This is a genomic window from Lysinibacillus sp. TE18511 (assembly GCF_054062295.1).
In genome coordinates this window covers 115,344-173,014 of sequence record NZ_JBSSFD010000003.1, presented here as the reverse complement: position 1 = coordinate 173,014, position 57,671 = coordinate 115,344, and the positions used below count along the sequence as shown (strand labels likewise).

At 36.8% G+C, this 57,671-nt stretch carries 50 protein-coding genes (2 of these 50 cut by a window edge); 15 read left to right on the top strand and 35 right to left on the bottom strand.

Annotated elements, in window-relative coordinates; all coding sequences use genetic code 11:
- The 8 genes from ACVWXS_RS03590 to ACVWXS_RS03555 all read right to left on the bottom strand — a co-directional run.
- A protein-coding gene (locus tag ACVWXS_RS03590) for an AAA family ATPase (protein WP_368636900.1) crosses the window boundary here: on the bottom strand, window positions 1-959 show its 5' portion. The gene continues 37 nt to the left of window position 1, outside the view; 959 of the gene's 996 nt are visible here — the first part of the coding sequence; its start codon is at window positions 957-959; its stop codon lies beyond the left edge, outside the window.
- Window positions 960-970: 11 nt separating this feature from the next.
- Window positions 971-2,392 carry a hypothetical protein gene (locus ACVWXS_RS03585; RefSeq protein WP_456956102.1) on the bottom strand — a complete coding sequence of 474 codons (1,422 nt, stop codon included), beginning with the start codon at window positions 2,390-2,392 and terminating at the stop codon, window positions 971-973.
- Between the two features lie 12 nt (window positions 2,393-2,404).
- Window positions 2,405-3,247, bottom strand: a complete 843-nt coding sequence (locus ACVWXS_RS03580; protein ID WP_456956101.1) for an ABC transporter permease — start codon at window positions 3,245-3,247, stop codon at window positions 2,405-2,407.
- Window positions 3,244-4,179: an ATP-binding cassette domain-containing protein gene (locus ACVWXS_RS03575; RefSeq protein ID WP_456956099.1), complete on the bottom strand. Its 936-nt coding sequence runs from the start codon at window positions 4,177-4,179 to the stop codon at window positions 3,244-3,246. Before ACVWXS_RS03575 ends, ACVWXS_RS03580 begins: the two co-directional genes overlap by 4 nt.
- Window positions 4,179-6,572 carry a hypothetical protein gene (locus ACVWXS_RS03570; RefSeq protein ID WP_456956097.1) on the bottom strand — a complete coding sequence of 798 codons (2,394 nt, stop codon included), beginning with the start codon at window positions 6,570-6,572 and terminating at the stop codon, window positions 4,179-4,181. Before ACVWXS_RS03570 ends, ACVWXS_RS03575 begins: the two co-directional genes overlap by 1 nt.
- A gap of 237 nt (window positions 6,573-6,809) precedes the next feature.
- Window positions 6,810-7,697, bottom strand: a complete 888-nt coding sequence (locus ACVWXS_RS03565; RefSeq protein ID WP_402984179.1) for a LysR family transcriptional regulator — start codon at window positions 7,695-7,697, stop codon at window positions 6,810-6,812.
- 68 nt (window positions 7,698-7,765) lie between these two features.
- Window positions 7,766-8,206, bottom strand: coding sequence for a cyclic-di-AMP-binding protein CbpB (gene cbpB, locus ACVWXS_RS03560; protein ID WP_368636903.1), 441 nt, complete (start codon window positions 8,204-8,206; stop codon window positions 7,766-7,768).
- 246 nt (window positions 8,207-8,452) lie between these two features.
- On the bottom strand, window positions 8,453-8,692 hold the full coding sequence (locus ACVWXS_RS03555) for a short-chain dehydrogenase (protein WP_368636904.1): 240 nt from the start codon (window positions 8,690-8,692) through the stop codon (window positions 8,453-8,455).
- A gap of 141 nt (window positions 8,693-8,833) precedes the next feature.
- Here ACVWXS_RS03555 and ACVWXS_RS03550 point away from each other — a divergent pair, with 141 nt between their 5' ends.
- Window positions 8,834-9,043 (top strand): hypothetical protein, encoded by a 210-nt coding sequence (locus tag ACVWXS_RS03550; RefSeq protein WP_456956094.1) that lies wholly within the window; start codon window positions 8,834-8,836, stop codon window positions 9,041-9,043.
- On the opposite strand, the gene fadH is transcribed toward ACVWXS_RS03550, so the two are convergent.
- From fadH to ACVWXS_RS03520, 6 genes are all read right to left on the bottom strand, one after another.
- Window positions 9,040-9,807, bottom strand: a complete 768-nt coding sequence (fadH, locus tag ACVWXS_RS03545) for a 2,4-dienoyl-CoA reductase (protein WP_427522608.1) — start codon at window positions 9,805-9,807, stop codon at window positions 9,040-9,042. The genes ACVWXS_RS03550 and fadH overlap by 4 nt on opposite strands.
- A gap of 407 nt (window positions 9,808-10,214) precedes the next feature.
- Window positions 10,215-11,399, bottom strand: coding sequence for an iron-containing alcohol dehydrogenase (locus tag ACVWXS_RS03540; RefSeq protein ID WP_456956090.1), 1,185 nt, complete (start codon window positions 11,397-11,399; stop codon window positions 10,215-10,217).
- 16 nt (window positions 11,400-11,415) lie between these two features.
- Window positions 11,416-12,177: a 3-hydroxybutyrate dehydrogenase gene (locus tag ACVWXS_RS03535; protein WP_374963656.1), complete on the bottom strand. Its 762-nt coding sequence runs from the start codon at window positions 12,175-12,177 to the stop codon at window positions 11,416-11,418.
- Window positions 12,178-12,189: 12 nt separating this feature from the next.
- Entirely contained in the window at window positions 12,190-13,506 is a 1,317-nt protein-coding gene (locus ACVWXS_RS03530; protein ID WP_456956088.1) for a GntP family permease, read from the bottom strand.
- Between the two features lie 60 nt (window positions 13,507-13,566).
- Window positions 13,567-15,087, bottom strand: a complete 1,521-nt coding sequence (locus ACVWXS_RS03525; protein WP_456956086.1) for a CoA-acylating methylmalonate-semialdehyde dehydrogenase — start codon at window positions 15,085-15,087, stop codon at window positions 13,567-13,569.
- 15 nt (window positions 15,088-15,102) lie between these two features.
- Window positions 15,103-15,993: an NAD(P)-dependent oxidoreductase gene (locus ACVWXS_RS03520; protein WP_456956084.1), complete on the bottom strand. Its 891-nt coding sequence runs from the start codon at window positions 15,991-15,993 to the stop codon at window positions 15,103-15,105.
- A 267-nt stretch (window positions 15,994-16,260) separates the two neighbouring features.
- Between ACVWXS_RS03520 and ACVWXS_RS03515 the strand changes: the two genes are divergently transcribed.
- The 5 genes from ACVWXS_RS03515 (at window position 16,261) to ACVWXS_RS03495 (ending at window position 21,441) form a co-directional block, all read left to right on the top strand.
- A complete protein-coding gene (locus ACVWXS_RS03515) occupies window positions 16,261-16,524 on the top strand; it encodes a hypothetical protein (RefSeq protein WP_456956082.1) in 264 nt (87 codons plus the stop codon).
- Window positions 16,521-17,129 (top strand): TetR/AcrR family transcriptional regulator, encoded by a 609-nt coding sequence (locus ACVWXS_RS03510; RefSeq protein WP_456956080.1) that lies wholly within the window; start codon window positions 16,521-16,523, stop codon window positions 17,127-17,129. The genes ACVWXS_RS03515 and ACVWXS_RS03510 overlap by 4 nt, the downstream gene beginning before the upstream one ends.
- Before the next feature lie 692 nt (window positions 17,130-17,821).
- Entirely contained in the window at window positions 17,822-18,952 is a 1,131-nt protein-coding gene (locus ACVWXS_RS03505) for a tyrosine-type recombinase/integrase (protein ID WP_456956168.1), read from the top strand.
- A 4-nt stretch (window positions 18,953-18,956) separates the two neighbouring features.
- The gene (locus ACVWXS_RS03500) at window positions 18,957-21,068 is read left to right on the top strand and encodes a tyrosine-type recombinase/integrase (RefSeq protein ID WP_456956078.1); all 2,112 of its coding nucleotides are present in this window, start codon (window positions 18,957-18,959) and stop codon (window positions 21,066-21,068) included.
- Window positions 21,061-21,441, top strand: coding sequence for a DUF6262 family protein (locus ACVWXS_RS03495; RefSeq protein WP_456956076.1), 381 nt, complete (start codon window positions 21,061-21,063; stop codon window positions 21,439-21,441). The genes ACVWXS_RS03500 and ACVWXS_RS03495 overlap by 8 nt, the downstream gene beginning before the upstream one ends.
- Window positions 21,442-21,637: 196 nt before the next feature.
- On the opposite strand, the gene ACVWXS_RS03490 is transcribed toward ACVWXS_RS03495, so the two are convergent.
- On the bottom strand, window positions 21,638-23,065 hold the full coding sequence (locus ACVWXS_RS03490; RefSeq protein ID WP_456956074.1) for a serine hydrolase domain-containing protein: 1,428 nt from the start codon (window positions 23,063-23,065) through the stop codon (window positions 21,638-21,640).
- A gap of 283 nt (window positions 23,066-23,348) precedes the next feature.
- On the opposite strand from ACVWXS_RS03490, the gene ACVWXS_RS03485 reads away from it, so the two are divergent.
- Window positions 23,349-23,726 carry a GNAT family N-acetyltransferase gene (locus ACVWXS_RS03485; protein WP_456956166.1) on the top strand — a complete coding sequence of 126 codons (378 nt, stop codon included), beginning with the start codon at window positions 23,349-23,351 and terminating at the stop codon, window positions 23,724-23,726.
- 336 nt (window positions 23,727-24,062) lie between these two features.
- Here ACVWXS_RS03485 and ACVWXS_RS03480 read toward each other — a convergent pair whose 3' ends face one another.
- Entirely contained in the window at window positions 24,063-25,298 is a 1,236-nt protein-coding gene (locus ACVWXS_RS03480) for an IS110 family RNA-guided transposase (RefSeq protein ID WP_456956072.1), read from the bottom strand.
- A 746-nt stretch (window positions 25,299-26,044) separates the two neighbouring features.
- Between ACVWXS_RS03480 and ACVWXS_RS03475 the strand changes: the two genes are divergently transcribed.
- Both ACVWXS_RS03475 and ACVWXS_RS03470 read left to right on the top strand, forming a co-directional pair.
- Window positions 26,045-26,899, top strand: a complete 855-nt coding sequence (locus ACVWXS_RS03475) for a malate synthase (protein ID WP_142509792.1) — start codon at window positions 26,045-26,047, stop codon at window positions 26,897-26,899.
- Between the two features lie 621 nt (window positions 26,900-27,520).
- Window positions 27,521-27,871 carry a cyclic-phosphate processing receiver domain-containing protein gene (locus ACVWXS_RS03470; protein ID WP_456956070.1) on the top strand — a complete coding sequence of 117 codons (351 nt, stop codon included), beginning with the start codon at window positions 27,521-27,523 and terminating at the stop codon, window positions 27,869-27,871.
- 146 nt (window positions 27,872-28,017) lie between these two features.
- Here the strand turns inward: ACVWXS_RS03470 and ACVWXS_RS03465 are convergent, their stop codons facing one another.
- The 6 genes from ACVWXS_RS03465 to ACVWXS_RS03440 form a co-directional block, all read right to left on the bottom strand.
- Window positions 28,018-30,024, bottom strand: a complete 2,007-nt coding sequence (locus ACVWXS_RS03465) for an EAL domain-containing protein (RefSeq protein ID WP_456956068.1) — start codon at window positions 30,022-30,024, stop codon at window positions 28,018-28,020.
- Window positions 30,025-30,052: 28 nt separating this feature from the next.
- Window positions 30,053-32,209 (bottom strand): RNA degradosome polyphosphate kinase, encoded by a 2,157-nt coding sequence (locus ACVWXS_RS03460; RefSeq protein ID WP_368636912.1) that lies wholly within the window; start codon window positions 32,207-32,209, stop codon window positions 30,053-30,055.
- Entirely contained in the window at window positions 32,199-33,752 is a 1,554-nt protein-coding gene (locus ACVWXS_RS03455) for a Ppx/GppA phosphatase family protein (RefSeq protein ID WP_456956066.1), read from the bottom strand. The genes ACVWXS_RS03460 and ACVWXS_RS03455 overlap by 11 nt, the downstream gene beginning before the upstream one ends.
- 384 nt (window positions 33,753-34,136) lie before the next feature.
- Entirely contained in the window at window positions 34,137-35,039 is a 903-nt protein-coding gene (locus tag ACVWXS_RS03450; protein ID WP_068983357.1) for a chemotaxis protein, read from the bottom strand.
- 68 nt (window positions 35,040-35,107) lie between these two features.
- Window positions 35,108-36,430 (bottom strand): MFS transporter, encoded by a 1,323-nt coding sequence (locus ACVWXS_RS03445; RefSeq protein WP_456956063.1) that lies wholly within the window; start codon window positions 36,428-36,430, stop codon window positions 35,108-35,110.
- A gap of 260 nt (window positions 36,431-36,690) precedes the next feature.
- Window positions 36,691-37,008 carry a winged helix-turn-helix transcriptional regulator gene (locus tag ACVWXS_RS03440; RefSeq protein ID WP_456956061.1) on the bottom strand — a complete coding sequence of 106 codons (318 nt, stop codon included), beginning with the start codon at window positions 37,006-37,008 and terminating at the stop codon, window positions 36,691-36,693.
- 157 nt (window positions 37,009-37,165) lie between these two features.
- Here ACVWXS_RS03440 and ACVWXS_RS03435 point away from each other — a divergent pair, with 157 nt between their 5' ends.
- A complete protein-coding gene (locus ACVWXS_RS03435) occupies window positions 37,166-37,558 on the top strand; it encodes a DoxX family protein (RefSeq protein WP_456956059.1) in 393 nt (130 codons plus the stop codon).
- Window positions 37,545-37,814, top strand: a complete 270-nt coding sequence (locus ACVWXS_RS03430) for a hypothetical protein (protein WP_456956057.1) — start codon at window positions 37,545-37,547, stop codon at window positions 37,812-37,814. Before ACVWXS_RS03435 ends, ACVWXS_RS03430 begins: the two co-directional genes overlap by 14 nt.
- 99 nt (window positions 37,815-37,913) lie before the next feature.
- On the opposite strand, the gene ACVWXS_RS03425 is transcribed toward ACVWXS_RS03430, so the two are convergent.
- The 3 genes from ACVWXS_RS03425 to ACVWXS_RS03415 form a co-directional block, all read right to left on the bottom strand.
- Entirely contained in the window at window positions 37,914-38,780 is an 867-nt protein-coding gene (locus tag ACVWXS_RS03425; protein ID WP_427418594.1) for an NAD(P)-dependent oxidoreductase, read from the bottom strand.
- Between the two features lie 494 nt (window positions 38,781-39,274).
- On the bottom strand, window positions 39,275-39,451 hold the full coding sequence (locus tag ACVWXS_RS03420; RefSeq protein WP_368636917.1) for a Spo0E family sporulation regulatory protein-aspartic acid phosphatase: 177 nt from the start codon (window positions 39,449-39,451) through the stop codon (window positions 39,275-39,277).
- Between the two features lie 92 nt (window positions 39,452-39,543).
- Window positions 39,544-39,732: a hypothetical protein gene (locus ACVWXS_RS03415; protein WP_068983362.1), complete on the bottom strand. Its 189-nt coding sequence runs from the start codon at window positions 39,730-39,732 to the stop codon at window positions 39,544-39,546.
- A 123-nt stretch (window positions 39,733-39,855) separates the two neighbouring features.
- On the opposite strand from ACVWXS_RS03415, the gene ACVWXS_RS03410 reads away from it, so the two are divergent.
- The 3 genes from ACVWXS_RS03410 (at window position 39,856) to ACVWXS_RS03400 (ending at window position 41,502) form a co-directional block, all read left to right on the top strand.
- Entirely contained in the window at window positions 39,856-40,044 is a 189-nt protein-coding gene (locus tag ACVWXS_RS03410) for a YkvS family protein (RefSeq protein ID WP_053483503.1), read from the top strand.
- An 80-nt stretch (window positions 40,045-40,124) separates the two neighbouring features.
- Complete coding sequence (locus tag ACVWXS_RS03405; protein ID WP_374963670.1) at window positions 40,125-40,739, top strand: CPBP family intramembrane glutamic endopeptidase; 615 nt, start codon at window positions 40,125-40,127, stop codon at window positions 40,737-40,739.
- A gap of 64 nt (window positions 40,740-40,803) precedes the next feature.
- Complete coding sequence (locus ACVWXS_RS03400; RefSeq protein ID WP_456956053.1) at window positions 40,804-41,502, top strand: hypothetical protein; 699 nt, start codon at window positions 40,804-40,806, stop codon at window positions 41,500-41,502.
- Window positions 41,503-41,661: 159 nt separating this feature from the next.
- On the opposite strand, the gene ACVWXS_RS03395 is transcribed toward ACVWXS_RS03400, so the two are convergent.
- Window positions 41,662-42,108 carry a MarR family winged helix-turn-helix transcriptional regulator gene (locus ACVWXS_RS03395; RefSeq protein WP_068983365.1) on the bottom strand — a complete coding sequence of 149 codons (447 nt, stop codon included), beginning with the start codon at window positions 42,106-42,108 and terminating at the stop codon, window positions 41,662-41,664.
- 122 nt (window positions 42,109-42,230) lie between these two features.
- Window positions 42,231-43,592 (bottom strand): ATP-binding protein, encoded by a 1,362-nt coding sequence (locus ACVWXS_RS03390; protein ID WP_456956164.1) that lies wholly within the window; start codon window positions 43,590-43,592, stop codon window positions 42,231-42,233.
- Window positions 43,593-43,908: 316 nt separating this feature from the next.
- Here ACVWXS_RS03390 and ACVWXS_RS03385 point away from each other — a divergent pair, with 316 nt between their 5' ends.
- A complete protein-coding gene (locus ACVWXS_RS03385; RefSeq protein ID WP_456956051.1) occupies window positions 43,909-45,648 on the top strand; it encodes a B12-binding domain-containing radical SAM protein in 1,740 nt (579 codons plus the stop codon).
- Between the two features lie 587 nt (window positions 45,649-46,235).
- Here the strand turns inward: ACVWXS_RS03385 and ACVWXS_RS03380 are convergent.
- The 8 genes from ACVWXS_RS03380 to ACVWXS_RS03345 all read right to left on the bottom strand — a co-directional run.
- On the bottom strand, window positions 46,236-47,591 hold the full coding sequence (locus ACVWXS_RS03380; protein WP_456956049.1) for a TrkH family potassium uptake protein: 1,356 nt from the start codon (window positions 47,589-47,591) through the stop codon (window positions 46,236-46,238).
- A gap of 231 nt (window positions 47,592-47,822) precedes the next feature.
- Window positions 47,823-48,587, bottom strand: coding sequence for a TerC family protein (locus ACVWXS_RS03375; protein WP_374963674.1), 765 nt, complete (start codon window positions 48,585-48,587; stop codon window positions 47,823-47,825).
- 463 nt (window positions 48,588-49,050) lie between these two features.
- Entirely contained in the window at window positions 49,051-50,136 is a 1,086-nt protein-coding gene (locus ACVWXS_RS03370) for an SDR family oxidoreductase (protein ID WP_456956047.1), read from the bottom strand.
- A 138-nt stretch (window positions 50,137-50,274) separates the two neighbouring features.
- Window positions 50,275-53,319, bottom strand: coding sequence for an efflux RND transporter permease subunit (locus tag ACVWXS_RS03365; protein ID WP_456956045.1), 3,045 nt, complete (start codon window positions 53,317-53,319; stop codon window positions 50,275-50,277).
- Between the two features lie 3 nt (window positions 53,320-53,322).
- On the bottom strand, window positions 53,323-53,754 hold the full coding sequence (locus ACVWXS_RS03360; RefSeq protein ID WP_456956043.1) for a hypothetical protein: 432 nt from the start codon (window positions 53,752-53,754) through the stop codon (window positions 53,323-53,325).
- A gap of 198 nt (window positions 53,755-53,952) precedes the next feature.
- Window positions 53,953-55,530 (bottom strand): peptide chain release factor 3, encoded by a 1,578-nt coding sequence (locus ACVWXS_RS03355; RefSeq protein ID WP_368636927.1) that lies wholly within the window; start codon window positions 55,528-55,530, stop codon window positions 53,953-53,955.
- 249 nt (window positions 55,531-55,779) lie between these two features.
- Window positions 55,780-57,246, bottom strand: a complete 1,467-nt coding sequence (locus ACVWXS_RS03350; protein ID WP_374963678.1) for a UDP-N-acetylmuramoyl-L-alanyl-D-glutamate--2,6-diaminopimelate ligase — start codon at window positions 57,244-57,246, stop codon at window positions 55,780-55,782.
- Window positions 57,247-57,581: 335 nt separating this feature from the next.
- Window positions 57,582-57,671, bottom strand: the 3' end of a protein-coding gene (locus ACVWXS_RS03345) for an aldehyde dehydrogenase (protein ID WP_456956041.1). It continues 1,299 nt past the right edge of the window; 90 of the gene's 1,389 nt are visible here — the last part of the coding sequence; its start codon lies off the right edge, out of view; its stop codon occupies window positions 57,582-57,584.

Below are 57,671 nucleotides of genomic sequence, written 5' to 3'. Positions count from 1 at the left end.
ACGTCAATCACATCGTCTGCTGTTTTACCTGAAGCCTCCCCTTCATAATTCAGCAGCATACGATGGCGTAATACTGGCTTTGCAACAGATTTAATATCTGCTACTGAAACGTGGAAACGACCATTCATAAGCGCTCTTGCCTTCGCTAATTTGATTAAACTTTGTAAACCTCGAGGACCGCTACCATACATGGCATACTGTTTAACCTCGTCAATTGCATCGTCTCTATCAGGATGTGTAGCCACAACTAGATCTGTCGCAAATTCAAGCATTTCATCAGCAACAAGTATTTCCTTTACCATTTGCTGTGCTTCAATAAGTGTGTCCGTATTCATCATCTTTTGTAAATCAATTTCCATAGCACCTGTTGTACGCTTCATAATCTCCATTAGCTCACTTTTCTCCGGGTATGGTACAAGAATTTTACATAGAAAGCGGTCCATTTGTGCCTCTGGTAATGGGTACGTCCCTTCCATCTCAATCGGATTTTGTGTCGCTAACACGAAGAATGGTCTTGCCATCTTCTTTGTATCTCCCAAGATTGTTACCGTTTTTTCGCCCATAGCTTCAAGCAGTGCACTTTGTGTTTTTGGCGTTGCTCGGTTAATCTCATCCGCTAATACCATTTGGCTAAAAATCGGACCTGGCTGGAACGAAAACTGTTGTTTGCCATCTGGTGTGCGCTCAATCATACTTGTCCCCGTAATATCCGCCGGCATTAAGTCTGGCGTAAATTGAATGCGCGAAAATGATAAATCTAGTACTTCAGAAATTGTACGAATTAACATCGTTTTCCCTAAACCCGGCAAGCCCTCTAATAATGCGTGCCCATCAGCAAGGACGGCGTACAATGTATAATCAATTGCTTCCTCTTGCCCAACGATAAAGCGATGAATTTCTTCCTTTACTTGTTGTAATTTCGTACTCATTTCAACATACTGTTGCTCTGTAAATGCCATTCCTTTTCCTCCTATTGCGACTCAATTGACGTGAAATAAGATTGCACGACATTTTGTAAATCCTTCGGTAATTGTAAACGCTCTGAGCTTTCTAAATAACTATCTTTATAGGAGCCTATAACTTCCTCATAGGGGCGGATAGAACCTTTAGTAATGGGACCATTTCCTTGTTGTTCCGAAATATTTGAGCCATCTCCTAATGCTCCGCCATCAACGGAAGTCTGACTAGAACCACCAATTCTATTTGGTGTCGTTAATAAATCGCGGCCGCCTTGACCTTTGCCTGTACCTTTGCCATTTCCTTGTCCTTGTCCTTGTCCTTGTCCTTGTCCTTGTCCTTGCCCCTGACCTTGTCCTTGTCCTTGTTGATTGCTTTGATTCGATCCTTGTCCCTGCCCTTTACCACTAGCCTGTTGGGAACCATTTTGGGAATTATTTTGTCCTTGCTGTCCTGTTTGAGCTTGCTGATTGCTTTGCGATGAATTCCCCGATGAATTTTGATTTGAATTTGTATTCGTATTGTTTTGCTGATTGTTTTTTGCACCATTGGCACTGGCAATAGCATTTTGTAGTGTATTACTTGCGGGCTTTCCAAGCTTGCTCATAGCTGTTTGAGTAGCATTTGCATTTTGTGTTAGCTCCTGTTGCATTTGGGCAAGCTCCTTTAATTGCTCCGCTTCTTCCTTCGATAAGCCTGTCTCTTCACTAGCACCATCCTTACTAGCAGTTTGCTTATCTTTTAATTGCTGTTCCTTTAAGGCAAGCTCCTTTTGCTTTTTCACAACTTCGCGTAATGCCTCTTCAGCTGTTTCTGCCTCTTTTAACGTATTTTGCAATTCCTTTAAATGCTCTTTCACTTCTTTTGTTTCTGCTTTTTTCTCTAATTTAGCAACTTCCTTCTTTATGTCTTCAATAACAGCTTTTTCTTTTTCCACCTCAATAGCTTCAATTTGTGTAGCTGCTGGAAACATATAAAGTATTGCTGATACAACAGCTGTTACAAATAGACCGACCAACGCCTTTGGCTGCAACAAATTTTTCTTTCGAGCCTTAAAATTAGTAAACGCATATTCGACGCTTTGTATCGCTTTATTTAACAAAGATTGAACAAGTGGGTCCTTATCGTCCTCAAACGATAAGGCTGTCACTAGTTCATTGTGAGAAAAATAATCATCCAGTGTATGCAACGCTTCCTTTTCTTTTACACGCTTCCACCACATAAAAAGTACCGTTGCTAGTATGACAGCGATAAAGGCAACAAGAGCTGTTTGGCGATAATACGGCCATACAAACAATCTAGAGACGAGGACAAGTGAAGCACTCGAAAGCAATGCCAAAAACAAGCCGTACTGTGCAATTGGAATGCTTCTTTCTATCGTTAAACTCGTCTTTGCACGTTGAATATATTTTCGTAATTGCTTACGACGCCCCATAAAATTTCCTCCTCATCGGTTACTTTTCATATTGGCACGTAATTTTTTAATGGCAATTGTTAAACAAAGAACAATAATTAATGAATAAGCTATTAAATACGTAATCCATACAGGTAATTCTACTCCCGAAAATCTCACTAATTCGTCTCCTAATTCTGGCGAAATCAGCGTAAGCATTAATGCACCTGGGTTAATAGAAGCCCAGAAATATGACATAAAGGAAGTGCCACTAATGTTATTGCCCATCTGGTGGAAGGCCATCGTTAAAAAGAAGAAAAATGCCGTAATACCACCTAAAAAGATGATCGATCCGTACGTAGAAATCATTGCGACAATTGTGCGCTTTGTAATAGTTGAAAACATCACACCAATACTACCAATTGCTACAACTGTTAATAAGTAAAATAAAAATATTGAAATTAATTGGGACGGCGATACACCACCAAATAAAAATACTAAGCTATATAATGGCAGCCCAGCGATTAGCATTAATACTAAAAATGCTACCGAAGATAATAATTTTCCAATTATAATCTGTGTAGAGCTTTGTGTTGTTGTTAGTAAAATATTTAATGTTTGCTTTTCCCTTTCGCTACTTATTGCACCAGCCGTTAAGCTTGGTGTAATAAAAAGGACAAGAGCCATTTGTAATATTGTTAATACCGCAAACATCATGAAGCTTGTATCTGGTCTAAAGAATCCCTTGCCTGTGAATTCAGTTGTTAATAGTAAAAACCCTGCGATGAATAGACAAATAACCGCTAAATAAAACATTAAACCTGAAAAGCTTTTAAAAGAACGGAAGCGTAACTTCAATTCTTTTACGAGTACCGGATTGTAAAATTGTTCCATCATTGATTGTCCGCTCCCTTCGTAATGGCCATAAAGACATCCTCTAAATCTTTTTCCTCTTCACTTAATGCATAAATAGATAAATTTGCAAGTATCGCTTTCTTCAATAGCGCCACCTGATCAGCATTTGTTCCACGATAATTAAAGGCTATTTCTAAGCGATTATCCATCAAATCTATAGAAGATATTAGTGGATCTTCCTCTAAGAATGCACGCACCTCGTTTAACTGATCTGTTACCTTTATCACAATACGTTTTTCCCCCTGTAGCTGTGCTTGAATGGAAGCTACGTTGCCATGAGCGATTAATTTACCATTATCAATCACACCGATTTCATCACACATTTCTGCAAGCTCAGGCAAAATGTGCGAGGAGATTAAAATCGTTTTACCCATGGATTTTAAATTTCGTAAAATATCACGCATTTCTACACGTGCACGTGGGTCTAAACCTGATGCAGGCTCATCTAAAATCAATACTTTTGGATCATGGATAAGGGCACGAGCTAAACAGAGGCGCTGCTTCATTCCACGTGACAGTAAATCTACATAGTCATAACGTTTATGCGTTAAATTCACAAGCTCTAGTAATTGAGGAATCAATACTTTACGATCAGCCGCACCAATGCCATAACTTGCACCATAAAAATCTAAATATTCATCTACTTTTAACTGATCATATACACCAAAGAAATCGGGCATATAACCAATTTGCTTACGTACTTCTTTTGGTTCTTTAATAACGCTTTTTCCATTAATAAGCGCATCACCAGAGGTTGGAGACAGTAGAGTTGCTAATATTGAAAATGTAGTCGATTTACCAGCCCCATTAGCACCTACAAAACCAAATACAACCCCTTCCTTCAATGATAGATTTAATTGATCTAGTGCTGTAAAGGAGCCATATCTTTTTGTTAAATCACGAATTTCAATCATTATTTCGCCACTCCCTTCAGCTCTACATCTGGTAATTTTGTTGGCTCACCTGTTTGATCTGGTCCGAATTTAATTTCAATAAGTAACTCATCATTTTCATTGAAATATTTTGTAATGTTATCTGTAAACACTTGTTTTGTATCTACCAATGGCTCATATTTTTTCGTTTCGTTATTCCAAATCGATAGCTCCATACGGTTAACATCCTTATTTGAAATTGTCAGTTCGTTTAATGTTTGAACTGACTGCTTAAAATTATCTGGCAATGCAATTGATACTTCATATAAACCGTCAGACAAGGACCAATTGTTTAACTGCTCATCAATTATTTCGAAATGCGAATTAGGAGATAGTGGGTTTAGTGAATACGTAAAATTGTTACGTTTCATCGTAAACGGACCTGTTAGTTCTACTTTGCCGTCAAATGGCTGAACAAAATATGAAATAGGTGACATATTGGCACTTGTATCTAGCTCAACCTTAGCAATTGCTTGGTCTGCCCAAGCAGTAATAACAGGTTTCTTTTCATTTTCTACAAGCGGTAGTGCCAAAGTTTTCATACGCTCGATACGTTGAGGGTCCACTTCTTCCTTCTTCGATGGATAATTATAATTGTAATTAGTAAACGTTGATGGCTTTTGAAGAACTGTTGCTATTAGCTCCTTGTCGACTTTAAGTATTCCATTCGCTTCAATGTCGCCAAGTTGAACTTCTTTAATGCCAGAGATTAACGTGACATCCTTTAGGGCAAACGGGAAATTGTTCTTAATTGTCCCAGTTAGCCTTTCATTTTTTAACGTAATATCGATATCCATCTTGCCAATATTTTGTGGCGCTGTCTTCCCAGCAAAGGATTGCACAGACCAATAGCTTAAATCACGTAGCGTTAACGTCGATCCATTTGCATTTTCTTTAATATAGGATGACTCATGTAAATCTCCTATTGTCCCTGAGAAGTTATTGTTACTTCGCAAAGCAATTGCACTAGTATCCTTATCTGTATTCACAACAAAATCACCGCTACGGTTTGTTAAAATAGACTCAACATAATAACCATTTAAGCTACTATCGTCATTTATTTTATAAAAGGCCGATTGCTGTATTTGCGGTTGTACAATTCTATCTTTAGCACCAAAAATAAATAGAACAATAGATAGCACAACTGATATTGCAGGAATAATCCACCACGCATGTTCACGCTTGTCTATTTTCTTTAAGATAAAATACAAAATAGGCCCGATGATTAAAATATATAAAATGATAACAATGAGCATATAACTAACAGATACTTCAAATGAAGGGAATAATTCATTTACATTACGAAGTTCATACGAAATTTGATCCATCATTGGCTGGCCATTTGCCATCATCCCCTGTTGCGAAAAGCTTTGAATATTCAGTATTTTTGAGATTAATGCTGCGTAGCCCTCCATAGATGCAAGTGGTTGATCCCCTAAAGAAAAGGCTGTTTGAATAATTTCCCCGCGGCCCACTTTTTTCTTAGACGCTAGTATTGTATTGTCATCTCTTAATACAGAAATACTTCCTTGGTTTTCAGTTGCTGTATAAACTGAAATTGGTTGTGTAAAAATTCCACCGCCTGCTAATTTCGATAGACTATCTGCAGAAACGGATGTCATTTGCTGAGATAATGCAAGTGGTAAATAATCTTTGAAAATACCTGCTGTTGTATTTACTTGATCAGCAGCTCCCAACAATAATGTTCCGCCATCCTGCACCCATTTTAGTAAAGACTCTTGTTGCTTTTGCGATAAATCAGCAATAGCAATTTCATCAATGGCTATAACATCCGCCATTGCGTATCCTTGAGCATCCTCTGGTAATGTATAATCCTTGATTTGATTTAAATTGAAAACTTCAACATTACTTTGAGGAGCAGATTGAGATAAACGCAAAAATGCTGATAAACGATCACTTTTATCCGTTAATGTATAGATAAAAACGGATGAAGGATCTAAAAAATTACCTTGCAGCTGCTTTGTTCCTTTATAAGCAACCTTTTTCCCTTGTTCGATGCTTCCTTCATAAAATGCAAACACATCTGCATTCGAATAATTATAGTCAGCTAAACCATCGAGATAAAAATCAAATGTCTTTTCTTCTCCTGCCGCTATATCGATTGGAAGCACTCGTGCTGATGCAGCCTCATAGGAACCTGAAGCATTAATGACCATATCTCCAGAAAAATCTGCACCATTATTTTTTACTGTTACTTGCAGTGGCACAACGGATTGGTATTTAGCTTTACCATTAATCCCTACCTTAGCTTGTACCTCTATAGTAGCCGCTGCACTTGCTTGCTCTACTGGTAGAATAAAGCTAATAACAAGTATGCATAATAGTATGAGTGCCGTTATATTCGTTTTTTTCAAAAGCTCAACCCCTTTTTTTGTAAATTAATCGTATAATTAATTATACGATTAATATTGCATTTTGTTCCATTTCTTATGACATCTTCATGAATATTCATAAACTCTTAAGAATTAGCAGATTACTAAAGTGTGGGGTTGATCTCCGTTCCGATTGGCCGCTTTTCTAGGGGAGCCCCAATCCGGCGGTATAAAAAAGCAGTCCCTAGTGAATCACTTGGGACTGCTTTCATGTTATTCTTATTTCGTATAATCAAACAAACATCGCGCATGGTCTTGCACAACTTCTACAAAAGCCTCTACTTGTCGTAATTCAAATGAGGATTCATAGCCTATTAACCAAGTATCACGAGTCAAACCAAATTCTTTTTCATTATTAGTAAGCGCTATTTTATTAATACCATCATGGTCATTTAAAGTGATTGAAGGTAAAATAGCATAACCGATACCGTCCAATGCCATTTGCTTACAAATTTCAATCTGATCTACTAAAATTTGTTTACTCGGATTTGAAGCGAAATGCTGCTGCCACCATTGTTGAATTTCCTGATAATAGTTAGAATCACTTTTAAATTGAATAAAAGGTCGTTCTGTCGTGAGTACATCTTCAATCGTTTTTAGCTCTTTATCTACTAAATAAAGGGTGTCACGAAACAGGTGAATCTTTTCCCCTTTCCAATCAACTTGCCCACGTACAATTCCTACATGAGCCTCTCCCTCATACAGTGCTTTTACAATTTCAGAGCTCCAGCCGGTCATTAGAGAAATTTTTGCCTCAGGATATTTTGATACAAAATCCTTTAAAATTTTCGGAAGCCAATTTTGACCAACAATGGAAGCACAAGCAATTTTCAATGTCCCATTAACTTTCGTCGTTAATGATTGGATCGTTTCAAAAATCTCTTCTTTTTTGCTCAGCATTTCAGTTGCATAGGCAATAACTTGCTCTCCAGCAGGTGTCGCTGTCAGTCCTTTTTGAGAACGAATAAATAACTGTGCACCCCAGTCTTTTTCAATCGTTTGCAACCGTTGAGAAAGCGCGGGTTGAGATAAAAATAGACGTTCTGCTGCTTTTCTCATATTGCGTTCCTCAGCAAGTACTTTTAAAATTTCTGCCTCTGTTGCCATCAATCAGTAAACCTCCGTTACAAGCAAAGAGGACCTCATGATTTTCATCTGAGTCCCCTCTTAAACTACTACTCTTTTTGATAAATATATTTTTTCAATTGCTTTAAAATAACACGTCTCGTTAAAATCCCAGCAAATGTTCCTTCTTCATCCACAACGCATAAAAAGGCGTGGTTAATCACTAAATCGAGAGCCCGCTGAAAAGTATCCGTCGACTTTAATACAGCGATGTCTTTCTCCATTATTGTATCTACTTTAATATCGGGTAGTTTTTCATATTCAATATGTTCGAGTCCAAGAATGGATTCGGTAATCATTTTCATGCTTAGTAAACCTTGAAGTCGATATTTCAAATCTAAAACAGGGATCGATGAATACCCTGTACGAGTAAGTACAAGGAGTGCATGTTCAGCACTATTTCCACTTTGTACATGTGCAACTTTTTCAGATGAAATAATAAAATCACTAATTGGCATTGCTAATAAATCTTTGCTGTTAGTTGAAATCATGAACTTCTTCTCCTTTTCTGTCCTCGCTATGCAGAACAGGATCCTTCCCTTTTATCATATCATAACTATTCCTTTTATGACCACGACAAGGTCGAGAAGAGTTTTTTAAACGTAACGAATTATTTTAGGATTTTGAAGAAAACTAAGTATCGGAAACAGCATAAATAGGGGACATGTTGAGGTTTATCGAAGTGTCTTCATTCAGCATATTAATGCAAATATGAACTGAATGAAGACAATATTTATTTAATAACCAGTTTTACTCCAGTAATAAAAAATCATTATACCTAAAAACAGCAAAAAAATTCCATATACCCAAAAAATCGGGTTTAGCATAGTTGCATATTCTTCAACGGTTTCTGAAATTGGCGTATCTTTTTCTGACTCCCGTTTAGACGTCATTTTGGCAATTTTCAGCGTTGACACAAGCGAAATGGCCGCAATAATTGTAATGGCAATAAGAGCCGGTATTAACCACATACCCATAGGCAAAACTCCTTTCTTTACCCTTAGTATGCGCCAACCCAGCCCCCTGCTATGCAAAGATTTTTGTTATCAATTATGCCTCGGCATAATTGCGTCCGGAATCGACTTTGTGCTTAGGCCTGCAGAAAGCGGCAGCGGCAGATGTTTTTTGCGCGAAAGCGAAGCGGCAGCAGCAGATGTTTTTTGCGCGAAAGCGAAGCGGCAGCAGCAGATGTTTTTTGCGCGAAAGCGAAGCGGCAGCGGCAACAACAACACGATGTTGCTCACTCAGGCGTTTTCACAGGATGTGAAGTTCTTCGCCTGAGTTCCTCTATTTCAGCGGATGTTTGTACACCCGCTGAAAGAAGTTAGAATGGATACTGATTTAACCATTGCCCGCCATCAAGTGTCACACATTCACCGTTCATGTACTTTGCCTTATCAGACATCATAAATGTTGCTAAATCAGCTATTTCTTCAGGAGTACCTGTACGGCCTAACGGGACAGAGTCTAACGTTCGAGCAGCAGCAGCCTCTGATTCCCAGAGCTTCTCTGCACCACCTGTACGTTCAATAGGACCAGGAGCAATTGCATTTACTCGAATGCCATATTGTTTTCCCCATTCAACAGCTAACGTTCTAGTCATTGACAATACACCTGCTTTCGCTGCTGCAGAATGAATCACACCAGCACCTGCATTCCATGCATAAGTCGCAACCATATTAAGAATAGATCCTTTAATATTTTGTTGAATCCAATACTTACCGACTGCTGAAGAACAGTAGAATGTCCCATTTAAAACAATATCAACAACAGCCTTCCAACCATTTGGTGATAAATCCTCCGCACGCACAATAAAATTACCAGCAGCATTATTCACTAGCCCATCAACCTGTCCAAACTTTTCAACAGCAAATGCTAGCATCGCTTCTGCATGCTCGGGCACTCGAACATCCATTTGGAATGTTTCAATCGTTTGTCCAGCCTCTAAAATAAAGGCTTTCGCTTCTGCCAATCGCTCTTCGTTACGACCTGTAATAACTACATTTGCCCCTTCAGCAACAAATTGCTTTGCCATATAAAGCCCCATCCCATTCGATCCACCAGTAATAATAATTGTTTTCCCCTGCAACATACGATTTCCCCCTTTGTAAAAATGAATGATGATTCATATAAAATATTACTATATTTTCTCGTATATGTCATATTGATTCTATAAAAATCATCGAATTTATTTTCCAAGATAACTAAAAAAGGTGAAGTTTTTCGCGAGGGTATTCGCCTGCTCCGCTCGAGTGTTTGCTCTCCCGCGGGTATTCACCTCTCTTCCGCGGGTATTCTCCCTGCTTGCGCGGGTATTTACCTCTCTTCCGCGGATATTCTCCCTGCTCGCCCCGATGCCCCCAGGAAAGCGTCCAGTCGAAACGGAAATCAACCACACGTTTTGGAAGTGAGCCGAATAAATTGAATTAATCAATAAAAATAGAGTTACAAAACAATTATGCTTTGTAACTCCATTTTAGACAGTTTCTTCTCGAATTCCTAAAACTCATAATGATAAGCAATTTTGTAAAGCTCCATTAGTTCTTCCTGTGTTGGGACCTTAGGGTTATTTCCTGGGCTACCGCTGGCAATTGCATCCGTTGCCATTTTAGGTATGGCTGCATAATAGGCTTCCTCATCAATTCCCCATTGTTTTAAATTACCAATATCCATTCTTTTGCACATTTCCTTAATCGAAACAATCGCTAAATCAGCAAGCTCTTCTTGAGATAACAGCTCTCGATCCTTATTAAAAAATTCTCCTATATCTGCTAGCCGGTCGATACAAGCATCCTTTGAAAATTCTAATACCGCTGGCAAGAGCATGGCATTAGAAATACCATGCGGCACATGGAATAGCGCGCCTATTGGACGAGACATGCCATGCACTAAAGCAACAGAAGCGTTTGAAAATGCAAGACCTGCTTGCATTGAGCCTAGCGACATCGCTTCTCGAGCATCAATATCATTACCTTGTTCATAAACTTTTAAAATATTATGAACGATTAAATCCATTGCTGATAAGGCAAGTACATTCGAGTATGGATGTGCTAAGCGCGATAAATAGCTTTCAATAGCATGACTCAATGCATCAATACCAGTTGCCGCAGTAATGGCGGGAGGAGATGTAACCGTTAAAATTGGGTCGACAATCGCGATAGTTGGCATAAATGCAGGCTGCTTAATCATCATTTTCACTTCATTTGTCGTGTTTGTAATAACTGTTGCATCCGTTGCTTCTGAGCCAGTGCCTGCTGTCGTAGGTATCGCAATATGCGGAATTGGTGTGTGCTCAGCAATTTTTGCCATTTTCATATAATCACCAATGTAGCCACCATTTGTTGCAACTACTGCGATTGCTTTTCCTGTATCGATACAGCTTCCACCACCAACGGAAATGATGATATCACAGCCCTCAGATTGTAAAACATGAAGCCCCTCTGCTACATACGTATCCACTGGTTCTGTCGTTACCCCTAAAAATGAAACCGCTTCCAATCCATAGGTTTTTAATAAAGTGCTACATTGATGAACAAAGCCTAAGCTGTCCATTATCGGATCACTAATGATAAGAGCCTTAGTCCCTAACTTCTTTGCATATACACCTACTTCTTCAAAAGAATCTCGCCCATAAACGATAGTTCCTGGTGAATGAACTGTGAAGATTGTTTTAGTTTGAATCATATTTCAACCCCCTAAGCTATTGTGCTGTATAACCGCCATCCAAAATAACTGCTTGACCTGTTAAACCCTTTGCCATATCACTTGCTAAATACAGCGCAAGTCCTGTAATTTCTGATACATCTAGTAAGCGCTTTTGAGGAACGAGTGGATAAAGCACTTGCTCCAGTACTTCCTCTACTTGAATCCCTCTTGTCTTTGCTAAATCCGTAAACTGATTACGCACTAATTCTGTATCGACATATCCCGGGCAAATTGCATTCACCGTGATCCCCTCATTCGCGACCTCCAATGCCGCCACTTTTGTTAAACCAATAACACCATGCTTGGCTGCATTATATCCGGCCTTCCCTGCAAACCCAATAACTCCGTTAATTGATGCCATATTAATAATGCGTCCAAACTTATTTTTCTTCATATGTGGTAACGCATATTTCATTGCGATAAAAGGTGCAACTAACATAACCTTTTGCATCGATTCGAAAATTTCTGTCGCAAAATCCTCGATTAGAGAAACATGCTGAAATCCTGCGTTATTGATTAAAATATCTATTGTCTTAAACTTTTCAATAGTAAAGTCAATTGCATCACATATTGCCTGTTCATCCGTAACATCACATGTGAATGCAGTTAATTGAGGATTGTTTTGAATTGCCTCCGCTAAAAGCTGTTCATTTATATCTGTTATAACTACATTCGCACCTTGCTCAGCAAATGCTTGTGCCATAGAGAGCCCGATACCTCGAGCTGCCCCCGTAATGAAAACTGTTTTTCCTTTCACGCAATATCCCTCCTACATTCCTAGTGAAAATAATATGATTGCAATTATCGTACCGATGATCGGTATAATGACGGTTAAGGCACCAAATGGCATATAAGCATCTTTATGTTTTTCATTACATACAGAATTAATGGTTGTTACGACATAACCTCCATGTGGCAACGAATCGAGAGACCCTGATGCAATAGCAATTGTCCGGTGTAATGCCTCGGTATCCACTCCCATGTCAATATAGTGTGGAGCAAGGAGAGGCATTGCAATTGTTTGACCACCAGAAGCCGAGCCTGTTAAGCCTGCTATGACAGCGATAGCTAATGCACCGCCAATTAACGGACTTCCAGGAATATTAGTCATAACGTCAACAGTTGCCACAAATGACGGAGTAGCTTTTACCACACCCCCGAAGCCAACTACTGCTGCCGTATTCGCAATTGCTACAATGGCTCCCATAGCACCAGCTGCTAGCGTCGCACCGACAGATTTTGAATATTTATAGCTCACCAAATATGCCGTAATACATCCACTCGTTAATGCCACGATTAAAGCTGAAGTTCCAAGAGAATCGTGGAACGCGAAGGAAATGCCTAAAACGACTAATAGTGGTACAACACTTAAAATTGGACTTGGCAGCTTACGAGATTCATCAACAACCGGATCAGTAGAACGTTCAATAAAAACCTCCCCATTTTTCACTGCACGTTTAATCATCCAATTTAGCCACAGTGATCCACCGATAGCCATAAAAATTGCAACAACTATACTCACTTCCCATCCAGCATATGGCGATGTATTAAGAAACGAAATAGGAATCCAGTTTTGTATTTCAGGTGAACCTGCCGAGGTCATCGTAAAGGTTACAGAGCCTAAACCAAGTGCTGCAGGAATAAAGCGACGAGGAAAATTCGCTTGCTTGAATAAACTAATAGCCATTGGGTAAACCGAGAAAGCTACGATAAACACCGAAACCCCGCCATACGTTAGGACCGCTGCAGCAGCTACTATCGCATAAGCTGCATATTTGACTCCTATTTTTTCTACAATCCATTTAGAAACGCTATCAGCCGCGCCAGTATCCTCCATTACCTTTCCAAAAATTGCACCTGCCATGAACATTAAATACCATGAACCAACGAATCCAGTGAACCCATCCATATAACTTGTTAAGAAGTTCGCTTGGTTCTCATCAGCAGTCTGTGGGAAAAATGCTAGACCATTTGTTATGGCTGCGATCAAGGTAGTCAAAGGCGCAGAAATAAGTAAATTAACACCCCTCATCGTCAAATAAACAAGTAAAGCTAAACTACCAAAAAGTCCAATGTATTCTACCATTCACTTGCCCCCTTTTTTTTTAGAAAAAAGAGCTGTAAGAAAAACAGCTCTTCGTTTGTATTAGTCGTTATTACTAGGGAAAGCAAATGTAGATGCTGTCGATGTATTCCCTTCCATCCAACGCTCTGATATTGTTTTTGTTTTTGTGAAGAAGCGTGCCTGATCCGGTCCAAACATATGCCCTTCACCAAAACGAGAGCCTTTAAATCCAGCGAAATTATGGTATCCAACCGGAATTGGAATCGGCACATTGACACCTACCATACCAACATCTATTTCTGTTGTGAATTTACGTGCTGCTAGGCCATCATTCGTAAAAATTGTGACACCATTCCCAAGTTCATGCTTATTAATAAGCTGGATTGCTTCATCCAATGAATCAACACGCACAACATTACGAGCTGGACCGAATATTTCTTGCTCATAAATTTCCATGCCTGGTTTTACGTTATCTAGCAATGTTGGCCCTACAAAAAATCCTTTTGATTCTTTCACAATATCAAGTTCACGACCATCACAAATAACAGTTGCCCCTTCAGACTCACCTCGCTCGATAGCAGCAATAATCGCTTCCTTCGATTGCTGTGAAATGACAGGACCAAAATCAGTCTCTGGATTTGTATATGAACCTACCTTTAAGTTAGCGATTTTCTCCTTTAAAATTCCAACTAGACGATCTGCTGTCTCCTTACCAACAGGCATAATCGTAGAAATGGCCATACAACGTTGAGAGGCTGCACCATACGCTGCACCAATAAAGGCATTGGCTACCTGCTCTAAATCTGCGTCAGGCATGACAACCATATTATTTTTCCCTCCACCAAGTGCAGTAACACGTTTGCCGTATTTTGAACCTGTTTCATAAATGTATTTAGCTACTGGTGTCGACCCTACAAATGAAATCGCTTCTACTATTGAGTTTTCTAAAAGTTCATTGACAGCATCCTTATCACCATTTACCACAGTCCAAATACCATCCGGCAATCCAGCCTTTTTCCAAAGCTCACTAACATATAAGGCTGTCATAGGAACACGTTCAGATGCCTTTAAAATAACTGCATTGCCGACAGCAATTGCCATACTCGTTTGCGCTAACGGCACCATAATTGGGAAGTTAAATGGCGAAATAGCCGCTACTACACCTAATGGATATTTTGCAGAATACGCATTAATTTGACCGCCAACATTAACTGAATATTCCCCTTTCATTAAGTGAGGGGCACCGATTGCTAGATCAACAGATTCTAATCCACGTGTAATTTCACCTTTTGCATCCTCAATTGTTTTACCGCTTTCTGTACAAATAATTTGTAAAAGTTCCTCCATATTTTCAGTAATAAGATTACGGAACTTTAATACAACCTCTGAACGTTTAGCCACTGATGTATCGCGCCATTTTGGAAATGCTGCCTGTGCCTTATTAATAGCTTCTCGAGTTTCTTCTACAGATGCAAGTGGCACTTTGGCAATAACCTCGCCCGTCGTTGGGTTGAATACTGAACCAAAACGATTGCTTTTCCCTTCAACTAATTCCCCACCAATAAAATGCGTTAAAGTTTTTACCTCTTGTGCTGTTGTCATATTTCTTGTCCTCCTTTAGAATTGTTCTATTTTGCATTTTTCTTTTAAACTTAAATAAGCGGCAGACATATCATTTTCTCCATAACCCTGTTGAGAAATATCACTATAAAGATCCACTAATTTTTCCCCGATTCGAAGTGGTACCCCTGCTTCCTCAGCCATATTTTTTGCTAGCTTCAAATCTTTTAATAAGAGATTTGTTGAAAAACCTGGCTGATAGTTTTCATTTTTCATATATTCTACGTAATTACGTTCATAAATACGACTTTGACCATAGCTATTTTTTAAAACTTCATATAGCATATCTGCATGGATGCCCATCTTTTCCCCAAGCACGATTGTTTCAGCGACTGCCTCTGTATAAAAACCAATCATTAAATTATTGAGTAATTTAATACGTGTACCTACACTTGGTGACGTACCAAGGTGATAAATATTTTTCCCGACTATTCCGAATATTTCAGACCCACTTTGATAATCTGCTTCTTCACCACCGACCATTATCGTAAGAGTCGCGTGAATTGCTCCAATGACGCCCCCACTAACAGGTGCTCCTAAATAACGTAATCCCAATGATTGCGCTTCTTTATGTAAGGAGTCATTTAATTCAGGATTTACAGTACTAAAGTCTATTAATAAACTTCCTTTCTTAGCATGGTGAATTATCCCCTGTTCAGATTGATATACTTGTTCCACTATTTGTGGTGTCGGTAAACTCGTCATAATGATATCACCTTGTTCAGCAACTTCCTTTGCTGTTGCAAGTCCGACTCCACCTTCGGCTATAAATTGTTCCATTGCCTGTGAATTAGTGTCAAAGCCATAAACCTTATAGCCTGCTTTTAATAAATTGATCGACATCGGTAACCCCATATTGCCTAAGCCAATAAAACCCAGCTTCTCCATCATTTTGACCTCCCCTGTTTCATGAAAATTCGATGAACACTAGCCAACTCTAGTCTTTTGTCGTAACATTAATAACAAGATTCATTAATTGACCGCAGTCATTGACCTCGGTCAATTAAATCATAATAAAATTAAATCCATCTCGTCAATTAAAATATTTTATATTTTCAGAATAATTTTTGCGGAAGATATCTTAAAATACTTAAATTTGGCTCATCATCAAAAGTTGTGGATGACATTTGTTAAGACGTACCTATTAAAAGTTGATTGGAGTGGAGACTGGGCGACTCCTTGGGGATCAGCGATAGAGGAACGAAGACTAAGAGCATCACATCCTGTGATAACGCCTTCGTGACCAACATCGGTGCTGCTGCCGCTACGCTTTCGCGCAAAAAACATCTGTTGGCCCGAGACCCTGGAGCGAAGCGAAGCGGCTCATCGGACACCCCCAGGAAAGCGCACAGTCGGAACGGAAATCAACCATACGTTATGGAGATGAGCCTTAAATACGGAGGAATAATCGAAATATGAATTCATTAACTAGTCGACAAAAAAAAGCTTTAGAAACACGAGAAAAATTACTAAAAACATCATTAGAGCTATTTAATAAGCATGGATTTGAATATGTGTCTATTGAACAAATTACTAAAGCATGTAATGTATCGAAGGGAACGTTTTACACTCATTTCCCATCTAAATACGATGTTATTTTAGAGAAATTTAAAGAGCTTGATAATTTTTATAGCACGGTGGAAAAAAATATTGATCGTACCTTACCAGCAAGTGAAAAAATTCTATTACTTTATCAAGAACAAATGAAGTACTTAACCAATGTCGTAGGAAAAGATTTATTGAGAACAATGTATACTGCTGCGATGACAAATCAAGTGGAACAAGATCATTATTTAATTAGTCCACAGCGGAAAATTTTCCAAATCATGAATAGTTATATCGAGGAAGGTATTGAACTAGGGGAATTCCGTCAAGATTTGAAGGTTACTCAAATGCAAACAATTATTCGACGTTGTATGCGTGCAAATGTTTATGATTGGTTAATTCATAATGAAGACTTCGATTTAGCTACTGAAATGGCGCAATTCACAACTATTGTATTAGATGGATTGAAAGTAAAATAAAGAGCTCATGGTAAAAGGGTTTGCATAAGTGGCAACTGCATGCGCTCTGGTAAAGCCATTATTCGATTGGGTAGCCGGGAAATATGATCCGGTTATGCCATTTTTTTGATCAGATTACCCGGAGAAGTGATCAGGTTTTGTCCTTTTTTAATCGGGTTGCCAGAAGATGTGATCTGGTTTAGTCCCTTTTTAATCGGGTTGCTAGAAGTAGTGATCCGGATTAGTCCTTTTTTGATCAGGTTGCCAAAAGATGTGATCTGATTTAGTCCCTTTTTCGATCGGATAGGGCACTTTAGGCTCTCTTCTGCTCGAGTCCTTCTACTATTTTGGTTGAGTTTCTTTCCCACTTAAATTGCATCTTCGTTCGCTCAAGTCGCACTTTTTTTCGCCCGTTTTCTTTCTTCTAACTTTTCACTTTGCAAGGTTACCTTTCTACTCGATTTGTAGCTTCGTTTCGCTTAGGTATCCCCCCTTCCCCAAGCGCTACAAAAAAGTAGCACTTCATCCGTTACATTAAACAGACTATAATTAATAGAGAATAAAATGTTCAATATATGAACAGTTATTCTCTATTTTTTATTATAACAAATTACTTAACTCTATATAAAATAGCTAGTATAAAAAGTATCATATATGGTTATGAACGTTCATTCGATTAATTAGAAACTACTATTCAATAGGCGGTGGGGAAAATTCGTATCCAAGAGGTTATTTTAGAAGATCATACAAAACGGTATATGTTACTTGATCGGAATGGCTTTCCTGTTCTACCTGTCATGAAATATTTAAAGTATTTAGATCAGACAGGCAAAAGTCCGAATACGCAAAAAACATATTGCTATTCCTTAAAACATTTTTATACCTATTTAGAAGAAAAGGAGAAAGATTACAAGTTCATTCGATTAGAGGATTTAGCTGATTTTGTGGGATGGTTAAGAAGCCCTTATCAAAGTTCAACTGTTACGCCCCTTCAACAAGAGAAAGCAAAACGAACGGAAAAAACAATTAACCTGACCATTACAGTGATAGCAAACTTCTATGACTACCTTTATCGCAATGAAGAAGTGCAAAATGACATAATGGAAAAACTGATGAAGCAAGTGTTTACAGGGGGACACTCACATTACAAAAGTTTTTTACATCATGTAAATAAGGACAAGCCTTCTATCAGAAACATTCTGAAACTAGAAGAACCACGAAAAAAAGTAGATACACTCACAAAAGAACAAGTGCAGCAAGTAGTAGAAGCAACCACCAATATCCGAGATAGATTCTTAATTCAACTGTTATTTGAAACAGGATTGCGGATTGGGGAAGCTCTCGCTCTTTTCATGGAGGATTTTGTTTTCGATCATGGCAAGGGGCATCGGATTCGTCTAGTAGATCGAGGGGAATTAGAAAATGGTGCGAGGTTAAAGACAGGAGAGCGAGAAATTTATGTATCACAATCCTTGATGGATTTATATGACGACTATTTGTATGAAGTGCTGGATGAATTAGAATTGGACACAAACTTTGTTTTTGTAAAACTCCGAGGAAAAGATGTGGGGAAACCGATGGAATATTGGAACGTAGAATCTCTATTTAAGCGTTTGAAAAAGAAAACAGGGATAAACCTACACCCACATCTATTTCGCCATACACACGCTACCATCTACTATCAGAAAACAAAAGATATTAAACAAGTGCAAGAACGATTAGGTCACGCTCAAATTCAAACAACAATGAACCTATACCTCCATCCTTCGGATGAAGATATTCGGGAAGATTGGCAAAAGGCTCAATCTGAATTTAACCTAAAGAAAAATAACGGAAAGGAGTGATGGGATGAAGCAAATCAAGAATGTTCGGGTAGAAGAAATAGGTTTTCACGAAGGATTACAAAGAGAACTTTCAACTTATCCTGAAAAAACAATTCAAGAAGATGGCTCTGTTTCAATTGAACGAATAAAAGATGCATATTTCTTAATCAATGACAAATGGAACATAAACGTTATAGGAGAGATTGAGCAGTTCGGAGAAATCGTAGTTAACTATAATTATTCAAATAAAAATATTCATTTCCGATTCATTAATCCTTCAATCAATTTAGAAGTGAAATATGTTTATTATCAGCAATTGTTTAATGATTTATGGTCAATCAAAAATATAATTATGGGTCAAAGTCCATTAAGAAGAGTGACGGAGTTCTTAAATGAAAAATACCCTGAATTATCCTCCCTATTGGATTTAGACATTGATAAAGTAGAACGGGAGTATTTGTTTTGGTTGAATGAAAAAGGAATTAAGACACATTATAATAAAAAATATGGATTTGATTACGAGAGTTATATTAAAACTCCAGTAGCAAGTTTTCTTAGAACTGTTTACACTCTCCTATTCCAATACACAGATCATCGAGAAGAATGGGAAAAAGATAGATGGGATGTTCGTGTATTACATGATAAATTCGGTATTGATTACAACAAAAGCCTCTCGGATTACTACATTGATTTTTCAAAAATCGACAAAAGTATCCGTGAGCAAGTGAAGAAGTATATCAAACAACGATTGATTAGTAAAAATAATTTTTCATGGAGTACGGCTAAAAAGTATCTAAAATATTTACTAAAGTTCTTTACGTTTATCTTTGCATTAGAACTAACATGGAAGGATATAAAGACTTTAAAACGAACACACATCGTAAAATACATTGAATATTTACATGAATACGCTAAAAACAATATAAAGCACCGTAACGTTCATCCCGAACATCATGTAAGTATGTCGCTATCTATTTTGCAAAAATTCCTTGAAGATATTCAACAATATGAGTATGAGATGGCTCCCGATACCCATGTACGACTATTGATTTTTCCCGAAGATAAACCAAAACTACGAAAAAAATCTATTGACCAAATTGATTATATTCCCGACTTTGTATTAGAGCAACTTTTTACTCACATCGATGATTTGCACAAAGATGTTCAACCAGTTGTTTGGGTAGCGTTTAAAACAGGTCTTAGAATATCTGATGTATTAGGTTTAACTAATGATTGTTTAGTCAAACTAAATGGACAATACTCGATTGAAATAGATATTGAAAAAACGTATGTAAAAGGGCATCGAATTCCAATAGACGATGAATTAGCAAATATTCTTGCCGTTTTAATTGAAAAATCAAATCAACTTAGCAATCAAGACAATAATCCCGAAGGATATATTTTTGTACGCTATCGAGGTCAACGAAAAGGTTTACCTTATGACCAAATTTTCATAAGAAAACAACTAAATATTTTAGCCAAGATAAAGAACATCACAGACGAAAATGGAAACTTGTTTCATTTCAAACCCCACCAATTCAGACATACATACGGAGTAAAAATGTTAAATGGTGGTGCGGACATTCTAACGGTACAAGAGTTATTAGCTCATGCATCCCCCGAAATGACATTACGTTATGCCAAGTTATTAGATAATACGAAAAGAAAAGCGTTTGAATCCGTTATGAAACAAGGCGTTTTTAGTTTCGACTTAAACGGTGACGTGCAAGAAATAAAAACAGGAGAAGATATACCAACCGATATACTGGATGCGTTATGGCAAGACCATAAGCTCAATGCGATGGACAACCCTTATGGAACGTGCCATGCTCGTCTGAATGGGAATTGTCCTCATATGGAAGCACCTCCATGTTTAACTTGTGGTGACAATCAAACACCTTGTAAGGACTTAGCTGTAGGTTTTTCCGAGTTAGATCAACAAAAGTATGAACTACATGTCAAAACAGCTACAAAAGCTATTGAAATAGCGAAACAGCGAGGTCGTGAAGATATTGCCGAGAAGAACGAAAAAAACTTACAACGTTGTCAAAACATTTTAAACACCCTCCAAGAAGGAAATATCATCTTTGGAAGGCAAGAACGAATGAAAAGAAAGTTAGGTGCTCAAAATGACTGAATATGACCGTTCTGAACATTTGAAAGCCATTCATGCCAATCGTAAAGCCAATACCTCTCAAAAGGTAGATGAAGCTATTAAAAGGCTCATAAGAGCCAATGAGAAAATAAACTTTAACAGTGTAGCAAGTGAAGCTGATGTTTCAAAAGCAACCTTATATAACAATAAGGACTTCCGTTCGAGAATTGAAACATTACGAAATCAGCAATCACAAGTACCTACACCAAAACAAGTGAAGCGAGAAATGAACGAAAACAATAAAGATGCCCTCATTGCATCTCTAAAAAGAAAAAATCAAAAGTTAGAAGAAGAAAACAAGCAATTAAGGGAACAACTGAAAGTTGCTTACGCAGAAGTTTATAAGAAGTTATGAAGGAGACGTTGTTCTCCCCTTTTTCTTCAACTAACGGCGCAGGTTAGTTGAAGAAGAAAATGTAATTAGGTTTGACTGGGAAAATTGTAGATGATATTAAAAAAGACACCGAAGTGTCTTATGTTTTTCAAATTAGCATACCGATAAATTGAAATTTAATTACTTAACATTATGTTTATCTTGGGAGCGAGGTATTTTATCGGTGAGTGTATACAAACCATGTAATGCTTGCTGTTAATAATGCTGACGAAATCAAAGCTGTAAGAACACTATATGTTTGCCAAATAAGTATCGTTGACCAATCGAAAGCACAGCACAGTATACCCAGGGCAATCGTAGCGATCAGGAAAATAACTGTTACGATTATTCTCTTTTTTGTCATTGGCTGCCGCTCATTCGTTTTCCTTCTGCGTAATCCTAAGAGAAATAGCAGAACGGCCAATAGGCAAAGAATAATAGTGATAGACGACAAAATGATATCCAAAAGCTGTGTGCCGCTTATTTCATATGACTGAGTTAGATTGCCGTCTAATATATCTTTAACTTTTAGTACCAGGTTTATATTGGTATTTGCGCCATTGCTCAGCAAGCAGACGGCTGTTCGTTCATTTAGCAGTATGGCTACTTCGGTTCTGAAATTTGGATTGCCCCCAGTGTGTTCTATAATCGTTTGGTCGGCGTTTACCGACCAGCCTGCCGCATAATACATATCGTTGACAGCCGAAACAGACATATCACCCCTATGTGATTTTTCGATAACGGTGTGAAATATTTTGGGTATGTCCTGCACGATACCCATCTGTATGCCCATCCAACGCGCCATATCTTTTGTATTAGAAATGATGTAGCCTGCGGGTTTATTCCCAGCATAATCCGGAGCTTTAAATGGAGTTGTCATAAAAAAGGAAGAACGGTAGCCCTCTGCCAACTGTCCAGTGGCTTGAGCATCTTCTTTATAAACATACGTCTGGTGAAGACCTAACGGCTGAAATACCTGTTCCCTCATAAAGTCTTCATAGCTTTGTCGCGACACAATCTCAATAACCAAACCCAATACGTCATAATTAACGGTTCCATAGTTATACTGTTCACCGGGAGGGAACGCCAATTCAGCATCTACGAGCATTTCCACAGTCTTTTGCAACATATCCGGTGTATGGCCTTGTGGAATATTTTGAGTATGCCTAATATTTGTTAGACCACTGGTATGGTGAAGAAAGTTATTTAGTGTAAGGCTTTGCATATCAACAGGTTTCCCTTGATACTTTAACGTAAACCAAGGTAAATATTTTTGGACAGGGTCAGTCATTGAGAGCAGCCCTTGCTCTTCCAACAGCATAATACCTATTCCGGTAAAAGCTTTACTGACCGAGGCTAACTCATAGAGTGTATTTTCACTTGCAGACAACCCCTTTTCACGGTCTGCATACCCTGAAGAAAAGTAGAACACTTCATCATCAGCAAGTATTGAGATTGACATTCCCGGCACACCTGATATACGACAGGCATCATCTAGCAACGCTTGTATTGCCGCAGATTTCGAATCTGACAACGCATAACTTTGTGTTGCGAATCCTGAGAATAATATAAATATCGTTAATACAAAAACAATAATCTTTTTCATAAATTCTCCTTTTTGAAAAATTATAAGAGAATAATATAAATAACCTACTTTTACAACTACTAAACTAAATTTTAATTTATCTTTCTATTCACTTATATAATATCAAGTATTTGTGAAGAGTTACACTTAAACGAACAGATGCGTTAGTTCAATAAGAAGTAAACAACTTTATTATTCATTTTTTAAGTATTATATAAACAGATGGATGTAATTTGAAACAACTTTAAAGAGCCTTGCTACGTAGAATGTAGTAAGGCTCTTAGCTTTTAATAATCAAAATTCAATAACTTTATTATCATTATACAGCTGGATATATAGTACATACAAATTTGGTGAAAATTCGGGATTATTGCTGTTAGTTCGAAAAGAAGACAATGTTCTTATTGGGCACGCTGGTCTTGTTCAACAAGTAATTGAAAATGAAGAGGAAGTAGAAATAGGGTATTGGATCGCTCGAGATTATTGGGGACAAGGGTATGCAGCAGAAGCAGCGATTGTACTTTGGAAATATGGAAAAGAACATCTAAATAAACATAGATTTTTCGCTTTAATTCAGCCTGAGAATATCGTTTCGCAAAAAGTAGCTAAAAATATAGGAATGGTAATGGAGAAGAAAATAATATTAGGAGGGAAAAGCGTAAACGTATTTTCAATATCATAACAATGTCTTATTGAACTAACTGTCCCATCATTACTGTAGTTCTCCTAATATTTATTACAGATAATACCCTTCTAAAGTGGGGGCTTCTAATAGTTGGAATAGTTCTAGTTAAAAACTTCAGGTGAGCGTTAATTTATTTATTAGAAGTGATTTATTGTTGGAAATAATATAACATTTAAAGTTTGTGAAGGATTTCACTTAAACTAAACCAGCTAATAGATTGTCAATAAAAATCTTTTAAATTAAAAAACACTTCATGCTATACTAAAAAGCGCAACCCAAATAACCCTCCGAATTCAATTTGGAAGGTTTTTGTTGTATTTGAAAATGCTGTAACTACATGGTTTCTTGGAATGGTGTTTTCGTTTTTAAAATCGCATAAATCCAATGTAAAAGCTTATTTGCACAAGCAATAATGGCTACTTTATATGGCTTGCCTTCTTCTCGTTTTAAATCGTAGAAGGCTCGTAATCGCTTATTTCGTGCGATAGTTTCAGGTGTTGTTTTCTTTTTCCGACTATCTCGAATAGAACAACGAACAGCTGTATAAAGCATGTGGCGAAGCCTAGCCGAGCCGCGTTTAGTAATGTGATTTTTCGTGCCTTTAAAGCGACCTGATTCAAACACACTGGGATCTAGTCCTGCAAATGCTACTAACTTTTTCGGATGATTAAACCGATCAATTTCTCCGATTTCTGAAATAATCGTTGCAGCGATTTTTTCACCAATACCGGGAATTGATTGGAGTAATTCATATTCTTCAAGTTGTGCCGCTAACTCATCAATCTCACGCTCCAACGTAGAAAGTTGTTGGTGGTACACTTGAAGTAAATCAATATACATATTCAAACTGACTAGAAGACTTTGATAAAGAGTTGATTGAAATGGATTGCGTTCTGCAGCTCCGATTAATTTTTCCGATCTTTCAAGCGCCCAATTAAACGAACGTGCTTTGCAATGTGTATCAATGAATTGTGCGATCTCTTCTACACCTGCTTCTTTAACTAATTCAGAAGTAGGGTAAGCTTGTAAAGTTTTTATGGAAATCGCAGCGTATAAATCGCCAAAAACTCCTTTGTACTCAGGGAATATTTGATCTAATACGGCTTGAAATTGAAGCTTTGTTTGAATCATAATTCCCGTCATATTTTCATGTTGCCTTGTTAGATGCCGAAGGTTTAATAACTGAACACCACGCTTTTTCTGAGGCGCTAAATCCTCTTTGTAATACAGTTCACCTAAGTGATAAGCATCAATGGCATCTGTTTTTGTTTTTCGCAAGCTAGAACTTTTTGCCCGGTAAGATACCAGTGGATTTACGATAATGACAATGTATTCTCTTGCTTCTAAAAACTGTACAACTGGGGCATGATAGTGACCCGTTGATTCCAAAACAACAGGTGGCTTCATTCCTGTTTGACGCTCTAAATCTAATAAATAAGAGTGTAACTCTTCCAATCCATCCACCGTATGATCAACTTTCACGCTGCTTTTATAGGGCATTTTTTTATTCAAGAACATTTGAACCTGACTTTCACCTTTTGCGACATCCAGACCAACTACTGGATTCATAGTTTATCTCCTCCTAAGGTAGTGTATTGACCGGTAACCTCTATCTAGCTTGTTATTCATATCTTCGCTTGTTATACGAGATCGTAATGTCCCAACCAGCCTAATCATGTGTTAACAAGTAGAGGGCGAACAGTTTAGTTGTCGGGATCAAGTCCCACGGGTGCTTCCGTTCTACCCCGGCTACTATCAATCTATAAATTGAATAAAAAATAGTCAACCAGTTTCTCTGGCTGACCTTATAATACGAACGGGTGCTTTAATGGAGCAACGAAAAAAGCCTAATTTCTTAATTTTAATAAGAAATTAGGCTTTTTATATTTACTCATAGTGCAAAATAGCACTTAATATGGGTGCAAAATAACTCCTAAAGTAACATTCCATGTGTGACAACAGGATCCCGGCCTTCAGAAGTTTCACGAATTTTTGGAGGCCTTTATTTCATAGTTATTTTAAGGGTATTCAGTGAATAAATATTTTATTTTACCTTATTACAAAATATTTCGTCAATAATAAATTTGCAAATTTATTAAAAAATGTTACAATTGTCTTACAATAGGTTTTTTAAATCGTATTTGAATTCCGCTGTCCTTTTTGCAGATAGAATTTGGATACGTTTTTTTAATATCCTTTTTAAGCCCAAGAAAGAAATAAAAACAGCTATGAGAGCTTTAAAGGAAGTTAGTTGAATAAAATTATTAATTTACTATCTAATAGTAACTGTTTTTTCCATAAGGAGGACTAGAATAATGAATCTAATCAATAAGAAAGTTACACACAAGCGTTTTGGCACGGGTAGTATAGTTAAACATAATGATTCTAGTATTGAAATACATTTCGCATCGGAAAATAAAATGTTTGTTTTCCCTGATGTATTTGGAAAGCACCTAAAACTACATGATAAAAGTGATGCTAATTCACTTGAAAAAATAATACAAAAAAAGGAAATGGAACGAAGGGAGGAAGAACGGAAGAAGGAAGAGGAAAAAAAACTACAACGAAAAAAACTCGAACTTCGCTGGGAACACGAAAAACTTATGAAAAACCATAAACTTCATCTCGAATCACAAATGGTTTTTTGGTGTGACACAGAAGAACAGAATAGTTCCTTTTCAGAGTGGGAAGTTTTTTCAGGCGTTTTAAAAAGTGGTAATAACAAAGGAAAGCCAAACAAGCCGAGCCGCTTGCACCAAAATAGCGCTGTCCTATTAACAGCAATAGATTCCGGCATGCCTGAAAAAGACAGACGTATCTTGGGTGTCTATATGGTGAATGAAGATTTTATCGGTAAGCTTTGTGAAGATGGAAATATTCCTGCTCATTCAAAATACAGAATTCAACTTACAGAACAGGAATCAGATCAGCTGCTTTTCTGGCAATATTATATAAATGAAAAATTCCCCGAAAAAATGACATGGAATACAGGTAAATACCGTTATTTTGAAAATACATGGATGGCTCAAATTTTGCTTGATATAGTTTCGTTGAAAAGTGACCCAAATGAACGAGAGTTGGCACAACAATTTTTTAAACATTTTTGTATAATGAATCAGATAACAGCTCAAGAGTTACCAAAGCCTAATGGCGCATTAATGCGTATTTAAACGTTAGCCCAAAGATAATAAGAATGACAGGAGACTGACATATTCTCCTATCTATCACTAATGCCGAACAGTGCCTGGCTCTGTTTGCTAATAAACGTGTGAAGTTAATATAATTATTTATCAAGAACGAATTCTTATTAATGGGATTCATTCTTTTTGGGGTCTCGTCAGATTTATGCGGATTTACAACGTTAAATTTACATTTCCAGTATATCCATACCTTATTTTGGATAATAGTAAGGAATTTGATGAAAATAAAATGTTTTCAAGAGTGAATTTTATTAAGTGCTTTTTTGTACTTTTGGGAATGATTTCGTCTTTTATATGTATGGTATTAGTTGGTTTAATTAAGTGAAAATTTCATTAGCGGAGAACCGTATCATAAGTAAGAACGGTTTTTAGAGGAGTATCATTCACATAAAGAATGATACTCTTTAATTTTAATTTAGAATCAGTCTCTTTAGAAAGAGATATATTGAAATAGCTATTTGTGAATGAATACACTTAAACTAAAGGGTGCTTTACTAAAAGAACTATTCTTAACAAGTAGTGGAAACTAATTTTTAAAAATTATATTTCACTACGCATTTGAAACATATTGTGGAGAAAGGAGTTAATATTATGATTAATGTATATGTGGATGATTTAAGAGATTGTCCTATTGGTTTTGTCGTGGCAAGAACGTTTCAAGAAGCCATTCACTTACTTGAAACTCACGAAGTAGATATACTTTCTCTTGACCATGATTTAGGAGAAGATATACAAGGGAATTTATTGCCAACAGGTTATGACTTAGTAAAGTATATTTGTGAAAAAGGGTTACGGGCAAACAAAATATATCTTCATACGGACAACCCTGTTGGAAGAGAGAATATGTATCAAACACTGCATGGAGCGAAACGAAGAGGTTTCATTGATTCAGATATTGAAATTTACCACTATTCTATTACCGAAAATAAATATACCGAATGAAGTAATACTAAACAGAATGCCCTAATAAAATAAGAAAGTCCTACATATTAGATATGACTAATATGTAGGACCTTTTAATTTTTCTATCTTTTTTTAAATTAGGTCTTGATAATGCGCAGAATGAAGTGCTACTTAATCAGTTTTCATTAGCTAACAAAATATTTCTCAACTACGGTTTCTACGGGTAGTGGTTTGTTATATAAATAGCCTTGCCCTTTTTGACATCGATGGCGTTTTAGAAAATCAACTTGTGATGCTTCCTCAACCCCTTCAGCAACGACCTCTAATCCTAAATTATGAGACATAGAAATAATTGCCTTGATAATTGCTTCATTTTTATCATCTTTTGCAATATCAGCAATAAATGATTGATCAATTTTTATAATGTCTATTGGATAACGCTTTAAATAGCTTAAAGATGAATAGCCAGTTCCAAAATCATCAACCGATACATAAACACCTAGCTGCTTTAATTCAGTTAATATCGAAAAGGTTTCATGAACATTGGTCATAGAGCTTTCGGTAATTTCCACCTCTAATAATTCAGGTGGGACATTATACTTTTTCAAGGCAGTTTTTATTTTTCGAGCAAAGTTTTCTTTTCTAAATTGTTTTGGTGATATATTAACGGCAATTCGTACTGGTCGATAGCCCTTTCGCTGCCACTCTTTTTGATAGCGACACACCTCGTCAATAATCCAATCACCAATTTCAATTATTAAACCTGATGCCTCTGCAATAGGTATAAACTGCGCAGGAGAGACAAAGCCAAATATACGATTTTTCCATCGTAATAATGCCTCAAAGCTATTTATGCTGTTATTCGTTAAATCTATTTGTGGCTGTAAATGAATACTTAGCTCATTAAATTCGATGGCACGGCGTAAATGTGCTTCCATTAATGCCTCATTTGGAAAAATAGTTGTCATATCTTCACGATAGTAACGGTAATGTGAACGCCCATGCTCTTTTACAGAAAATAATGCTTTATCTGCCTTGAGTACAAGTGTTTCTAGATCCTTGCCATCTGCTGGACTAAGTGAAATACCGATCGACACGCTAATAAAATATTCCTGCCCATCAATTATGAATGGCTGTTTTAATGCGTCTAAAATAGCGTTAGCAGTATGTTCAATATTATTGGTGGTTGCATCTTTTAAAACAAATATAAACTCATCACTATTATATCGATAAAGCGAGCATTTGGAGCAACAGAGCTCACGAAGTCTATGACTAAACATTCGCATAAGTTCATCCCCCTTACTTTCACCAAGGGATTCATTAAACTTTTTAAAACGATCAATATCCACTAAAATAAAAGCCGTTTGCTTATTTTCATGCTCATTATCATTTAAATGATGTAGCCAATGCTCCTTAAAAGCTTTACGATTCCAAATACCCGTTAATTCATCCATTAACGCTAGGTAATAAAAGCCCTCATGATCATTCATAAATGAACTGGCGTCTTTCACAAATAGATGTACACCAATAATTTCACCATTAAAGTAGGTTGGATGCGCTCTTAAATAAAATGGTTCATTACTTAGCAGTTTTCCCTTAAACAAGCATTTTGGCATACCAAATGCTGAGCCCTCAATAGTTTTTGCAAATAGTAATTTAAATTCATTGAAATATTTACTCTCTAATAATGAAAAAATATTTTGTCCTATCAAGCACTGATGTTCATTTGACAATAGAGAAGTGGCAACAGCGTTTTGATGAATAATGCAACCTTGTAAATCAGTTGTTAGTACCGGACTTACATGCTGTTTTACAAATTGCAAGTACGGCTCCACTTCATTCTGTTTCTCACGGAGAATAACTGCTACAACTGATTCTTCTAAGTGTTGTACATGAACAACAAATGTTTTTACTTTGTGCTCCGTACATATCTCTAGCCTTTGGTCCATCTTCAATTCTTGTTGCAATATATTCAATAATTGCAGCCAGCTTTGCTCCGTAAAAAATTGTTCGGCGTTAGTAGCTTTCACATCTTGTAGCTCAATAAATAACGGTAGTTTATCGTTAAAGATCATGACTTCAAACGTTTTTGTATCAAATTTTCTCAAACATACAACTGCATCGAATGGATTAAGTTGCATGACTTGATGATAGTCTGCAAATTGCGCTACGCTCTCTTTATATTTTTCCATTGTATCCCTCACTAAATAGCGTGTTCCTTTATTCTTCGTCTAGCGTAGGCTTTAGTGAATCCTTTAGGAAAATTTCCTGACTATTAATTGGATCTTCACTACGATCAAACTCTTTATAATGATATTTTCCATTGGAGTCTTGAATACGAGCTTTTGCTGTATCCTCAAGTTGTTTATTCATGATGTCAATAATACGAGCTTTTGCTTCGCTTGCATATACAGGGAATAAAATTTCTACACGTTTAATCATATTACGAGTCATCATATCTGCAGAAGATAAGTATACTTTATTTTCCCCATTATGATGGAACCAATAAATACGAGAATGCTCAAGGAAACGACCAACAATACTAGTTACTGTTATGTTTTCACTAATTCCAGGGACGCCTGGTCTAAGACAACAAATACCTCGAATGATCAGCTCTACTTTCACACCTGCAATGGACGCCTCATACAGCTTCATCATTAAGTCTTTGTCTGTTAGTGAATTCATTTTAGCTCGAATAAAACCATTTCCATACTTCTTATGGCAAGCAATTTCCTCATCCATTAACTTGATAAATTCATCTCGAATATCAAACGGTGCTACGACTAAATGATTAAATGTTGGTTTCTCAGTATAACCGCTTAAATAGTTAAAGAAGTTAGTGGCATCAATGCCAAATTCCTTATCTGTCGTTATGATCCCCATATCTGTATAAATTTTCGCAGTGGCATCATTATAATTTCCTGTTCCAAGATGTACAAAACGCTCAATTTTTCCATTTCGACGACTTACAACAAGCGTTATTTTCGAGTGTGTTTTTAAATTATTCATACCGTAAATAACAAGGCAGCCAGCTTGCTCTAGTTGCTTTGCCCAATGCACATTATTTTCTTCATCAAAACGTGCTTTCAATTCAACTAAAACCGTTACCTGTTTACCATTTTCCGCTGCGAACTTTAATGCTTGTATAATTGGTGAATTGCCACTTACTCGATATAATGTTTGTTTAATAGCTAAAACGTTCGGATTAACGGCTGCTTCGGAGATAAAATCTACGATTGGAACAAACGACTCATATGGGTGATGGAAAAATATATCTTGTTGCAGAGCTTTTTCAAAAATATTTTCATCCGATTGCAAATCTAAAGGTGGCTGTGGAATAAAGCTTTCATATTCTAAATGTTCTCGACCAACAGATATGCCTTTTACAAACGAGAACATAAATGTTAAATCTAACGGTCCATCTATATGAAAGACATCCGTTTCTTCAATTTCAAATTCATCTAGTAAGTATTTAAGTACTTCCTCGCTCATCTCACCCTCACGAACTTCTAGACGACTGCCTACTCCCCATTTACGTTTTTTCAGCTCTTTTTCGATTTCTACAAGTAAATCCCTTGCGCCTTCCTCGTGAATTGTTAAATCAGCATTACGTGTTAAACGGAAAGCCTGTGCTGACTTAACACTGTAACCATAAAAGAGCTTTTCTATATGCGCTACAATCACGTCTTCTAATAAGACGATCACGGTCTCTCCGTCCGCTGATGGTACTTTAATGTAACGATCTAAAACAGATGGTACTTGGACAATGGCCACCTTTTCACGATTCTCTAAATCTGTTTCATCTTGCTCTAATAAAACAAGTAAATTTAATGTTTTACCAAACAAAGTTGGGAAAGGACGATAAGCATCTACAGCTACGGGTGTTAAAACAGGGAAGATGGTTTCTGCAAACATTTCATTGACAAATGCTTTTTGTTTACTATTTAAGTCTTTGATGTCAGCAATATGTACATTATGTTGTGGCAATAAATCATATATTAAATGTCTGTATACTTCAGTTTGTCGGCGTACTAATGCCTGAGTTCGCTCTGCAATTTTCGCTAATTGCTCTTTTGGTGTTAAGCCCGACTTGTTTTCAGGTTTATGGAATCCTGCGCGTACTTGATCCTGTAGACCTGCAACACGCACCATGAAAAACTCATCTAAATTCGAACTAAATATTGCTAAAAATTTCAGACGTTCTAACAGAGGATTATTGACATCCTCCGCTTCCTCTAAAACCCGTTCATTAAAGGCTAGCCAGCTTAATTCACGATTATTATAGTATTGCGGCTTAGCAATTTCCTCTAGTAATCGGCCTTGTATTTCTGTTAATTCCTCTTTTTTTAACTGGTTGTTAGTAACTTCAGTTGTCATTATTATTCAACCCTTCTTCAATAAAGTTTATTTTTATAGGAATCTTTAGTGCACGTTCTAGATGTTTTTTATGTCGGTTTGCTTGATATTTTTCAGCAGCAGCGTTATTTTTTACGTAAATGCTAAGCTGCACATAATCCTCTTCTGTCTGTATCTCAATGGCATGTACAATCTTTCTTTTGGATACATTTAACGCATAGACAAATTTTAAAAGTGCGCCAAAGTCTCTTATTTTACGATACTCCTCACGACTCATCCATTCTGTAAACGGAGCAGCAAATCGTTGATAATAATCTTTATTTTTATACGAGGCTAACAGTGCTAATTTCACACGCTCCTTATGATTTAGCCCATCAATAGATTGGTTTGCAATTAAATAAAAGGTATGCTGGCTTGCAGAACTTAACTCAATATACTCTCCAATATTAAAAACTTTCGACGCTCTCGTTAATAATTCCAAATCTTTTTGATTATATTGTGAATAGCCAAGATGGCAACATTCACGGTACAATTGATCCGTTAAATTCATCAAATAGTCCACTTCATCTTCAGTTCTACCATACTGACGAGCCAATCTTCTAGCGTTTCCCTCAAACACATTGTACTTATCAAATGCACTTTCATCTGTTTGCAAAATTCGCTGTATAATAAGTCCCTCACGTAATCCGTTCTTTGTTATCTGGAACGACTCACTGCCAACAACCTCCATTAATACACTGAAAACCTCTAATGCAGGGACAATGATATCGGCACGATCCGCCGAAAGCCCATCTAACTGTTTCAATTCATTAAAGCTTAAATTACCTAAAAATACACTGAGCTCCTCTAAATTTTCCTTAGTCATTTCGTAACCATGTACACTTGCGATTGGATATGCAAGCTTTTGTTGATGAATTTGAGCAACATTTCGGGCACTACCACCAATAGCGATAATTGGTAAGCCAATATCCTGAATCCAAGGAAGTGATTTAAACTGCTCTTTTATAAATGCAATGAGTTCTTTTTTTTCACTGCCATTGATAATATCGCCCTTTACAAATCGTTGCTTTAAAGAAACTGTACCAAAAGGAAAACTGTGAGATTCCTGTAGTTCCTTATTTTTAAAAAGCGTTATTTCGGTACTACCACCACCGATATCAATCGTTACAGCAGACTTTGTACCGCTTGAATGTGCCACAGCAACAAAGCCATAATATGCTTCTTCTTCTTCAGTTAAAAGCTCTATTTGAATGCCTGTCCGTTCCTTCATTAAGGTAATAATTTCTGCTCTATTTGTTGCCTGACGGATTGCAGCTGTTGCAGCCGCTTTCACATCAGTTACTTCAAAATCATCAAGCATTGCTTTAAAAGTCATTAATGTTTCTGTTAATACTTGTATTCCTTCTTCAGACATTTCACCGGAGGGCTGTAAATATGTACGTAAACGTGCAACTGTTTTAATATTTCCAATCTCACGAAGTCCCTCTTCTTTATCGTATTGATACAATACTAATCGAATGGTATTTGAGCCAATATCAATGATAGCTGTTTTTAATTCGTTCAAATAATCACTTCCTTAACATGTACATGCATATTATTATTGGTTCTACATCAAATGTTGAGGCGAAGTACAATATTTAGATCCCCCAAACATTCCGGTGACTATCCATCCCTTCCGCCGACTGACTGCCAAGCCTCATCGGTTTGGGACACAAATGATGTAGATCCTTGGCTAGCCAGTTTTTCTGCAGGAGAGTCGGAGTATTCATTCCATGTTAAATTATTTAGATACCCTTTATTTTACGCTTAGCACCAATATCTATACAAAAAAAGTCGGACCTACAATAGGCATCCGACTTTCTTAAAATTATTAATATACTTTCAGGATACCCATTATTATTATTGTGAAGTACCTTTTCTAACTTTATCTATTCACGAGCCCGACTTTTTATAGGATAAGCTGGTCTACTCGTAAAATTAGCTCTGCAATTTCTGGCTTACTAATTTGATCTTCTGCACCTACTTGGTCGCCTTTATGGCGAAGATCATCTGTAATTAAGCTTGAGAAAATAATGACAGGAAGCTTTTGGAGATCTGGATGCTCCTTGATTTTTCGCGTTAAATGATGCCCATCCATTTGTGGCATTTCAATGTCCGTCACGACTAATTGAATATGCTCGGATACATCGCTACCAGCTTTAGTGATCGATTCTAAGTACTCATAAGCATCACGACCGTTTTCAAAGAATTCTACATTCTCGTAACCTGCTTCATTCATAGTATCGAATAATAGCTTACGTAATAATGGTGAATCTTCAGCAATTAAAATTCGTTTTTCAGAGCGCTCACGTTTCCCAAGCTTTTTAACAGCTTCTACACTAATACCTGAATCTGGATTAATGTCTACCATAATTCTTTCGAAATCTAGCAATAAAATCATTTGCTCATTTTGCTTAATAACACCAATTACTTGTGATGTTCCTCCTTGATACATATCAGAAGGTTTCTCGATTTGATCCCATGAAATACGATGAATCTGTGTAACGTTATCGACATGGAAGACTACCCGCTGTTTATTAAACTCAGCTACAATATATTTTTGTTGAGGATTACGCTCCGTACTTTGTATGCCTAATACTCGAAGCATATCAACTACTGGTAAAACTTCACCTCGTAATTGAATAATCCCTTCTACATGCGGGTGCGCGTGTGGAATAAATGTTACTGGAATCGGTTGAATAATTTCTTTCACTTTAATAACGTTAATCCCGAATTTATTGTTAGCTACTTCAAATTCAACAATTTCTAGCTCATTTGTGCCACTTTCTAATAATATACCTTTATGTTCCAAAGCAACCCCGCTCCTTTCTTTTCATCTTCTATTTATAATTCAATTGTATCATAGGCAATACATTTCTCCTACTTGCTATTACCATTTTTATCATGAACTTTTAGATGTATCAATAGACCAATTACCGTCATCACTATTAATGTCGATAACGCAACACGACTTGCTAGCGTTCCGTAATCCTTCATCCATAATGTAACCGTTCCATAAACTGCTGGCCCAATAATGGATGATACTTTACCCGAAAATGCAAACATACCAAAAAATTGGCCACGTTTTTCTTCAGGAGACAACTCAATAATATATGTTCTCGATGTTACCCACATGGATCCTAATGATATACCAAATATACTACCAGCAATCCAGAACATCCATTGCTCTGTAGCAAAGACAGCAAATACCAATGCGATAATCATTAAAAGTGCTACCATCGTAATCGCACGTTTAGCTCCGACTGTTTTTGTAATATAGCCAAACACAATCGAGCCAATAATTGTTGATACAGTAGACACTAAATACAGAACGATAAACTGACCTGAAGTAAAGCCTACAATCGTTGTAGCATATACAGCCATCATTGCAATCGTTGTTGCAATAGCATCATTTAAAAAGAAATAAGCAATCATAAAGGTGAAAATCGCTTTATACTGCTTCATATCCTTAAAGGTTTGAATGATTTCTTTATAGCCATCTAGAAACTTAGTAGATTTACGTTGAGCCTTTGGAATTGGATGATCTTTATTAATAAAAAATAATGGCAATGAAAATAATAAATATAAAATAGCAGTTGGAATAAAAGCTCGATGAAAATCACTGTTTCCTACATACAAATAAACAAGTAGCCCAAAGAGTGTGCCTAAATAACCAATTGCTACTCCATAGCCTGAAATAAGTGGCATTTCCTCTTTTGTCCCTAAATCTCCCATCATCGAATCATAGAATACGAGACTTGAATTAAAGAAAAATTTCGCAATGACAAAACTAGCGACAACTAAAAATAAACTAAGTGGGACACCTGAATAATTCGTTGACGTCTGTAGATTCGCAAAAACACCCATAAGAAAGGTAAAAACTATTGATATAGAAGCAAACCAAACGATAAATTTCTTTTTATAGCCTGTATTATCAATCCATACACCAAAAAGTGGAGAAAAAACGACCAGTAAAAAACTTGCAATGGCATTTGCATACGAGATAAAAGTGCTCGCCACCTGCTGCATGACCTCATTCTTTCCTAAAACCTCATCCATATAAAATGGGAAAAATATCGTATTAATATTTGAAGAAAATATTGTATTCGCAAAATCATAAAATGCCCACGATATAATTGGCAGTGATAAATAAAGAGCTAACTGACTACGATGCTGTACATCTATTGCAGAACTTTTTTTCATAAAACCCTCCTCCCCATCCTCTATAATATTAAATTAATTTCTTCCTGCATTAAAAAAGACCCGATATTTAAAGAAAATTAATGTTATTTACAATATACACGCAATTCCACTTGACTAACACTTTAAAATGAACGATTCTTCTCCCCTTTTGTAAACTACAAAAGATTTATATGAATACTCATTAAATGATGACTATGGAACTTAGTGACTTTAGACATCATAAAAAATATCCAAGCCCCCTCGCTTGGATATCCATCGTGCTATTCTTCCGTATTCACCCACACGGAAGACCATTGTTCAATTGCTTTAAGGACTGGTGTCAGTGCATGTCCTTTTTCTGTCAGCTCGTACTCAATCACGACTGGCGTTGATGGCATAACTGTACGTGCCACAATGTGCTCACTCTCTAATTCTTTTAATCTTTCCGTTAACACACGACTGCTAATCCCCAATTGATTTTTAATTGTTGAGTATCGTTGAGGACCTTCCAATAACTGATAAATAAGCAAGGTATTCCAACGATGATTTAATATTTTTAACGCCTTTTCAAATCGTGGACAAATATTTTTTTGCTCCAATTTACCTGCCTCCATAGTATTTCATTCTTATTTAAGAGTATATCATTTTTTCGAAAAAACAGTTTTATAAATAAAATTTAGTTACTTGACAAAAGTTGTTTTTAAAAATAAACTAAGTTACGAAATGTAAGTTAAAAAACAAAAGGAGTTATTAATTATGCAAAATATTGGTTCAACTATTTTACGTGTCGTTCTTGGCTTTACCTTTGCCGTTCATGGTTTTCAAAAGTTTCAAGGTGGTATAAGCTATACAGCTGATTTTTTTAACGCTATTGGTATTCCAGGCTTTATGGCTTATATTGTTGCTATTATCGAACTAGTTGGAGGAATAGCAATTATTTTAGGCATAGGTACAAGACTTTTTGGAGCTTTATTGGCCGTGACAATGATTGTTGCCATTTTTACAGCGAAGCTTAGCGTTGGCTTTATTGGCGCAAATGGCTTAGCCGGATATGAACTAGATTTGGCTTTAGCTGCAATGGCTCTATACTTTGCACTTGCAGGGGCATCTAGCTTTTCTTTAGATGCCAAACTTTTTGTTAAAGAGTAATGCTTCCGCAACTTGCTATTTTCTGTGTGGTAGTGGGCAGCTAGATCAATTTCACATTGGCGTAATTGCGTCCGAAAGCTTTAGGCCAACAGATGTTTTTTGCGCGAAAGCGAAGCGAAAGCGAAAGCGAAGCGAAAGCGAAGCGAAAGCGAAGCGAAAGCGAAGCGAAAGCGGTAAATGTTTTTTGCGCGAAAGCGAAGCGTCAGCGACAGATGTTTTTTGCGCGAAAGCGCGGTGGGAGTCCTCTACTGAATGAAGATATATGAAAAACCGAAGTATCAATCCTTCCAGATGATACTTCAGGTTCCCTTAAATTCTTTTTCAGTTTTCTGTCATGTGAAGCAACTTTTACTATTTATTTATAAGCCTTTAAAAGTGCCTGTGTACCATTTTCACCATAGCCCTCTTCAATAAGCTTTTCATACATTTCATAAGCAAGTGCTAAACCTGGTAATGTAATCCCCATTTTTGTAGATTCATCTAAAGCAATTTTCATGTCTTTCACAAAATGCTTAATATAAAAACCCGGTGCATAATCATTTTTAATCATACGGGGTGCTAAATTACTTAAAGACCAAGAACCTGCTGCACCTGAAGAAATAGATTGCAATACCGTTGATAAATCGAGCCCTGCCTTTAAACCGTAAGCCAGTGACTCGCATACACCAATCATACCTGAAGCAATAACGATCTGATTACACATTTTAGCATGCTGTCCTGCACCAGCTTCACCTTGATAAACAATATTTTCACCGAAATGATTCATGACGGGTAGGACTTTATTGAATGTAGCTCGACTGCCTCCCACCATAATTGATAATGTACCATTTTGAGCACCAATATCTCCACCAGAAACAGGTGCATCTAACGCTTCTACTCCAAGTCTTTGGGCATGTTCAGAAATTTTCTTTGCCAATGTTGGCTCTGAAGTAGTCATATCAATAACAGTATTGCCAGATTCAGCCGTTTGAAATAATCCGTTATCTCCAAAATAAACCTCCTCTACATCTGCAGGGTATCCAACCATTGTAAAGGCTATTTCCTTATTTTTAAATGCTTCTGCTGGTGAACTTGCCCAAGCTGCACCTAGTGCCATAAGTGGCTCTGCTTTCTCCTTTGTACGTGTATAAACGCTTACCTCATGACCATTTTCTAATAAATGCTTGATGATGCTAGCGCCCATAACACCTGTGCCGATAAATGCAATTCGCTCTTTTTCCATATGTAAAATACTCCTTTGTGTTGTAAAAGCTATTGATGGATTCTTTGTACCATTGACAGCCGCCAGAGGCTTTAGGCCAGCACGATGCTGGTCACTCAGGCGTTTTCACAGGATGTGAAGTTCTTAGCCTGAGTTCCTCTTTTCTGCGGATGTTTGGACACCTGCTGAAATAGTTAATTAACCAATCATTAGCTCTTATTTTATCTTTAGTGTAGTTGAATAAGTGCGATAATTCAAACTTCTCTTATTAACTTGTACTAAAAACCTTATGTGCTACATATATACGAGTAAAGCAATTCCGCCTTGGCGTAATTGCGTCCGGAGGCTTTATCTTCCTTCAATAGAATGAAGATAAAAAAAAGAGCAGTTGATGGGGTATCACTGCTCTAAAGGGGGAAATGAGAATGTTGCTGTGTTCAAATTAAGTATCCCCCCATAGAATACTTTTTAAACATTTATTTAAAAGTTTATACTCTGAATATCGGAACATTCTTTCAACCTTTTTGATTTTCTTCTTCTTCAAATGTTGTCTGTCTATAATAAGTATTCATTAACTGATCTAATCTGCGACTCAGTTGAATGGTTTTCGCATTTTGCAACCCGTTTTCTACACCTGAGCGAATCATCATCTCACGAGTTTGTTCCATTTGTTTCAAGAGTAGATTGACCATTCATACAACCCTCCACACACAAATAATCATACCATTATTATACATTTATATTTCATTTCTTACAGCATTAACTTACGACAATGTTCGACAAATTAACTTCTAGGAATTTCCTGATACGTGTAAATAACTCGTCCATTTTGTTTGGCCTCACCTCTAATATGTTTAAATAAAGGATGTTTTACAAGCACTTCTCGAAACTCATAAAATTGTTCCTTTTCTATTTCTATACTGCTTATTTCCCCGTTTTGTAATTGTTTAATCATATTTTCGTATTTTTCCATGTATTCTATCCCTTTCTTTTATCATTTTGTGTAATAAATTATGAATTATTCAAAAAAGGCTTTACGTTTCCCTTTTTTTCATGCAAACTGTATATTATTAGTCGATGAAGGAGCTGACTGTCTGTGAAAATAGCTGAGGTTGGAAATATTATCGAGTTTAAAGATGGCTTACAAGGTATAGTCGAAAAAGTAAATGAAAATTCGGTGATTGTTGATTTAACATATATGGAGAATTTTGATTCCCTTGAAATTGAAGAGAAAACGGTCGTCAACCATAAACGTTACAAAATTTTATATACAAATGAAGCTTAATAGTCTGAATAGTCCCTATTTGTCTTTATAGATGATATGGGACTTTTTTTTTGTTAAAATTAAAGTATGGAGGTTTAATTATGCTTACAAATTCGAAACAAACAATAATATTTCTCCTTTCTTTATTATTCGTTTATGGCATGCTAGCTTTTACCTTTGCTAACCAAGCTGTATTTTGGTACCTATATTCATTTACTTTGCTTGTATGTATTGCAATTGCACTTATGGCTGGTGAAATCGAAGATCAGTTACCTACCTGGCAATTTTTACTCTTCGGTATTGGATACGGTACAATAACATACGGTATTATACGCTTTGGCTATTGGCTTGCACCATTCATTAATGATTCTTTAGTACAAACAGTACAAAATTTCTTAAGAAACTATGGACCACACAATATTTGGCACTATATTTTACTGGTGTTCATTATAGCTATCGGTGAAGAGCTATTTTGGCGAGGCTATATTCAACAACAGTTGAAACGCTTTATGCGCCCTACTTTCGCTGTTATTGTAACAGCGGTTTTATGCGCCATCTCTATTGCACTAAGTGGTTTTATACTTGGTGTAATCGCTGCACTTATAACTGGCCTTATTTGGGGCTTTTTATATGAATGGCGTAAAAGTATGCCACTAATTATTGTAACCCATGTAGTTTTTGTACTATTATTATTTTTAGTGTTACCTTTACCATGATAACATTAAATTTTGGAAACATTTTATCTTTACCAACGTTTAATTAAGAAAAGGAGGGCTTTTCATGCAAAAAATGTTTTTTTCTCTATCTGCATTACTTCTAACAGCCGTTTTAGTCGCAGGATGTACTTCTGATAAAACAGAGGAATCTGATACTCAAAAAAATGAGCCATCAAATACACCGACTGAACAACAACAACAACAACAACCAGCAACTGAGGATAAGGCTGTAGATGAATCGCAAGAAACGCCTGCATCAAACGAAACAAATAAAGACAACACAGACACTTCAGCTAAGACAGAACAAGAAGTTAAATACAAACAAAAAGGCGAAGACAAAACTGAACATGCAACAGAATCTAAAAGTGTTGATCAAGGCTATAAAATGCAACAGCTACCTGGATTTACACTTTCTCCAGAAGAACCAGGTAAAGACATGTTAGTTTCTAATGAAAATTCAGAAGTATTTATGCGTATCGAAACAGTTGATGCATCACAATCAAGTTATGATGATGCAAAGACATCTATGCAAGATCATATGAATGCTGTTGGTGCACCAGTAGCCTTATCTTCTGAGGAACTAGCTGCATTTAAAGATGCTAAAAGCGTTGAGGGTTATGTTGTAGATTTTGATACCGAAAAAGTAGTCGGCGTTGTTTTTGAAAAAGACGGTTTAATTACAAAACTAACGATTCACGATAACGACGAACTAGATTTAACAGATGCTATGCTTAAAATGGCGTCAACTATTTCTAAAAAATAATTTTCAAAAAGACTGTAGACAAACTTGTTTGCTCTACAGTCTTTTTATGTTTTAAAAGCTTGCATTGTGCTAATAGAAACAAAGGTGACGGATAGAACATCAAAATGGGAGGTTCTTACATTAAAAAAAGTTGCCTCAAATGCATTGAGACAACTCTTTTTAATAAGACAGATCCTTTATAGATAGCCCTAATTTTTTTAATAAAGTAATAGCTTGGTCTTTTTCTTCAAGCGACAGCACACTCATCAATTCATGTAATTGACGTTCATGTTCAGGAAATAGTTCTCCCATGAATTCTTCACCTTTATCTGTAATTTCCGCATAGGTAACACGGCGATCTGATGGGCAGGAGACACGTAATAAATATCCTCTTTTTTCAAGCTTGTCAATGACATACGTAATAGACCCACTAGCTAGCAAAATTTTATTGCCAATTTGCTGTAATGGCTGTCTTCCTTTATGATAAAGAAGCTCTAATACAGCAAATTCAGTTGGGTTTAATCCATTCTCTTGAAAAAATTGATGTGTCGTTTCATTAATTGCTTTATGCGCACGTGACAATACAATATATAGTTTTAAAGATTGCTTTAAATCTTCTGACGTCATATCCTTTTCCTCTCAATTCGCTCTCTATACAGCCATTATAGCGATTTTAGAAAAGCATTGTCAAAAGCAATATTTAATTTTGTGCCAAATCATGGTGATTTATGCAACCAGTATGACTCCTTTTATGTTACTAAATAAGCAGAATCTTTCGTGGATACATCCATTTTATCTATCTGGTTGAATGTGTAAATTGGGAATTGTAAGTGGAAGCATGTCCCCTTCTGTAATTCGCTATTCACACCTATTACACCTTCATGCTCTTCAATCACCTTTTTCACGAAAGCAAGGCCTAGTCCTGTCCCTGTTGATTTCGTCGTGTAAAAAGGTTGGAATAAGTTTTGAAGGGTAGTGCTATCCATACCGGCACCTTCGTCTTTAACCATTAGTTCTACAATCGCACAGTCAATCACATTCATTTCTACTGTGATCGTTCCACCATTATTCATGGACTCCATCGCATTTTTAATAAGATTCATGAATACTTGCTTTAAGCGATTCTCATTGCCTCCAATATACACTTGGCTAGAAGGAGAGATATATTGAATCATAATATTTTTCATAAGCGCATCTGGTAGCATAAACTCAATCACTTGCTTCACAATGCTGTCTATCTCTAATAATTCCACCTTCATACTGGTAGGCTTGGACAATACTAAAAGCTCAGATAAAATTTGCTCCATCCTTTGGAGTTCACTATCGATAACAGATAAATACATGCGAGACTCTTCATCAGCTTTTAGCTTTAATAATTCGGTAAAGCCCTTTAAAGAAGTTAATGGATTACGAATCTCATGGGCAATACTCGCGGCCATTTGTCCGACAACATTTAAAGCCTGCTGATGTTCAACTTTATGTTGAAGTTGTTTCTTTTCTGTTTCATCAATAATGACTGTGACAATAATATTGTTATATTCATCAAAAATACTCGATATTTCATAATAGCAAGTTCTGCTAACTTGAGTTTCATCAACTACATGAATGCTTGCATGTTTTTCACCCATCAGTTTAGAAAGGTATGTTGTAATTTGACCATTATTCAACGTAAATGCATCAAATATGTGTTGATGTGCCTTATGAAGAAGCTGTGATTTTTCTATTTTTAAATACATTTCAGCATACTTATTTAGCCCAAGAATTATACCGCTAGCGTCACTTACAATAACAGCATATGGTAAGTAATCATAAGCATTGAAAAATTGTGATCTTTCTTGCTCTTGGCTAACATACAATTCATGAGCTATGTCATTATTTAACGTTGAAATTTGCGCAACAATTTCTTCTGTGTTCGGATCATAAAAACATTTGAAGGACATCATTTCGTATCCATTACTAGCTGTTTGAATATTGAAGATTTCTTCTGATCTCAAATCACTTTGTAATTGTTTGATGAACTTCGCCCAATTTAAATTTGATGGCTCGTCCATAACTAAGTAGCCAATATATGTTGAATTGAGGTTAAAAAGTTTAATAGCAGCCTCATTCATGTTCAAAATTTTTCCTGCTTTATTAAGAATAAGTGTTGGTGACGAAGTACTTTTCATAAGATTTCCAAAACATTGATTAATATCATTTTGCTTCAACTTTCTCACCGAACCTTTCAAAAGAGTAAAAAACCTCTTAATCGAATTTTGAGCCTTTACTATACTTTATGACTGCACGATTCTATTATTACAAAATTTAGTAAATTTAAGTATTTAAAATTATTTCACGAACTGTTCACAAAATAAATAGGTAAAAAGAATTATATTGTATGACGGCTACTTGACTGTTACAATAAGAAATTGAAGGGAAGATTATTGCATGAATACTATTTTAACTACGTTAAACGCAAAGTATATTCACACAAATTTAGCTTTGCGTTATTTAAAAGGTGCTGCTTTACCGGAGTTTAATCCAGTCATTTCAGAATATACAATTAAAGATCCTGCTTTTAATATTGTATCAGATTTGTTTCAAAAAAAACCTGATATTGTAGGATTTAGTTGCTATATTTGGAATATCGAAGAAACCATTCACGTTATCAAAATGTTAAAAACTGTCTGCCCAAATGTTAAAATTTTGCTCGGGGGTCCTGAAGTTTCTTACGATTCCCACCACTGGTTACGCAGAATTGAAGAGGTTGATTTCATTGTTATGGGCGAAGGAGAAACTTCCTTTAAACAATTACTACGCTATTTACATGGAGAAATTCCATTGGAGGATGTTCCAGGGATTTGCTACTTAGAGGATGGTAAAGTACGGATTCACGCACAGGCGCCAAAAATAGATTTGCGTGAGTTGCCAAGTCCATTTCGTTTTGAGGAGGATCTCCCTCATCTAAGTAAACGAATTCAATATATTGAAACAAGTCGGGGCTGTCCATTTAGCTGTCAATTTTGTTTATCTTCTATTGAAGTAGGCGTTCGTTATTTCAACCGAGAAAAAATAAAAGAAGATATTCGATTCTTGATGGACAATGGTGCGCGTACTATTAAGTTTGTTGACCGTACATTTAATATAAGTCGCAGCTATGCTATGGAAATGTTCCAGTTTTTAATCGATGAACATAAGCCAGGGGTTGTATTCCAATTTGAAATTACCGCAGACATTATGCGTCCTGAGGTTATCCAGTTTTTAAATGATAACGCACCAAAAGGTCTTTTCCGTTTTGAAATAGGTGTTCAGTCCACGAATGATTTAACAAATACTCTTGTACAGCGCCGTCAAAACTTTGAAAAACTTACGCGTACAGTGACGATGGTCAAAGATGGTGGAAAGATTGATCAGCATTTAGATTTAATCGCTGGTTTACCAGAGGAAGATTACGCAAGCTTCCGTCAAACATTTAATGATGTTTTCGCAATGCGACCAGAGGAATTACAGCTTGGATTCCTAAAACTTCTGCGTGGTACAGGCCTTCGTCTAGAGGCTGAAAAATTCGGCTATACGTATGTGGACCAATCTCCTTACGAGATTTTCTCAAACAATGTCTTAACATTTGATGATATAGTACGCATTAAACATGCAGAGGATGTACTTGAGAAATATTGGAACGATCACCGTATGGATCATACGATTGAATACTTAGTAACTGAAGTGTTTGAAACACCATTTGATTTCTTCCAAAATTTCGGTACTTATTGGGAAACAAAAGGTTGGTCGCGTATCGGTCATCAGCTCGAGGATTTATTCCGTCGTTTATTAATGTTTTTAGAAACTGTAGAAGGTGCCGATTTAACTATCATTCAAAGCCTAATGCAACTAGACTATTTAACGGCTCAGCAGTTCCAACCACGTAAATTATGGTGGAAAGAGCGCCCTACAGAGGAGCAACAAAAAGCACTTTATAATGCTTTACGTGAAAACCCTGCAATTGCAGGTGAGGAATTCGCCAGCTTCAATCTATCTGAAAAAGAGTTGTTTAAACATACGCTCATTATTCCTCATCACGTCGATTACCAAAATTTCTCAAATGGCAAAATTGTACAAAAAAATGGTTATCTCTTAACTTACTTCCGTCACGGTCAAGCACCATACTTTGCGTCAATCCACTCTATATAATAAGAAACGCTAGTCCATTAATAAATAGTTGGACTAGCGTTTTTGCATTCATAAAAAATTCTTAAATTTCTCAGTAACCTAAAAATGAAACTTAACAATTACTTTTTTAATGCCCTCATTTTCAAGAAAAGCCATACATTCTTATGGTCACCAGATGTGTAAGAAGGCATTACAATTATCCTAAAAAAGTTTAGAACTAAATTCTCAGTACACCAATGTAGGAACCTTGTATATAATACCCATTATTTAGTCATTATACTCAGGAAAAAACAATTTAAAATTTTTTGACAATTGTATGACAATAGCTATTTTTTTCAATTAAGCAATCTAAGTCACTTTTTATAAATAGATTTTCTACTAAGATAACCTTTAAAATCCTTAGTTTCATTTATGGTATTTCAATAAACTTTAGCGTCTTTCGAACTTGCAAACTATAAAGAGATTTACCAATTCCGAATAACAATGCCTCACAAAGAGTTAGATTAAAAAGGAATTACTCTATAAAAATTCATCTAACTAAAAATTACGAAGCCCAGGTACTCAATCAATTAATTTTGAGCCTGGGCTTTTTGAGATGTGTCAGTTACTTAACCAATTATTACACGCTCTTTAGGATAGTGATAGCTAGACTTTTTGCCTCTACCGCCACCACCGAGAGTGTACAGGAAGGAGATTAAACCGACACGACCAACAAACATTAAAATCATAATAATAATTTTACCAATTTCTGATAAATCGGAAGTGATTCCTAAAGACATCCCACAGGTTCCGAATGCTGACGTAATTTCGAAAATTATTTGAATGAGAGTCGCGTTTGGCTCCGTAATGAGTAAAATAATTGTTGCGACTAATACCATAAAGAATGCCAATAAAATGACAACAAACGAGCGGAATACATCAATTAAATGTATTTCACGTCCGAATACTTGAATATCCTCTTTTCCTCGTGAAAAAGTAATTAAGAATAGAATGGCCATCGCAAACGTTGTTGTTCGTATCCCACCACCAACTGAACTTGGTGACGAACCAATAAACATTAAAAAGCTCATAAAAATATCTGTCGCTTCACTGAAAGTTGTTACATCATACGTCGTAAGTCCAGCTGATCGCGTTGAAACAGAATGGAACATCGCTGAAAACAGCGCCTCATGCCAAGGCATTCCCTTAAAGGAATGGAATGATTCAAGCAAAAAAATAACGACAGCCCCTACCACAAATAGAATGGCATATGTAGAGGTTGTTATTTTAGTAAATAAACTAAATCGAAAATTCTCATGGCGATGGAGTAAAAAAGTTTTCACTTCTATCAGCACAGGGAATCCTATAGCACCAAGCACAATGAGCACCATCGTTACCAGTTGAACAAAGTAATCGTTATGAAACGGTAGTAAACTCATCCCTGTAATATCAAAACCACCATTTGTAGTTGCTGAAATGGAGGCAAAGACACCATGAATCAATGCTTCTTCCCAAGTATCGAAATAATTGGTAAAGTGCAAAGTTAAAATAACCGCCCCCACTACTTCAATGCCAATTAAGATTTTCAATATTTCTCGAATTAATTGAACAACCCCTGACAAATTGTATTGGTTATGGTCAATCATTATTAATTGACGCTCGCGCATACCAATTTTTTTCCCAACAAGTAACCAAACAAAGGTACCAAGTGACATAATGCCAATTGCCCCAAGCTGTAAAATAACAAGGACCATCACGAGCCCAAATGTTGTATAACTCTCAGAAATATTGATTGTTGTTAAACCTGTTACACTAACTGCACTTACTGCAGTAAACAAGCTATCTAATAATGAAACTTCCACACCTTCTTGATGTACGCCTGGTAGCCGTAGTAACAGAAAGGAAATCGCTATAGCTATAAAATAATAAGAAACAAGTACCTGAAAAGGCGTTACAAGTCTATTTGATGGTTTTTCCCAGGGCACTTTAACAACTCCTTCTCACATAATGCTAAACCCGATAGATATTAGTATAGGAAAAATACATAAAAAAATAAAGAGGAATAGATACGACTATCCCTCTTACGACTATTCCGTGACATCCGCCGGAGGCTTTAGGCCAAAACGATGTTGGTCACTCAGGCGTTTTCACAGGATGTGAGGTTCTTAGCCTGAGTTCCTTTATTTCAGCGGATGTTGTTTGCTGAAATAAGTTAATTATTTATCTTGATTTTTATGACGTATACCTACAAGATAACCTCCTAGTGCGATGGCTAATAACACAATCCAGAAAGTTAACTCCCATGCAGTAGAATGTGGGAAATCTACAGGTAAAATGCCCACTTTCTCATGTGACAAAGTTAGCACAACAAGCTTAACACCTACCCAACCTACAATTAAAAACGCAGCGGTTTCAAGTGATGGGTAGTCATTTAATATTTTTACAAACCATTGTGCCGCAAATCGCATCATAATGACTCCAATAAATCCACCAAGTAACATGACAATAAATTGACCACCGTTGATGCCACCAACCTCAAAGTGACCTACCTCAGGTAAAGTTACAGCAATGGCAACTGCAGCAAGCATAGAATCGATAGCAAATGCAATATCCGCAGCTTCCACCTTAAGAACTGTCATCCAAAAACCAGAGCCCTTTTTCTTAACCTTTTCATTAGACTCCTCTGTTGAATCCTTTTTATAATGCAAATCATATATATTTTTGGCAGACATAAATAATAAATAAGCTGCTCCCAACGCTTGGATTTGCCAATAATTCACTAATATTGTGATAACAAAGAGTGCTGCGAATCGGAATATTAACGCTCCGAATAATCCATAAAATAACGCCTTTTTTTGTTGCTCTTGTGGTAAATGCTTCACCATCACAGCCATTACAACCGCATTATCTGCTGCTAATAGCCCTTCTAATACTACAAGTACAATAAGCACCCAACCGTATTGTAAAAAAATTGATTCCATTCAAGTGCCTCCCTCTAAAGCTCTGTATACTCAAAATAGTTTTTACTATTCGAGTACAAAAGAAAAGACCTCTGCCCTTTTAAAAAGGCAAAGGTCTCGCTAAGCAAATAAATACCTGACACTTCATGATCAGTACTTCTCTCTATTACTAGTAACTAAATACCCTAGCATAGAGTTATTCGCCTATCACACCCGATGGTAAAAACCATGTCATGACGAATGTGAATCCAGATACATCGCTCGTATCAGTTAGCTACTCCCCTTTGACAAAACGTCGAAGGATTTTCTTCTGTAAACTTATTATAGCACTATCATTTAAGGCTGGCAAAGTTTCTCTCCATTAATTCGTTAGTTTCACTGTATCCCCATTAACGGACAGTTTAACGCCCACTTTATATGAAAATGAGGATGCCATAAATGCCTATAGGTTCAACTATGAATCAATGTTTCATTGAGTGAAGTTTCACTTTATCTCAATTTGATAAATTTTATCTTCTTTATGCGCTAAATAGAAATCAATCATCCTAGGCATAGTCTGTATAAAATCGGGACATATAATACCTCCCTTTTTCAAAATCGCAACAGCTTCTGATGTATCGAACTTCGCATTCCAAGTTAAATAATCTAAAGATTCTTGCTCAACACCTAGATTTTTCCGAATAAGTGGCACTTGTAAAGATACTCTTGCCAGTGTTAACGGTAATCGTCCCTTAGGATAGCGGTTAGTTAATAATTTTACCATCGTCCGGTATACTTCCTGCATAGGATGTGGATTTGGATCCGTTAGATGCAAAGTTTTCCCTTCAGCACATTTTTCATCTACTAAATAAGTCGAGGCGTTTACAATATAATCTACTGGAACTACATTGATCGTTGATTGCGATTGACCAATATACGGAATAAATGGAAGACACTTTAATTTATCTACCATATTTAAAAAGAAATAAGGTCCATCGAATTTAACTGTCTCTCCTGTTTCAGAATGGCCTCGGACTATGCCAGGTCGAATAATTGTCAGTGGTAATTCTGCTTTTAAATCCTCTACTAGTTGCTCAGCTTCATATTTTGTTTCCTCATAATAGTTTTTAAATGCAGAAGGGCGAATTAGTTCGTTTTCACGTAAAACGCCTTCACGTGCACCTGCCACATACGCTGTACTAAAATACATATAGCGTCTTAAGTTTGGAAGCGTTCGAACAAATTCATTGACCATATTCGTACCATGCACATTTACCTTCCACGCTATATCGCGTGGTACTGCTAAATCATAAATTGCAGCTAAATGCCAAAGCACCTCAATTTGAGATACAATTTCCTGTCCAACTTGATTTTCTAGACCAAGATTCGGTAATGTAATATCTCCCTCTACAATACGAATAGAACCGTTAGGAAACTCCGCTAATATATTATCTTTTTCTATATTTGCCTTTATTAATTCACCAGCTAAAGCAATTGCAATTACTTCCTGAGATTGATTTTTTCGAAATAATTCGCGTATTAACTGACCCGAAATAAACCCTGGAAAACCTGTAAAAAAATGAACTCCCATCTCTCATTCCCCCTGAACTTACCGCATCTTCCTAGTTTCTTTATCCAATCAATTATGCCTCGGCATAATTGCGTCCGGAATCGGCTTTGTGCTTGCACAAAGAACTCCTTTCCTATTCCGTGACATCCGCCGGAGGCTTTAACTTCTATCAGTAGAAGTTAAGCTGTAAACAACTGGTACAATATATAATGTCAGCAAAGTTGATGTCACAAGTCCTCCGATTACTGCAATCCCCATAGGTTGATTCATCTCTGTTCCTTCTCCAATGCCAAGAGCAAGTGGCAATAATCCTAAAATTGTTGTTAATGCAGTCATTAAAATTGGTCGAATTCGATCCTGTGTAGCAAGTAAAATCGCATCGTACGTTGCCATTCCACTGGCCTTTTGTTGATTAATGTAATCTACAAGTACAATCCCATTATTCACGACAATTCCAACTAATATTAAAATCCCTATAATAGATGTCACACCAATTAGCGTGTTCGTAATAAACATCGCAATTACGACGCCTATAACCATTAACGGTACCGTAAACATGATAACGAATGGATATTTGAATGATTCGAATTGTGCAGCCATCACGATATACACAAGCACTATTGCTAGTACGACTGCTAAAAGCATATCTTTAATCGCACTATCATAAAGCTCACGATCTCCACTAAAGACAACTTGAGTTTCGGATGGTAAATCAGCTTTTTCCAATGCTCGATCCACTTTAGCTGAAATACCTCCTAAGGATTCCTCCGTTTCATAATCGACAAAAAATGCAACAGCTGCAACCTGATCAGAACGTCTAATCGATACAGGCCCTTCCTTTACAGAAACAGTCGCAATATCCTCTAGTTTTACAAATAAACCAGCAGGTGAACGAAGCTGCATCGATTTTAAGGATTCGATACTATCATTAAACACTTGTCCAAAGCCTGTATAGACAGGTAATACTGCACCATCCTCTGCAATTATTTGCGTAGTTAGTTGTCCCTTTGTCATTTGATTGACCGTTTGAGCAATTTGTGCGGGTACAAATCCGTAGTCCTTCGCCTTTTCTCGGTCTACTTCTACTTGAATTTCTTTTACAACGTTATCTAAATCCGTAGTTACTTTTGTGACGGCATTTACTTTTAATAGCTCCTGCTGCACTTTATCAACAGAGCTATGAAGTCGTTGCTCATCAGAGTCAGTTAACCTAAACGTTAATGTATTCGGTGAAGAGCCAGTTGACGTTGAGGCACTGAAGGCGATTTCAGCTTGTTCGCCAAGCTCCGCACGCAAATCTCGCTCAACCTCTTCTACAAACTCGAAAATTGAACGGTCCCTATCTGCTAAAGGGACAAGCTTTACATATAGCTCTGCTTGGTTTGCACTTGTCTGTCCTCGCGCTTGTGTCTGCTGTGTACCACCGATAAAGCTAACATATACGTCAACATCTTTCTCCTGTTTTAAGCGTTCTTCAATTTTCGCCACAACTTTTTCTGTTTCTGATTGTGCTACACCTTTTTCAAGATTCACACTAATGGATGTAAATCCTTCATCGGTTGGCGGTAAAAACTCTGTGCCAATTTTCGTAAGTCCAAACAACGCAAGTCCAAAACAAACAACGGCTGAGATAAGGACAAGCATACGGTGACGCAGTACCCAAATAACCGATGATTTGTAGCTCTTGTAGAAAAGTGACTCATTATGTTTTTCGTAAATATTTGTAGATGTCATTTTCAAAAAACGACTTGCCAGCATTGGGACAACTGTTAACGCAACGACTAAAGAAGCAATTAGGCTAAATGAAATAGTTAATGCAAACTCTGTAAAGATTTGTCCTATTAAACCTTCAATAAACATGACAGGAATGAATACTGCAATAGTTGTGAGAGTGGAAGCCGTAATCGCAAGTGCCACTTCCTTTGTCCCTTCCGTAGCTGCTACTATCGGATCCTTACCAAGACCTAAATGTCGTTCAATATTTTCAATAACAACGATCGCATTATCAACAAGCATACCGATGCCAAGTGCTAACGCTCCTAATGTCATAATATTGAGCGAGAAATTTGCAAAAAACATTAAAACAAATGTAACAATAACTGAATATGGAATCGCAATTCCAATGATAATAGGGCTTTTCACACTACGCAGAAAGACGAATAGCACGAACATTGCGAATAACCCACCTAAAAGTAAAGAAGATCCAATATTGCTAATCGCTAAATCCACATAATTACCTTGATCCACTAGCACATCCGCAACGATTCCTTCATATTCCTTCTTCGTTAATAGGTCATTTAAAGCTTCTTTAAAAGCCTTTGATACTTCTGCCGTATTTGCACCCGATTCCTGTAATACAGACATTAAAACTGCAGGATGCTCATTTGCTCTTGTTGTAGTTATGGATTTCTGCTCCACGCGCTCAACAGTCGCTACTTCTCCAACCGTTAAAGCTTTACCATCTATTGGATTTACTGAAATAATTAAATCAGCAATGCTTTCTGGCGAATTTAATGTACTAACAATACGAGTAGTTAACATTTTCCCATCAGCTGTTAACACTGGTTCACCAGGAAGAGAAACATTATTCGATTGAATAATTTGAATAATATCCGCTTGGGTTATTCCTTTCTCAACTAGCTTCGACTCATCTAAAGTTATTTGAACTTCTTCTATAAGCTTACCGGAAACATTTACACTTGCGACACCAGCTGTTCGACGAAGTTCTTTTTCTAAGGCTTCTGCGAGTAATCGCACGTCTACATTGTCATTTTCCGCACGTAGGGAAAGCTGTATTATAGGAAATTGTGATGGATCAAATTTTAAAAAACTAGGTTTCTCAGCATCATTTGGTAAAGGGGTCATATCGATTCGTTGTAATATATCGAGCTGAACATCTTCAATATTGGTTGCCCAATCAAACTCGAGAATAATTAAATTGGATCCTTCTTGCGAGGTAGACTGTAATTTTTTTATCCCTGGCAAGGTTGAAAGTGATGTTTCTAATGGCTTCGTTATTTTCTCATTAACCTCTGTAGGGCTTGCACCAGGATAAGAGGTAACGACGACACCTATTGGTGGACTTAACTCTGGAATAAGTGTAATCGGTATTTTTAATAATGACACGCCACCTAAAATAATGACCAATAACATCGTAACGATTGTAAAAACAGGCTTTTTAATAGAAAAATTACTAATGTTCACTTTTTACATGCTCCTTTTCTTTCTCGTCCTTTCTATGATAGCCGAAAAGGAGAATATTTTATAAATTTGGTAATTACCATAACGTGTGGTTGATTTCCGTTCCGACTGGACGCTTTGTTGCTGTCGCTTCGCTTTCGCACAGATAAAACATTTGCCGCTGACGCTTCGCTTTCGCGCAGAGCAGAGCTTCCTGGGGGCGTCCGATGAGCCGCTTTTGTTGTTGCTGACGCTTCGCTTTCGCACAGATAAAACATTTGCTGCCGCTACGTTAGCACTACGCTTTCGCACAGAAAACATCCGCTTCGCTCCAGGGTCTCGGGCCAACAGATGTTTTTTGCGCGAAAGCGTAGCGGCAGCAGCACCGATGTTGGTCACGAAGGCGTTATCACAGGATGTGATGCTCTTAGTCTTCGTTCCTCTATCGCTAATCCCCAAGGAGTCGCCCAGTCGGAACGAAGATCAACTTATATACATAGCAACCGCTTTAACAAATGCTATCCCAACGTTTAGTGATGAGTCTATATATTTGTAAACAATCAGATTCGAATTTCCCAATACTGTATATATTCTACATATAGCGCCAATTTTCCTTGTAAAAAAACACGAATCGCACATGTCGATTCGTGTTTTTTCTTATAAAAGGCTATATAGTTTAATGTTTTCGTTTTTATCAGCAAACCAACGCATGGCAAATTCGTTTTCAAATAAGAAAACAAGATTATCAAAACGGTCTTTAACAAGCATTGAACGCCCCGAAGACATTGATTCTTTAACATCCTCTTCATTTTCAATCCAGCGTGCAATTTTTGAACCAATTGGCTCCATCCTCACTTCAACATTATATTCATTTTTCATACGATGCTCAAAAACTTCAAATTGTAATTGACCAACTGCTCCAAGAATAACTTCTTCTGTATGCAATGTTTTATAATATTGAATAGCGCCTTCTTGCACTAATTGTAAAATCCCTTTATGGAATTGCTTAGATTTCATTACGTTTTTCGCAGTTACACGAACGAATAGCTCTGGCGTGAACTGTGGCAATTTTTCAAATTGGAATGTCTTTTTACCACCTACAACTGTGTCACCAATTTGATAAGTACCTGTGTCATATAAACCGATGATATCACCAGCAACAGCTTCATCTACAGTTTCACGGTCATCAGCAAGGAATTGTGTTGATTGTGTCACTTTGAATGATTTACCTGTACGAGATAAAGTCATGTTCATGCCACGCTCAAATTTACCAGATACGATACGTACAAAGGCAATACGGTCACGGTGAGCAGGATTCATATTCGCCTGAATTTTAAAGATGAAACCTGAAAACTCCCCATGCTCAACTGGATCAATAAATTGTTCATCCTCAGTAATACGAGGCTGTGGTGTTGGTGCAAATTGTAAATATGTTTCTAGGAATGTTTGCACACCAAAGTTTGTTAAAGCTGAACCGAAGAAAACAGGTGTTAATTCACCACGACGAATTTTTTCTTCAGAATACGCATTACCCGCTTCGTCGAGTAACATTATGTCGTCCATCGCTTGTGAATAATAAGAAGTCACTTTCATTGGGTGCTCGATTGCAAGTTCCCCATTATCATCAATTGGCAAGAAGCGTTCTTCTTCTTCCGTACGGAATTGCTCGATACGTTTATTGTAACGATCATAAATACCTAAAAACTCTTTACCCATACCAATTGGCCAGTTCATTGGGTATGCGTTAATGCCAAGTACTTCCTCAAGCTCTTCAATCAGCTCAAGTGGCTCTTTCCCTTGACGGTCTAGTTTATTGATAAAAGTAAAAATCGGAATACCACGCATTTTACAAACTTTGAACAGTTTTAAAGTTTGTGCTTCAATACCTTTAGCGGCATCGACAACCATGACAGCACTATCTACAGCCATTAATGTACGATACGTATCCTCCGAGAAATCTTGGTGACCAGGTGTGTCCAAAATATTGACACGTGATCCGTTATAATCGAATTGCATAACTGAAGAAGTTACAGAAATCCCACGTTGCTTTTCAATTTCCATCCAGTCAGAAGTTGCAAACTTACCTGTTTTTTTCCCTTTTACTGTACCGGCATCACGAATCGCGCCACCAAATAGTAAAAGCTTTTCTGTAATCGTCGTTTTCCCAGCATCAGGGTGACTGATAATGGCAAAAGTTCGACGTGATAATATATCTTGTTCTAAATTTGAATTCATCTCGTCATTCTCCTTTTTTCATACTTAATAATAATAAAAGAAGACTCGCCTTTCGCACAACCTTTTTACATGAAATCTCCAAAAAAGAGGTTCTTCTTAAAATAGAACCCAAAAGAAAACCCTTTAGTTATTACTAAAAGGGTTCTCTGAATGTCTTGAATTTATCACATTGTTGCATGTATGGCGGTCTCACATTCAAGTAGGCTCTACATACGGCACTAAGAGCAGCTTAATTACAGATAATAGCTATTATACGAATTTTAAACGGCCCGCTTCTATTGCAATTTCCGCATCACTATGAGGATATTTTGTATTCTCAATAATTTGATAATCTTCATGACCTTTACCAGCAAAAATAATCAAATCTCCTGGTTCAGCAACTTCTATCGCATGACGTACTGCCTCAGCACGATCTCCTATACATGCAAAATTTTCATGTAACATCCCTTTGGCAAGATCACCTGTTATACTATCGTAGTTTTCATAACGTGGGTCATCTGTCGTCAAAATAACGTATTCAGCAGCTGATGCCTTTTCTGCCATTGCTGGACGTTTCGATTTATCACGATTGCCACCTGTGCCAACTAGGAAAATAAGCTTGCCTTTTTTATATGGTTGAGCTGAAGAAATCGCTTTTTCAATTGCGTCAGGTGTATGTGCATAATCAACAAAAATCTGTACTGGTAAATCTGAGCAAACTTTTTCCATACGTCCCTTTACTGATGGTAATTGCTCAATTTGTTCAATGATTGTTTCCATTGAATAACCACGGCCATAAAAAGCAACCATAGCAGCAAGTACATTGTATATATTAAATTCCCCGAGTAAATTCATTTGTACATGATATATTCCCTCTGACATTTCAACGTCAAAAGATGTCTTGTAATCATGATACTCACAGTTAATAGCACGGAAATCAGCTGTTTCATTATTTAAACCATATGTCCATACTGGAAATGGTGTCATCGCTGCATAACGCTCTGACCAAGCATCATCAGCATTTAACACAACAAATTTATTCTTTTCTAAGTCTTGTCCAAGTTGAGAGAATAATAAGCCCTTCGCATGACCATATTCCTCCATCGTACCATGGAAATCAAGATGATCATGTGAAAGATTTGTAAAAATAGCTACATCATAATCTACACCAGCCAGACGTCCAAGTGATAAACCGTGCGAAGATACTTCCATAGTCATTAATCGGCAGCCTTCCATTTTTGCACGGAAAATCATTTGTTGCGTCGACAATGCATCACTCGTAGTATTTGCAGATTCATATAAAATACCATTTAAATTAAAGCCGATTGTTCCTGTTAGTGCTGATTTCTCGCCCATCCCATGCATGATGTTTTGAATAATACCAGTTACTGATGTTTTTCCATTTGTCCCTGTTACACCAATCATTGTCATATCCTTAGATGGATAATCAAAAAACTTTGCAGCTAGCAGGCCAACTGCTCGGTCCGTATCTTTCACAATCACCTGTGCAATAGTTTCTCCTAATGGTAATTTTCGTTCAGTCACAACGATTGTTGCGCCACCTTCAACCGCTTTCTGTGCATAGTCATGACCATCCACTGTATAACCTTTTATACAAACAAACATACTATTTGGTTGCACACTTCGTGAATCAATGACAATATCACTTACTTGGTCAGGTAATACTCCAATTATTTTTTTCAAAGGTAATGCACTTAACAATTCCTCTGCATACATTTCATAGTCCTCCAATCAATCTCTACACTCATTTCGTCATTTGTTGTTTTTTCGACAAAAAATGACAATATGAATACCCCCACATTCTATTGAATTTATTTTACTACTTATTCATCCATAAATAAAATGCCTCTTAGGACGTTTTTTCGATGAAAACGCTATCATTTTGATATATCTTAAATATTTCACTGAAATGTACCTAATTTATCAAAAATCGGCATTTATCGACAACTGTATTTTTTAATTGGAAGCTATATATCTGGAGAGCTTGTTTAAATGTCACGACTAAAAGTGAGGTGTCGAAGACCTTTTGTGTCCCGACACCTCATTCTTTACTATTTCATAAAAGTTCGTACAAGCTTAACTTTTTGTTTATACGGAGGAAATAGAATATTCGTCTCTACCTTTGAAGATTTTTTTAATAT

Excerpts from the sequence above, each read along its gene's own strand:
- ACVWXS_RS03525 (WP_456956086.1), bottom strand. The coding sequence starts at position 15,087 with ATGACAACAGCACAAGAGGTAAAAACTTTAACGCATTTTATTGGTGGG.
- ACVWXS_RS03530 (WP_456956088.1), bottom strand. The coding sequence starts at position 13,506 with ATGGTAGAATACATTGGACTTTTTGGTAGTTTAGCTTTACTTGTTTAT.
- ACVWXS_RS03465 (WP_456956068.1), bottom strand. The coding sequence starts at position 30,024 with ATGGAAAAATATAAAGAGAGCGTAGCGCAATTTGCAGACTATCATCAA.
- ACVWXS_RS03415 (WP_068983362.1), bottom strand. The coding sequence starts at position 39,732 with ATGGAAAAATACGAAAATATGATTAAACAATTACAAAACGGGGAAATA.
- ACVWXS_RS03540 (WP_456956090.1), bottom strand. The coding sequence starts at position 11,399 with ATGATTCAAACTAAAACAATCTTCACAGTTCATTCACCAGGAACTATC.
- ACVWXS_RS03555 (WP_368636904.1), bottom strand. The coding sequence starts at position 8,692 with ATGGGTATGTGGTTAATACCGGCTCTTATTGCCATTACAATTATTGCG.
- ACVWXS_RS03420 (WP_368636917.1), bottom strand. The coding sequence starts at position 39,451 with ATGGTCAATCTACTCTTGAAACAAATGGAACAAACTCGTGAGATGATG.
- ACVWXS_RS03425 (WP_427418594.1), bottom strand. The coding sequence starts at position 38,780 with ATGGAAAAAGAGCGAATTGCATTTATCGGCACAGGTGTTATGGGCGCT.
- ACVWXS_RS03390 (WP_456956164.1), bottom strand. The coding sequence starts at position 43,592 with ATGAATGAGGCTGCTATTAAACTTTTTAACCTCAATTCAACATATATT.
- ACVWXS_RS03375 (WP_374963674.1), bottom strand. The coding sequence starts at position 48,587 with ATGGAATCAATTTTTTTACAATACGGTTGGGTGCTTATTGTACTTGTA.
- ACVWXS_RS03565 (WP_402984179.1), bottom strand. The coding sequence starts at position 7,697 with ATGGCAACAGAGGCAGAAATTTTAAAAGTACTTGCTGAGGAACGCAAT.
- ACVWXS_RS03395 (WP_068983365.1), bottom strand. The coding sequence starts at position 42,108 with ATGACGTCAGAAGATTTAAAGCAATCTTTAAAACTATATATTGTATTG.
- ACVWXS_RS03435 (WP_456956059.1), top strand. The coding sequence starts at position 37,166 with ATGCAAAATATTGGTTCAACTATTTTACGTGTCGTTCTTGGCTTTACC.
- ACVWXS_RS03575 (WP_456956099.1), bottom strand. The coding sequence starts at position 4,179 with ATGATTGAAATTCGTGATTTAACAAAAAGATATGGCTCCTTTACAGCA.
- ACVWXS_RS03490 (WP_456956074.1), bottom strand. The coding sequence starts at position 23,065 with ATGAAAAAGATTATTGTTTTTGTATTAACGATATTTATATTATTCTCA.
- ACVWXS_RS03385 (WP_456956051.1), top strand. The coding sequence starts at position 43,909 with ATGAATACTATTTTAACTACGTTAAACGCAAAGTATATTCACACAAAT.
- ACVWXS_RS03470 (WP_456956070.1), top strand. The coding sequence starts at position 27,521 with ATGATTAATGTATATGTGGATGATTTAAGAGATTGTCCTATTGGTTTT.
- fadH (WP_427522608.1), bottom strand. The coding sequence starts at position 9,807 with ATGTTGCAGGGGAAAACAATTATTATTACTGGTGGATCGAATGGGATG.
- ACVWXS_RS03370 (WP_456956047.1), bottom strand. The coding sequence starts at position 50,136 with ATGGGAGTTCATTTTTTTACAGGTTTTCCAGGGTTTATTTCGGGTCAG.
- ACVWXS_RS03550 (WP_456956094.1), top strand. The coding sequence starts at position 8,834 with ATGTTTTTTGCGCGAAAGCGAAGCGGCAGCAGCAGATGTTTTTTGCGC.
- ACVWXS_RS03500 (WP_456956078.1), top strand. The coding sequence starts at position 18,957 with ATGAAGCAAATCAAGAATGTTCGGGTAGAAGAAATAGGTTTTCACGAA.
- ACVWXS_RS03350 (WP_374963678.1), bottom strand. The coding sequence starts at position 57,246 with ATGTATGCAGAGGAATTGTTAAGTGCATTACCTTTGAAAAAAATAATT.
- cbpB (WP_368636903.1), bottom strand. The coding sequence starts at position 8,206 with ATGATTTCAACTAACAGCAAAGATTTATTAGCAATGCCAATTAGTGAT.
- ACVWXS_RS03585 (WP_456956102.1), bottom strand. The coding sequence starts at position 2,392 with ATGGGGCGTCGTAAGCAATTACGAAAATATATTCAACGTGCAAAGACG.
- ACVWXS_RS03520 (WP_456956084.1), bottom strand. The coding sequence starts at position 15,993 with ATGGAGAAGCTGGGTTTTATTGGCTTAGGCAATATGGGGTTACCGATG.
- ACVWXS_RS03510 (WP_456956080.1), top strand. The coding sequence starts at position 16,521 with ATGAATTCATTAACTAGTCGACAAAAAAAAGCTTTAGAAACACGAGAA.
- ACVWXS_RS03480 (WP_456956072.1), bottom strand. The coding sequence starts at position 25,298 with ATGAATCCAGTAGTTGGTCTGGATGTCGCAAAAGGTGAAAGTCAGGTT.
- ACVWXS_RS03580 (WP_456956101.1), bottom strand. The coding sequence starts at position 3,247 with ATGATGGAACAATTTTACAATCCGGTACTCGTAAAAGAATTGAAGTTA.
- ACVWXS_RS03445 (WP_456956063.1), bottom strand. The coding sequence starts at position 36,430 with ATGAAAAAAAGTTCTGCAATAGATGTACAGCATCGTAGTCAGTTAGCT.
- ACVWXS_RS03460 (WP_368636912.1), bottom strand. The coding sequence starts at position 32,209 with ATGACAACTGAAGTTACTAACAACCAGTTAAAAAAAGAGGAATTAACA.
- ACVWXS_RS03495 (WP_456956076.1), top strand. The coding sequence starts at position 21,061 with ATGACTGAATATGACCGTTCTGAACATTTGAAAGCCATTCATGCCAAT.
- ACVWXS_RS03475 (WP_142509792.1), top strand. The coding sequence starts at position 26,045 with ATGAATCTAATCAATAAGAAAGTTACACACAAGCGTTTTGGCACGGGT.
- ACVWXS_RS03355 (WP_368636927.1), bottom strand. The coding sequence starts at position 55,530 with ATGAATTCAAATTTAGAACAAGATATATTATCACGTCGAACTTTTGCC.
- ACVWXS_RS03405 (WP_374963670.1), top strand. The coding sequence starts at position 40,125 with ATGCTTACAAATTCGAAACAAACAATAATATTTCTCCTTTCTTTATTA.
- ACVWXS_RS03400 (WP_456956053.1), top strand. The coding sequence starts at position 40,804 with ATGCAAAAAATGTTTTTTTCTCTATCTGCATTACTTCTAACAGCCGTT.